Origin of the sequence: Agrobacterium tumefaciens (genome assembly GCA_025560025.1) — a bacterium.
Taxonomy (GTDB): Bacteria; Pseudomonadota; Alphaproteobacteria; order Rhizobiales; family Rhizobiaceae; genus Agrobacterium.
The window spans coordinates 461373-519043 of record CP048486.1; the positions used below are offsets into that span (position 1 = coordinate 461373).

Annotated in this window: 50 protein-coding genes (2 of these 50 cut by a window edge); 18 read left to right on the top strand and 32 right to left on the bottom strand. The window is 59.8% G+C overall.

Annotation, left to right across the window (positions count from 1 at the left end; genetic code table 11):
• A protein-coding gene (locus FY152_16010; protein UXS33675.1) for a LacI family transcriptional regulator crosses the window boundary here: on the bottom strand, positions 1-337 show its beginning. It extends 677 nt beyond the left edge of the window; 337 of the gene's 1014 nt are visible here — the first part of the coding sequence; its start codon is at positions 335-337; its stop codon lies off the left edge, out of view.
• A 266-nt stretch (positions 338-603) separates the two neighbouring features.
• Between FY152_16010 and FY152_16015 the strand changes: the two genes are divergently transcribed.
• From FY152_16015 to FY152_16040, 6 genes are all read left to right on the top strand, one after another.
• Entirely contained in the window at positions 604-1869 is a 1266-nt protein-coding gene (locus tag FY152_16015; protein ID UXS33676.1) for an ABC transporter substrate-binding protein, read from the top strand.
• A 64-nt stretch (positions 1870-1933) separates the two neighbouring features.
• Positions 1934-2908, top strand: a complete 975-nt coding sequence (locus tag FY152_16020; GenBank protein ID UXS33677.1) for a sugar ABC transporter permease — start codon at positions 1934-1936, stop codon at positions 2906-2908.
• Positions 2905-3738 carry a carbohydrate ABC transporter permease gene (locus FY152_16025; GenBank protein UXS33678.1) on the top strand — a complete coding sequence of 278 codons (834 nt, stop codon included), beginning with the start codon at positions 2905-2907 and terminating at the stop codon, positions 3736-3738. Before FY152_16020 ends, FY152_16025 begins: the two co-directional genes overlap by 4 nt.
• Positions 3739-3748: 10 nt before the next feature.
• Positions 3749-4777, top strand: a complete 1029-nt coding sequence (locus FY152_16030) for an ABC transporter ATP-binding protein (GenBank protein ID UXS33679.1) — start codon at positions 3749-3751, stop codon at positions 4775-4777.
• 57 nt (positions 4778-4834) lie between these two features.
• A complete protein-coding gene (locus tag FY152_16035) occupies positions 4835-5620 on the top strand; it encodes a trehalose utilization protein ThuA (protein ID UXS33680.1) in 786 nt (261 codons plus the stop codon).
• Between the two features lie 6 nt (positions 5621-5626).
• The gene (locus tag FY152_16040; GenBank protein ID UXS33681.1) at positions 5627-6676 is read left to right on the top strand and encodes a Gfo/Idh/MocA family oxidoreductase; all 1050 of its coding nucleotides are present in this window, start codon (positions 5627-5629) and stop codon (positions 6674-6676) included.
• A 242-nt stretch (positions 6677-6918) separates the two neighbouring features.
• Here the strand turns inward: FY152_16040 and queE are convergent, their stop codons facing one another.
• The 9 genes from queE to FY152_16085 form a co-directional block, all read right to left on the bottom strand.
• On the bottom strand, positions 6919-7674 hold the full coding sequence (gene queE, locus FY152_16045; GenBank protein UXS33682.1) for a 7-carboxy-7-deazaguanine synthase QueE: 756 nt from the start codon (positions 7672-7674) through the stop codon (positions 6919-6921).
• Positions 7671-8027 (bottom strand): 6-carboxytetrahydropterin synthase QueD, encoded by a 357-nt coding sequence (gene queD, locus FY152_16050; protein ID UXS33683.1) that lies wholly within the window; start codon positions 8025-8027, stop codon positions 7671-7673. Before queD ends, queE begins: the two co-directional genes overlap by 4 nt.
• Positions 8027-8737: a 7-cyano-7-deazaguanine synthase QueC gene (gene queC / locus FY152_16055; GenBank protein UXS33684.1), complete on the bottom strand. Its 711-nt coding sequence runs from the start codon at positions 8735-8737 to the stop codon at positions 8027-8029. The genes queD and queC overlap by 1 nt, the downstream gene beginning before the upstream one ends.
• Positions 8738-9357: 620 nt before the next feature.
• Positions 9358-10491 carry a Gfo/Idh/MocA family oxidoreductase gene (locus tag FY152_16060; protein ID UXS33685.1) on the bottom strand — a complete coding sequence of 378 codons (1134 nt, stop codon included), beginning with the start codon at positions 10489-10491 and terminating at the stop codon, positions 9358-9360.
• Between the two features lie 23 nt (positions 10492-10514).
• Complete coding sequence (locus FY152_16065; GenBank protein UXS33686.1) at positions 10515-11279, bottom strand: sugar phosphate isomerase/epimerase; 765 nt, start codon at positions 11277-11279, stop codon at positions 10515-10517.
• A gap of 59 nt (positions 11280-11338) precedes the next feature.
• On the bottom strand, positions 11339-12427 hold the full coding sequence (locus FY152_16070; protein ID UXS33687.1) for an ABC transporter ATP-binding protein: 1089 nt from the start codon (positions 12425-12427) through the stop codon (positions 11339-11341).
• 5 nt (positions 12428-12432) lie between these two features.
• Entirely contained in the window at positions 12433-13374 is a 942-nt protein-coding gene (locus tag FY152_16075; protein ID UXS33688.1) for a carbohydrate ABC transporter permease, read from the bottom strand.
• Positions 13367-14269, bottom strand: coding sequence for a sugar ABC transporter permease (locus FY152_16080; protein ID UXS33689.1), 903 nt, complete (start codon positions 14267-14269; stop codon positions 13367-13369). Before FY152_16080 ends, FY152_16075 begins: the two co-directional genes overlap by 8 nt.
• Before the next feature lie 143 nt (positions 14270-14412).
• Positions 14413-15645, bottom strand: coding sequence for a carbohydrate ABC transporter substrate-binding protein (locus FY152_16085; protein ID UXS33690.1), 1233 nt, complete (start codon positions 15643-15645; stop codon positions 14413-14415).
• 250 nt (positions 15646-15895) lie between these two features.
• On the opposite strand from FY152_16085, the gene FY152_16090 reads away from it, so the two are divergent.
• Positions 15896-16618: a CPBP family intramembrane metalloprotease gene (locus FY152_16090; protein UXS33691.1), complete on the top strand. Its 723-nt coding sequence runs from the start codon at positions 15896-15898 to the stop codon at positions 16616-16618.
• Positions 16619-16725: 107 nt separating this feature from the next.
• Here the strand turns inward: FY152_16090 and FY152_16095 are convergent, their stop codons facing one another.
• On the bottom strand, positions 16726-18156 hold the full coding sequence (locus FY152_16095; protein ID UXS33692.1) for a mannose-1-phosphate guanylyltransferase/mannose-6-phosphate isomerase: 1431 nt from the start codon (positions 18154-18156) through the stop codon (positions 16726-16728).
• A gap of 457 nt (positions 18157-18613) precedes the next feature.
• On the opposite strand from FY152_16095, the gene FY152_16100 reads away from it, so the two are divergent.
• From FY152_16100 to FY152_16130, 7 genes are all read left to right on the top strand, one after another.
• The gene (locus FY152_16100; GenBank protein UXS33693.1) at positions 18614-20902 is read left to right on the top strand and encodes an NADP-dependent malic enzyme; all 2289 of its coding nucleotides are present in this window, start codon (positions 18614-18616) and stop codon (positions 20900-20902) included.
• Between the two features lie 400 nt (positions 20903-21302).
• On the top strand, positions 21303-22139 hold the full coding sequence (locus FY152_16105) for a transporter substrate-binding domain-containing protein (protein ID UXS33694.1): 837 nt from the start codon (positions 21303-21305) through the stop codon (positions 22137-22139).
• A gap of 195 nt (positions 22140-22334) precedes the next feature.
• Positions 22335-23078: an amino acid ABC transporter permease gene (locus FY152_16110; protein UXS33695.1), complete on the top strand. Its 744-nt coding sequence runs from the start codon at positions 22335-22337 to the stop codon at positions 23076-23078.
• Positions 23075-23857: an amino acid ABC transporter permease gene (locus tag FY152_16115; GenBank protein ID UXS33696.1), complete on the top strand. Its 783-nt coding sequence runs from the start codon at positions 23075-23077 to the stop codon at positions 23855-23857. Before FY152_16110 ends, FY152_16115 begins: the two co-directional genes overlap by 4 nt.
• A 12-nt stretch (positions 23858-23869) precedes the next feature.
• The gene (locus FY152_16120; GenBank protein ID UXS33697.1) at positions 23870-24670 is read left to right on the top strand and encodes an amino acid ABC transporter ATP-binding protein; all 801 of its coding nucleotides are present in this window, start codon (positions 23870-23872) and stop codon (positions 24668-24670) included.
• Positions 24671-24674: 4 nt separating this feature from the next.
• A complete protein-coding gene (locus FY152_16125; protein ID UXS33698.1) occupies positions 24675-26021 on the top strand; it encodes an MmgE/PrpD family protein in 1347 nt (448 codons plus the stop codon).
• A gap of 18 nt (positions 26022-26039) precedes the next feature.
• Positions 26040-27359, top strand: coding sequence for an LLM class flavin-dependent oxidoreductase (locus FY152_16130; GenBank protein UXS33699.1), 1320 nt, complete (start codon positions 26040-26042; stop codon positions 27357-27359).
• A 185-nt stretch (positions 27360-27544) separates the two neighbouring features.
• On the opposite strand, the gene FY152_16135 is transcribed toward FY152_16130, so the two are convergent.
• Positions 27545-29281 carry a PAS domain S-box protein gene (locus FY152_16135; GenBank protein UXS33700.1) on the bottom strand — a complete coding sequence of 579 codons (1737 nt, stop codon included), beginning with the start codon at positions 29279-29281 and terminating at the stop codon, positions 27545-27547.
• A 328-nt stretch (positions 29282-29609) separates the two neighbouring features.
• On the opposite strand from FY152_16135, the gene FY152_16140 reads away from it, so the two are divergent.
• Positions 29610-30863 carry an FAD-binding oxidoreductase gene (locus FY152_16140; protein ID UXS33701.1) on the top strand — a complete coding sequence of 418 codons (1254 nt, stop codon included), beginning with the start codon at positions 29610-29612 and terminating at the stop codon, positions 30861-30863.
• A 59-nt stretch (positions 30864-30922) separates the two neighbouring features.
• On the opposite strand, the gene FY152_16145 is transcribed toward FY152_16140, so the two are convergent.
• Positions 30923-31456, bottom strand: a complete 534-nt coding sequence (locus FY152_16145; protein ID UXS33702.1) for a hypothetical protein — start codon at positions 31454-31456, stop codon at positions 30923-30925.
• Between the two features lie 50 nt (positions 31457-31506).
• Complete coding sequence (locus FY152_16150; protein ID UXS33703.1) at positions 31507-31731, bottom strand: aa3-type cytochrome c oxidase subunit IV; 225 nt, start codon at positions 31729-31731, stop codon at positions 31507-31509.
• A gap of 417 nt (positions 31732-32148) precedes the next feature.
• On the opposite strand from FY152_16150, the gene FY152_16155 reads away from it, so the two are divergent.
• Both FY152_16155 and FY152_16160 read left to right on the top strand, forming a co-directional pair.
• A complete protein-coding gene (locus FY152_16155; GenBank protein UXS33704.1) occupies positions 32149-32688 on the top strand; it encodes a TRAP transporter small permease subunit in 540 nt (179 codons plus the stop codon).
• Positions 32689-32720: 32 nt separating this feature from the next.
• A complete protein-coding gene (locus tag FY152_16160) occupies positions 32721-34190 on the top strand; it encodes a TRAP transporter large permease subunit (GenBank protein UXS33705.1) in 1470 nt (489 codons plus the stop codon).
• 383 nt (positions 34191-34573) lie between these two features.
• On the opposite strand, the gene FY152_16165 is transcribed toward FY152_16160, so the two are convergent.
• Complete coding sequence (locus FY152_16165) at positions 34574-35671, bottom strand: TRAP transporter substrate-binding protein (GenBank protein UXS33706.1); 1098 nt, start codon at positions 35669-35671, stop codon at positions 34574-34576.
• A 305-nt stretch (positions 35672-35976) separates the two neighbouring features.
• Between FY152_16165 and FY152_16170 the strand changes: the two genes are divergently transcribed.
• Complete coding sequence (locus FY152_16170; protein ID UXS33707.1) at positions 35977-36732, top strand: gamma-glutamyl-gamma-aminobutyrate hydrolase family protein; 756 nt, start codon at positions 35977-35979, stop codon at positions 36730-36732.
• Positions 36733-36827: 95 nt separating this feature from the next.
• On the opposite strand, the gene FY152_16175 is transcribed toward FY152_16170, so the two are convergent.
• The 17 genes from FY152_16175 to FY152_16255 all read right to left on the bottom strand — a co-directional run.
• Positions 36828-37859 (bottom strand): ABC transporter permease, encoded by a 1032-nt coding sequence (locus FY152_16175; protein ID UXS33708.1) that lies wholly within the window; start codon positions 37857-37859, stop codon positions 36828-36830.
• A 33-nt stretch (positions 37860-37892) separates the two neighbouring features.
• Positions 37893-39434, bottom strand: coding sequence for a sugar ABC transporter ATP-binding protein (locus tag FY152_16180; protein UXS33709.1), 1542 nt, complete (start codon positions 39432-39434; stop codon positions 37893-37895).
• A 236-nt stretch (positions 39435-39670) separates the two neighbouring features.
• The gene (locus FY152_16185; GenBank protein UXS33710.1) at positions 39671-40600 is read right to left on the bottom strand and encodes a sugar ABC transporter substrate-binding protein; all 930 of its coding nucleotides are present in this window, start codon (positions 40598-40600) and stop codon (positions 39671-39673) included.
• Between the two features lie 371 nt (positions 40601-40971).
• On the bottom strand, positions 40972-42414 hold the full coding sequence (locus FY152_16190; protein UXS33711.1) for an amidohydrolase: 1443 nt from the start codon (positions 42412-42414) through the stop codon (positions 40972-40974).
• Positions 42415-42542: 128 nt separating this feature from the next.
• Positions 42543-44087, bottom strand: coding sequence for an ABC transporter substrate-binding protein (locus tag FY152_16195; protein UXS33712.1), 1545 nt, complete (start codon positions 44085-44087; stop codon positions 42543-42545).
• 36 nt (positions 44088-44123) lie between these two features.
• Positions 44124-44960 carry a serine hydrolase gene (locus tag FY152_16200; GenBank protein UXS33713.1) on the bottom strand — a complete coding sequence of 279 codons (837 nt, stop codon included), beginning with the start codon at positions 44958-44960 and terminating at the stop codon, positions 44124-44126.
• Positions 44961-44973: 13 nt separating this feature from the next.
• Entirely contained in the window at positions 44974-46608 is a 1635-nt protein-coding gene (locus FY152_16205) for an ABC transporter ATP-binding protein (protein ID UXS33714.1), read from the bottom strand.
• Positions 46605-47423 carry an ABC transporter permease gene (locus tag FY152_16210; GenBank protein ID UXS33715.1) on the bottom strand — a complete coding sequence of 273 codons (819 nt, stop codon included), beginning with the start codon at positions 47421-47423 and terminating at the stop codon, positions 46605-46607. The genes FY152_16205 and FY152_16210 overlap by 4 nt, the downstream gene beginning before the upstream one ends.
• Entirely contained in the window at positions 47420-48364 is a 945-nt protein-coding gene (locus FY152_16215) for an ABC transporter permease (protein UXS33716.1), read from the bottom strand. The genes FY152_16210 and FY152_16215 overlap by 4 nt, the downstream gene beginning before the upstream one ends.
• Positions 48365-48544: 180 nt before the next feature.
• Positions 48545-49450, bottom strand: coding sequence for a LysR family transcriptional regulator (locus FY152_16220; GenBank protein ID UXS35084.1), 906 nt, complete (start codon positions 49448-49450; stop codon positions 48545-48547).
• Between the two features lie 116 nt (positions 49451-49566).
• Positions 49567-50511, bottom strand: a complete 945-nt coding sequence (locus FY152_16225; protein UXS33717.1) for a beta-aspartyl-peptidase — start codon at positions 50509-50511, stop codon at positions 49567-49569.
• 44 nt (positions 50512-50555) lie between these two features.
• Positions 50556-52094: a hydantoinase/oxoprolinase family protein gene (locus FY152_16230; protein UXS33718.1), complete on the bottom strand. Its 1539-nt coding sequence runs from the start codon at positions 52092-52094 to the stop codon at positions 50556-50558.
• A complete protein-coding gene (locus tag FY152_16235) occupies positions 52091-53167 on the bottom strand; it encodes a DUF917 domain-containing protein (GenBank protein UXS33719.1) in 1077 nt (358 codons plus the stop codon). The genes FY152_16230 and FY152_16235 overlap by 4 nt, the downstream gene beginning before the upstream one ends.
• A 117-nt stretch (positions 53168-53284) precedes the next feature.
• On the bottom strand, positions 53285-54880 hold the full coding sequence (locus tag FY152_16240; GenBank protein UXS33720.1) for an ABC transporter substrate-binding protein: 1596 nt from the start codon (positions 54878-54880) through the stop codon (positions 53285-53287).
• Positions 54881-54923: 43 nt separating this feature from the next.
• A complete protein-coding gene (locus FY152_16245; GenBank protein UXS33721.1) occupies positions 54924-56057 on the bottom strand; it encodes a DUF917 domain-containing protein in 1134 nt (377 codons plus the stop codon).
• A complete protein-coding gene (locus tag FY152_16250) occupies positions 56050-57606 on the bottom strand; it encodes a hydantoinase/oxoprolinase family protein (GenBank protein UXS33722.1) in 1557 nt (518 codons plus the stop codon). Before FY152_16250 ends, FY152_16245 begins: the two co-directional genes overlap by 8 nt.
• A gap of 17 nt (positions 57607-57623) precedes the next feature.
• On the bottom strand, positions 57624-57671 hold the 3' end of the coding sequence (locus FY152_16255) for an ABC transporter ATP-binding protein (GenBank protein ID UXS33723.1). Its footprint extends 1599 nt past the window's final position; 48 of the gene's 1647 nt are visible here — the last part of the coding sequence; its start codon lies beyond the right edge, outside the window — the gene reads right to left on this strand; it ends in the stop codon at positions 57624-57626.

Here is a 57671-nt window from a genome sequence, read left to right on the forward strand (position 1 = left end):
CAAGCCGGCTGAAAATCGCCAGCTCCTCGTCAATATTATTATCGACGGTCACGCTGACGAGAATGTCGGTCTCTTCCCCTTCCAGCCGGGTCGCCATGCCGCCCATGAATTCCGAGAAGAAATGCCCGCCACCCGAACGGCCCATGACGACGCCTATGGCGCCGGCCCTGCCGGTCGCCAGCCGTACCGCATTGGCATTCGGCCGGTAGCCATATTTCAGCGCAGCCTCCATCACCCGCTGCCGCGTCTCCTCGCGCACCTCGGGATAGCCGCCAAGCGCGCGGCTGACGGTGGTGGGTGACAGCCCGACCTTTTCTGCGAATTCCTTGAGCTTCATGTTTTTTGCCAATTTGCCACTGCATGCGTTGCCGCCGCGGATTTTTCAAGCCGACAAAATTGAAAACGATTTCAATTTTTCTCCACAGAAAGCCTACATCCCATTATTCTGAAAGGCAAACCTCGAAAAATTGCGTGTCAAAATACCCGAATTCCCCACCATTAGAAAGAGTATTGACAGAGCGTCTGGCTTTTGCGAGCCTCGCATCAGTCAAAAGCGCTTTCAATTTTGAGGACGATCGGAAGCGTCAACGGAGGAGTTTGACTATGAATATTTCCATGAAAACTTTGTTCCTGTGCGGAAGCGTGCTTTCCGCGGCGGTTTCCGCGCAAGCCGCCGAGCTTTCCATTGCCGCCAATTCCACCGGCAAGAACGTCGCGTTCTTCCGCGAAAGGATCGCCGCTTTCGAGAAAGAGACCGGCCACAAGGTCAATCTCGTCACCATGCCGTCGTCATCCAGCGAACAGTTCAGCCAGTACCGGCTGTGGCTTGCCGCCGGCAACAAGGATGTCGACGTTTACCAGACGGACGTGATCTGGGCGCCGCAGCTGGCCGAGCAATTCGTGGATCTGACCGAGGCGACGAAGGACGTCATCGGCGATCATTTCCCCTCCATCGTCGCGTCGCAGACGGTTGACGGCAAGCTCGTCGCCATGCCGATGTTCACCGACGCGCCGGCGCTTTTCTATCGCAAGGACCTGCTCGATAAATACGGCAAGCAGCCGCCGAAGACTTGGAAGGAACTGAGCGAGACCGCCAAGGAAATTCAGGACAAGGAACGCGAAGGCGGCCAGAAGGACCTCTGGGGCTTCGTTTTCCAGGGCAGCGCCTATGAGGGCCTGACCTGCAACGCGCTGGAATGGATCGCTTCCGCCGGCGGCGGCCATATCGTCGAGACCAATGGCGATATCTCGATCAACAACGAGAAAGCCGCAGCCGCGATTGAAGCGGCCAAGGGCTGGGTCGGCACCATCGCACCGCAGGGTGTGCTGGCCTATAAGGAAGAGGAAGCGCGCGGCGTCTGGCAGACCGGCAATTCCGTCTTCATGCGCAACTGGCCCTATGCCTATGCGCTTGGAAATGGCGCTGACAGCGCCATCAAGGGCAAGTTTGGCGTTACGCCGCTTCCGGCCGGCGCTGAAGGCGAGGCCCCGGCCTCGACACTTGGCGGCTGGAACCTCGCCGTTTCGAAATATTCGGACGACAAGGAAGCCGCCATCCAGCTCGTGAAATTCCTCGCGTCGAAAGACACTCAGAAAATGCGTGCGATCCAGCTCTCCAACATGCCGACGATCGCATCCCTTTACGATGACAAGGATGTTGCTGACGCGCAGCCCTTCATGCCGACATGGAAGCCGATCTTCCAGACTGCCGTTCCGCGTCCGTCCGCCTCCGCAAAGGTGAAATATAATGAGGTTTCAGCCAAGTTCTGGGGTGCCGTGCACAACACGCTCTCCGGCAACGGTACGGCGGCTGAAAATCTCGAACTTCTCGAGGTTGAACTGACCGATCTCAAAGGCAACGGCTGGTAATCCGGCCCGCGCGGGCGGCGGTCTTGACTGATCGTTTCCCGCGCTCCAACCGCGAGATATCCTCATGAACGACATCGCCCTTCAAAGACCGGTCGTAACATCCCGCGCCGGCTCCGATCTGCAGTCGGAACGTCTGAAATCCGCCTGGCTGTTCCTTGCCCCCACATTTCTGGTGCTGGCGCTGGTGGCCGGCTGGCCGCTGGTGCGCACCGTCTGGTTCAGCCTCACCGACGCCTCGCTCACCAATCTCGAGGGGGCGCAATTTGTCGGCCTCAAGAACTACCTCACCTGGATCACGCTCAGCAGCGGCCGCACCATCTATCGCGGCCTGCTTGCCGATCCCGCCTGGTGGGGCGCGGTTCTCAACACGCTCAAATTCACCATCGTCTCCGTCAGCCTCGAAACGGTGCTTGGCCTCATCGTCGCGCTGGTGCTGAATGCCGAGTTCAAGGGGCGCGGCCTCGTCCGCGCCGCCATTCTCGTGCCCTGGGCCATTCCTACCATCGTCTCGGCACAGATGTGGGCGTGGATGCTGAACGACCAGTTCGGCATATTGAACGACCTGTTCCTGAATCTGGGACTGATCTCCAGCAAGATCGCCTGGACCGCCAATCCCGAAACCGCGATGGTCGCCGTCTTGATCGTCGACATCTGGAAGACCACGCCCTTCATGGCGCTGCTCATCCTCGCCGGCCTGCAGATGGTGCCGAAGGACATGTATGAGGCGGCAAAGGTGGATGGCATCCACCCCGTCAAGGTGTTCTTCCGCGTCACCCTGCCGATGATCCGCCCGGCCCTGATGGTCGCCGTCATCTTCCGCATGCTGGATGCGCTGCGCGTCTTTGACCTCATCTACATCCTGACGCCGAACAACGCCCAGACCCGCACCATGTCCGTGCTTGCACGCGAGAACCTGTTTGATTTCGACAAGTTCTCCTACGGCGCGGCGGCCTCGACCATGCTGTTCCTCATCATCGCCTCGATCACGGTCATCTATATGTGGCTCGGGCGCGTCAACACCGATGGAGCCGCGCAATGACCCTTACCGATATCGTCAAAACCACGGCCTTTTACGCGCTGGTCGCCGTCATCATCGTCATTTCGGTCTTTCCGTTCTATTACGCGATCCTGACCAGCCTGAAATCGGGAACGGCGCTGTTCCAGATCAACTACTGGCCGCGCGAATTCTCGCTTGCCAATTATAACTTCGTCATTGGCAATGGCAGCTTCCTGCGCAATCTCGGCAACTCGCTGATGGTCGCTTCGTCGGTCGTCGTCTTGTCGCTGTTCCTGGCGGTCACGGCTTCCTATGCACTGGCCCGCGTCCGCTTCCGGGGTCGCGCGCTGCTGCTCCTTACCATCCTGTCGGTCTCGATGTTCCCGCAAATCGCGGTTCTCGCCGGCCTGTTCGAACTGATCCGCTGGGCGGGCATCTTCAACACACCGCTCGCGCTGATCTTTTCCTACATGATCTTCACCCTGCCCTTCACGGTCTGGGTGCTGACAACCTTCATGCGCGACCTGCCGATCGAGATCGAGGAAGCGGCGATCGTCGATGGCGCAACGCCCTGGGTCATCATCACCCAGGTGTTCATGCCGCTGATGTGGCCGGCGCTTGTCACGACAGGGCTTCTCGCCTTCATCGCGGCATGGAACGAGTTCCTCTTCGCGCTCACCTTCACCTCATCAAACGAGCAGCGCACGGTGCCGGTCGCCATCGCACTCCTGTCGGGCGGCTCGCAGTTCGAAATCCCGTGGGGAACGATCATGGCCGCGTCGGTCATCGTCACCGCTCCGCTCGTCGTCCTCGTTCTGATCTTCCAGCGACGCATCATCTCCGGCCTCACCGCCGGCGGCGTCAAAGGCTAGGAGAAAATTCATGACCACCATTCAACTGCGCGATCTTCGCAAATCCTTCGGCGCCTTCGAAGTCATCAAGGGCATCGACATGGACATCCGCTCCGGCGAATTCATGGTTTTCGTCGGCCCCTCAGGCTGCGGCAAGTCCACGCTGCTGCGCCTCATCTGCGGGCTGGAGGAAATTTCCAGTGGCACGCTCTCTTTCGACAGCGAGACGGTGAACCGCCTGCCGCCCGCCAAGCGTGGCGTCGCCATGGTGTTCCAGTCCTATGCACTTTATCCGCATATGACCGTGTTCGATAACATGGCCTTCGGCATGAAACTGTCGGGCGCGGACAAGGAACAGCGCCGGAACCGCGTCGAAGCGGCGGCCGATATGCTGCAGCTTACGCCCTATCTGGAACGCCTGCCCAAGCAGCTTTCCGGCGGCCAGCGCCAGCGCGTCGCCATCGGCCGCGCCATCGTGCGCGATCCCAAGGTCTTCCTGTTCGACGAGCCGCTCTCCAACCTCGACGCGGCGCTGCGTGTCGCCACGCGTCTCGAAATCGCCAAGCTGCACCGCTCGATGCATGACACGACGATGATCTACGTCACCCATGACCAGGTGGAGGCCATGACGCTGGCCGACCGTATCTGCGTGCTGCGCGATGGCCGCGTTGAGCAGATCGGCACGCCGCTGGAGCTTTACGAAAGCCCGGTGAATACCTTTGTCGCCGGCTTCATCGGCTCGCCGAGGATGAATTTCCTCGCCGGCAAATATGCCGAGGCAGAAGGCGCCAAGACCATCGGCGTCCGCCCCGAACACATTACAATCGCGACCGACGGCAGCGGCTGGAGCGGCGAGATCGTCCATTCGGAAATGCTGGGATCGGACAGCTACGTCTATGTCGAGATCGGTGCCGGTGAACCCGTCGTCGTTCGCGAAGAGGGCGTCACGGGCCGCAAGGCCGGCGAACGCATCGCCATCGCGCCGGATGCAGCACAGATCCACCGCTTCGACGCCGAGGGTCGGGCGCTTGCGCGCAATCCCGCCCGGGGCGCTGCCTGAAGATTTAACTTTCGCCGGGATCACCCAAGGTACCGGCTTTTACCGAGGAGCATGAAAATGACCATCAACACCGTTGTATGGGGCGAAAATATCCACGAACACATCAATGAGACGGTGCGTTCGATCTATCCAAACGGCATGCACAACACCATTGCCGATGCGCTGAACCAGAATCCCGAGATCAATGCCACCACGGCCACGCTGCAGGAGCCGGAACACGGCCTGTCGCAGGAGCGCCTCGACAAGACCGATGTGCTGGTCTGGTGGGGCCACAAGGACCATGGCGCGGTTCAGGACGAGATCGTCGAGCGCGTTGCAAAACGCGTCTGGGAAGGCATGGGCCTCATCGTCCTGCATTCCGGCCATTTCTCCAAGCCGTTCAAACGCCTGATGGGCACGCCCTGCGCGCTGAAATGGCGCGAGGCGGGTGAACGCGAGCGTCTGTGGACCATCAATCCGCGCCACCCCATTGCCGCCGGCCTGCCGGAGCATTTCGAGCTGGAAAACGAGGAAATGTATGGCGAGCAGTTCTCCGTGCCGGAGCCTCTGGAAACCGTGTTCATCTCCTGGTTTCAGGGCGGCGAGGTCTTCCGTTCCGGTCTCACCTGGCGTCGTGGTGCGGGCAATATCTTCTATTTCCGCCCCGGCCACGAGACCTATCCGACCTATCACGACGCCAATGTGCAGAAGGTCATCAGCAACTCGGTGAAATGGGCCTATAATCCCGTTGGCGCACTGAAGAGCATTCACGACGCCCCCAATGTTCCCGTCGACAAGGCGCTGGAGCCGATCGAGGAACGCGGCCCCAAGCTGCACAAGGCAGGCGAAGCAGGTTACAGGTAAATAGCCATGAGACTTCTCATTCTCGGAACCGGCGGCATGGCCAACAACCATGCCACCTATTTCTCGCAAATCCCCGGCGTCGAACTGGTCGCGGCGGTGGATGTGGACGATGTGGTGGTGCGGGGCTTTGCGCTCCGCCACAACATTCCGCTCTCCTTCACCTCGCTGGATGACGCCATTGCCTGGGGTGAATTCGACGCGGCGGCCAATGTCACGCCGGATGCGATCCACCATCCGACCAGCCTGAAGCTGCTGGCGGCCGGCAAGCATGTTTTCTGCGAAAAGCCACTGGCGGAAAACTACGCAAAGGCCGCCGAAATGGCCGATGCCGCCGAAAAGGCCGGCCTCGTCGCCATGGTCAACCTCACCTATCGCAATGTCGCACCCTTGCAGGCGGCGCGTGAAATGGTGCTGGCAGGCGAGATCGGCAAGGTGCGGCATCTCGAAGCCTCCTATCTCCAGAGCTGGCTCGTTTCCAAGGCCTGGGGCGACTGGATGACGGAGAGCAAGTGGCTGTGGCGGCTCTCCACCAAGCATGGCTCCAACGGTGTGCTGGGCGATGTCGGCATCCACATTCTCGATTTCGCCTCCTATGGCGCGGGCAGCGATGTGGAACGCATCTTCACGAGGCTGAAGACCTTCGACAAATATGAAGGCAATAAAATTGGCGTCTACGACCTCGACGCCAATGACAGCTTCACCATGACCGCCGAACTGGAAAACGGCGCCATGGGCGTCATCCATGCCAGCCGCTGGGCGACGGGGCACCTCAACGAACTTCGTCTGCGCATCCATGGCGACAAAGGCGCGCTGGAAGTCATCCACACGCCCGACTATTCCAGCCTGCGTGCCTGCATCGGCGAGGATGTGGAAAAGGCGATCTGGAAGACGATCGATGTCGGCCCCGTGGCAACGAATTACGAAAAATTCGCCAAGGCCGTCATGGAAGGCGGCCCTGCCGATCCGGATTTCCGTCATGCGGCCAATCTGCAGAAAGTGCTCGATCTATCGATCATCGCGGATCGGGAGAGGCGCGAACTGGCCGTTTCGGCTTGATGTGAAAGAACAATATGCGGCACGACGTTGCCGCGTATTTCTTCTCCCCGCCGGGGAGAAGGTGGCCCGAAGGGTCGGATGAGGGGGCAAGCTCTCCGAATATCGCTGACGTTGCCCCCTCATCCCGCTGCCGCGACCTTCTCCCCGGCGGGGAGAAGAAGCAAGTGGCACCCGCTCGCTCAATCCGCTATGCGCTTTCTCAAAGACGCGGACTACGGCGTGGAATTTCACTCCCGCACAATCTACACGCCGCGCTTATTCCCCCACAACAGCACATGCAGCTGCGGCAGCACCCGGGCGGAAAACCAGCGATCTTCGCTGACCTTGTCCACCAGCCACAACATCCGGTCCATCACCCCATCGATATCCACACGCGCATCGTCATCATCCGGCGGCGGCGGGGTATGGTTGCCGGGCTGGAGATAGACAGGCAGATGCGGAAAACGCGCAGATGCTGCCTTGGCATAGGCGTAATCCGCATCGTCGAACACCACGATCTTCAGCGCCACCTGCGGTCCGTCACCGGCGGTGGCAAGACAGTCCTCGAAAGCCCGCCAGTCCGTTTCCATGCCGCTTGACGGCGGCTTGGGGCTCAGAACCAGATGGTCAAGATCGGCAAACCAGTCTTTCGCGATGCTGCCCTGCGTTTCCAGTGCGAAACGATACCCCTCGCCCTGCCCCTTCGCGATCAAGGCCCCGAGCGGCTGGATGGCCGGGTTGCCGCCTGAGAGCGAGACCGTCAACGGCACGCCGCCGGAAAGCCGCCGCACCTCCTGCCAGATCGCCTCGACCTGCATCGGCTTCCATGTATCGCGGTACTCGCTGTCAACGGCATGCAGCGTATCGCACCAGGAGCAGCGGTAATCGCAGCCGCCAGTGCGCACGAAAACGGTCGGCAGACCGATCAGCACGCCTTCGCCCTGAATGGTCGGCCCGAAGATTTCGCTGATGCGGATCGTGGTTTCCTTGGCTGCAATCTTGTGTGCAGCCGCCGTCATGGCCGGTATTCCGCCCAGGTCTTGGCGGTTTCGCTGACCCGCACGGCGCTGGTTTCCGGCAGGCGATCCTTGCACCAGTCGTAGAAATGCTTCGCCAGACATTCCGCCGTCACCCGGTCATGGCCGAGAACGTCGTTCAGATGGCGATGATCGAATTGATCGTCGATATAGCGCTTCAGCGGCGCAAGCTCGTGATAGTCGCGCACGAAACCGTGCTCGTTCAGCGCTTCGCCCGCAAGCTCGATCTCGACGATGTAATTATGCCCGTGCAGGCGATTGCACTGATGATCCGACGGCAGGCTTTTCAGCTGGTGCGAGGCGGAGAAGTGAAATTCCTTGGTGATGCGGAACATCAGCGCACCTCCTGCGCCGCATAGGCATGGGTGGCCGCCACCCAGAAATCCGGGTCTTCATAGTCGGTCGGGTCGGTGACACCGGCCAGATGAAAGGCCTCGCGCCGTTCGACGCATGTGCCGCAGCGGCCGCAATGGGTAAGGCCGCCCTTGTAACAGGACCATGTTTCGCCGAAGGGCGTGCCATATTTCACGCCATCGGTCACGATCGCCGCCTTGGAAACGGTGACATAGGGCGCGAAGAGCTTGACGTCGGCATAACCTTCCAGCGCATGCGCCTGCATGGCATTGAAGCTGTCGATGAAGCCCGGCCGGCAGTCGGGGTAGATGAAGTGATCGCCGCCATGCACGGCAATCGCAACCGCATCCGCCTGCTGCGCGGCAGCCAGCCCGAAAGCGATGGTGAGCATAATGGCGTTGCGGTTCGGCACCACGGTGGAGCGCATGGTCTCTTCCGCATAATGCCCGTCCGGCACCGCAATGTCGTCCGTCAGCGCCGAGCCGGTGAGATGCGCACCGATGGTGCGGATATCGATGACGTGATGCGGCACGCCGAGCCGTTTTGCGCAATCGGCCGCGAAATCCAGCTCCTTCTTGTGGCGCTGGCCATAGTCGAAGGAGACGAGAGCGAGAAGTTCGTGTTCCGCCGCGATTTTATGCGCAAGCGAAACGGAGTCCAATCCGCCGGAGCAGATGACGATGGTTTTCATAATTTGGGATCCCTTGTTTTGACCGGGTGGGCTGCGACCGGATTACGGCGCGGCTTTAAACCAAACCGGACGACTTGTGAAGGGCTTTGCCGAATTCGCAGCAAACCCGCACAATCACAAAATCACCTCGCCATAGCAACAAGACGAAACAATCGGGACATATGGGGGAAACCGGCGCGATCTAGAACGGACTGAAATTTGCTGTTCTTGAAGGGTCTTGCCGATGACGGCGGCTGATACAATTCTATTTTCGCTGAACAACCTCAGCTCTCTCGGCACCGGCATCCTGATGGCGATGGCGGGTATGCTTTATATCACGCTCACCATTCGCGGGCTGATCGCCGCTCTCCGCCATGGATAGAGCACTCGAGCCGAAACGTCACCGGTTCAGGCGCAATCTCACAACCGGCCTCTTCGTCGCCTCTGCAGCGCTCGTCACCGCCACCGGCATAGCGTCGTTCGTGTTCCTGATCTGGATGGTCAGGACCGTTGCGCGCTGGCTGGGCCTTTTTATCGGCCTGTGAAGTCGAATGAACACGCGACGCTCGCCACTAAATGGCAGAGCGGAAAAGGCCCGGCGAACTGGCAGTGCGCCGGGCCTTTTTTCATTGGCTGTGCGCTCAGCGCAGCAGCGCCTGCGCCTCCTCGATCCCGAGTGCAGCCGGCTGGGTGCAGGTCGTCGTCATTTCGATGAAACGGCCTTCCTCCCCGGATTTGAGGATCGACGTCATCACATCGATGCCGTGCAGGGAGCGATCCAGCGAGCAACGGGCATCGCGGCCTTCCAGAATAGCGATTGCCATATCCACAAGGCCCGCCGTGCGATAGTTGGCGCGCGGGCCGTTCGGGCTTTCCTGATTGGCAATGCCGAAGGGATGCGCCCAGTCTTCCAGCGGCTGGATATCCTTATCCCGGCCGCTTGCCTCCACCACACCGCCGAAGAAGTTCGGGTCAGGCACGTAGATCGAGCCTTCCGTGCCATAGAGCTCCATATTGGCGTGGCGATGCGACCAGACATCCCAGCTTGCCGAAAGCGTGATCGTCGCGCCGTTCACGAATTCCAGCAGGGCATGGATATTGGTCGGTGTTTCGACGGGAATAATTTCGCCGTTCAGCGGCTGGCTGGTCACCGTACGGGTCGGATTGGCCATGCTGGTCAACGCACCGACGCGCTTCACCGGACCGATGAGGTTGATGAGATTGGCGATGTAATAGGGACCGAGATCGAGGATCGGCCCGCCGCCCTTCAGGAAGAAGAAGCCGGGATTGGGGTGCCACATTTCCATGCCGGGGCTCATCACATGGCAGGTGCCTGACGTGATGCGCCCGACCTTGCCCGCGTCGATATATTGCCGGGCAAGCTGATGCGCGCCGCCAAGGAAGGTATCCGGCGCGCAGCCGACGGAGAGGTTCTTCTCCCGGGCGATGCGCCGCAGCTCCTCGCCTTCCTCGAGCGAAAGCACCAGCGGCTTTTCCGAATAGACGTGCTTGCCCGCCTCAAGGGCGGCTTTCGACACCGGAAAATGCGCGGCGGGAATGGTGAGGTTCACCACCACATCGATATCCTTGTTGGCGAGCAGTTCCTCAATGGACTGCGCGACAACACCGAATTCTTCCGCCCTCAGCTCCGCCGCATTGCGGTTGAGGTCGGCGCAGGCAAGCACCTTGATGCCCTTGAAGAGCGGTGCCAGCGAGAAATAAGCAGACGAGATATTGCCGCATCCGATGATGCCGACGCCAAGATCCCTGGCCATGATGCAAACTCCGAAATTGAAACTTAGTAGGTTTTGAAAGATGCGATCGAGCGGGTGATCAGCCGGTCGATATCCTTCGGATTGTCGTGCTCGACCACGAAATGTTTTGTGGCGGATTTCGCTTTCAGCGCCGCGACGAGGCCCTTCCAGTCCACTGTACCGTGGCCGACATCGGCCCAGCCGTCCTCATCCGCATTCTCGCCTGCTGGTGCGATGTCCTTCACGTGTACCGCAGTAATGCGTTTGCCATAGCTTTCGATCCATGCGAGCGGATCGGCATTTCCTCTGATAATCCAGGCGATATCCGCCTCCCATTTCAAATCCGGACCACCGGCAAAAATCTGCTCCTGCGGTGTGGAGCCATCGCCAAGCGTCTTGAATTCGAAATCGTGGTTATGCCAGCCGAAGGTCAGTCCTGCATCCACGAAGGGCTTTCCGGCTTCCTGCAGGCGCTTGCCGAAAGCGAACCAGCCTGCGGCATCTGTCGGGCGTTGGTCAGGCATCAGATAAGGGCAATAGATCGCCTCAACACCCAGAACTTTCGCGATGTTCAGCGCCTTTTTCGGATCGCCTTCCAGAAGGTCGAGGCCGAAATGGCCGGTCGGCATGGCAAGGCCATTGGCGTCGAGTTCGGCGCGCAGGCCTTTCAAACCGGCATCATCCAGCGAAGCGTACATCGCGCCATAACCTTCGACATGTTTATAACCCGCCGCCGAAAGCTTCTTCAGAATATCGGAAAAAGGCTGGAAATTACGGGCGCTGTAAAGCTGGAAACCGAGTTCTGTCATTGTCTCCTCCATAGAGATCTGGGTCTTGGGATTGTGTGTGGGGGTAAATCGAAGCTGTTCTAGAGCCGGTCCTCGCTTTGCGCGTCGAACAGTGAGGCCATCGTCATGTCGAGGCCGAGGCGCACCTTGGTGCCGGGTGAAAACCGCCTGTGGCCGCCGACGCGCACGGACATGGTATGCCCGGCATGTTTCAGCCAGATCAGATTGTCGGCGCCCATCGGCTCCTCGATATCGACAATCGCCTCATGCACTTCGCCGCCGACGATATCGGCATCGACGCGCACATGTTCGGGGCGAACGCCCAGAACCACGGCACGGCCGGCGGCGAGCGGCGTTTCCGACTGGTAGCCATCCAGCGCGAAAGTCACGCCATTGGTGGTGAAAACCACCTTTCCGTCCTTCTCGATCAGCTCACCACGCAGGAAATTCATCGACGGCGAGCCGATGAAACCGGCGACGAAGAGGTTTCGCGGCTTGTTGTAGATGGTGACGGGATCGGCCAGCTGCTGGATGACGCCGCTTTTCATGATGGCGATACGGTCCGCCAGCGTCAGCGCCTCGATCTGATCATGCGTCACATAGATCATGGTATTCTTCAGCGACTGGTGCAGCCGCTTGATCTCGACGCGCAGTTCCGAGCGCAGCTTGGCGTCGAGGTTGGAGAGCGGCTCGTCGAACAGGAAAACATCTACATCCCGCACGAGCGCCCGGCCGATGGCCACACGCTGGCGCTGGCCGCCGGAAAGCTCGGCGGGCTTGCGCTTCAGCAGCGGCTCGATCTGCAATATGCCGGCTGCCCTTTTCACACGCCGGACGATTTCCTCTTTCGGTACCTTGGCGACCTGGAGGCCGAAGGACAGGTTCTTCTCCACCGTCATCTGCGGATAAAGCGCATAGGACTGGAACACCATGCCGATGCCGCGATCCTTCGGCTCTTCCCAGGTGACGTTGCGGTCCTTGATGAAGATTTGCCCGTCGGTCGGCTCCAGAAGGCCGGCGATGCAATTGAGCAGGGTCGACTTGCCGCAGCCGGAAGAGCCGAGCAGCACGAGGAATTCGCCGTCGTAAATATCGAGATTGAGGTCTTTCAGCACGGTAACGGCACCGAAGGACAGGGATAGATCGCGGATGGAAACGCTTTTGTTCATATAGCTCAACCTTTTACTGCGCCTGCGGCAATGCCACGGACGAAAAGCCTGCCGGAGACGAAATAAACGATCAGCGGCACGGCACCCGTCAGAAGGGTTGCGGCCATGTTGACGTTGTATTCCTTCACGCCCTGCACGGAGTTGACGATATTATTGAGCTGCACCGTCATCGGGTAATATTCCGGCCGCGTGAACACCACGCCGAACAGGAAGTCGTTCCAGATGCCGGTCACCTGCAGGATCATCGCGACAACGAAGATCGGCAGCGACATGGGCAGCATGATGCGGAAATAGATCTGCCAGAAATTGGCGCCATCGATGCGCGCCGCCTTGAACAATTCTTCCGGCAGAGAGGCGAAGTAGTTACGGAACAGCAGCGTCAGGATCGGCATGCCGAAGATAGTGTGCACGATAACGAGGCCGGTCAGCGTGCCATAGACACCCATTTCGCGCAGCACGATGACGATCGGATAGATCATCACCTGATAGGGTATGAAAGCGCCGATGATGAGGATCGAGAAGAACAGCTCCGACCCCTTGAACTTCCAGTTGGCCATGGCGTAGCCGCTGACGGAAGCGACGACGATCGAAATGACGACGGAAGGAACGAGAATGCGCACGGAGTTCCAGAAGCCGCGCGAAAGTCCGTCGCAGTTCAGGCCCGTGCAGGCATTGGCCCAGGCCTTCACCCAGGGCTCGAAGGTGATTTCCACCGGCGGCGCGAAGATATTGCCAAGCCGGATTTCCGGCATGCCTTTCAGCGAGGTGACGACCATCACGTAAAGCGGCAGCAGATAATAGGCGGCAGCCACGAACAGCGTGCCGTAAAGAATGATGTTGCGGCGGGAAAAGGTCTTCCTCGGCTTCCTGCCGCGCGGGCCGGAAAGGTCTTTGGCAACCGCATCGGTGGCGGCCACGACCGTGTTTAGTGTGCTGATATTAGCCACGCTTCTTGCCTCCGAATTCGAGGTAGGCCCATGGAATGATGATGATCGCGACCGTCAGGAGCATCATTGTCGAGGCGGCGAAGCCCTGCCCCAGATTCTGCGCCTGGAACATGTAGTCATAGACATATTTCGCCGGCACTTCGGACGCGATGCCCGGCCCGCCGCTCGTCTGCGCCACCACCAGATCGTAGACCTTGACGATGCCGCTGGCGATGATGACGAGGGTGGTGATGAAGACAGGCCGCATCATGGGAATGATGATGAGGATATAGGTCTTCCACATGGGAATGCCGTCAACACGCGTCGCCTTCCAGATGTCCTCGTCTATGCCGCGCAGACCCGCCAGCATCAGGCACATGACGAGCCCCGTGCCCTGCCAGAGCGCCGCAATCAGGATGCCGTAGATGACGATCTGCGAATTATAAAGCGGATCGAAGGTGAAGCTTTCCCAGCCCATCGAACGCACCACCGACTGGATGCCGAATTCCGGGTTCAGCAGCCATTGCCAGACAAGGCCGGTAACGATGAAGGACAGTGCGAAGGGATAAAGAAAAATGGTGCGGAAGGTGTTTTCGAACCGGATTTTCTGGTCCATCAGCGCCGCCAGCACGAAGCCGATGACGAGGCTGAAGATGAGCGACAAAACACCGTAGATCGCCAGATTCTGGATGGAGACGATCCAGCGCGGCGCGGCCCACAGACGTTCATATTGGTCAAAACCGATGAAGCTTGCCCGCGGCAGAAGTTTTGAATTGGTGAAGGAATAAACCACCGTCCAGATCGTCCCACCGAGGAAGATCACCATAGCGGTCAAGATCATGGGAATGGAGGCAATCTTGGAATTGAGATTGCGAAAAAGCTGATTTGGACGCCTGGAGCGCGTTTGACCTGCCATGTCACCTCCTCCTGTAACGTTACAGTAAACGGTCAGGCAAAAGCCTTACCGCATGAACCCTCTGCCCGCACTGGTGATTATCGCACGGACCGGACGTTGGAGCGGGGAGCGGCGAACCGCTCCCCGACCCGGAGAGATCACAATCAGTCAGCGGAACCGATGAGGTCCGCAAAGCGCTTCTGGCCGTCTGCCGCCGACATCGAGCCGGCGAAGAATTCGGCCATCAGGTCCTCCTTCTGTTTCTGCGTATCGGCAGAAATCAGCTGGTCGGTACTGGTGAGCGCATTGCCCTTCGCCAGAATTGCCAGGCCCTTCTTCATGCAGTCATTGGCGGCGTTGAGATCGACGTCGCCACGGATCGGCAGCGAGCCTTTCTTCAGGTTGAAGGCGACCTGTGTTTTCGGATCGACGATGGTTTCAGCCAGCACGTCCTGCGCCTTGGTTTTCGCCTCGTCCTTCAGGACCGGGAAATAAAAGGCATCGCCGCCGGTGGTGATATAGTCATTGAGGCCGAGACCCGGCAGGCAGGAATAATCCGTACCGGCCTTCTGGTTTGCAAGCTGGAACTCACCCTGCGCCCAGTCACCCATGATCTGGCCGCCGGCCTTGCCGGTTATGACCAGGTTGGTCGCCTGGTTCCAGTCCTGCACATTGGTGCCCTTGGCCATGTCACGGGCCTCGACGGCCGCCGCGAAAATCTTCGCCATCTCAGGCCCGGCTGCCGCTTCGGCATCCTTGTCGCCATAGACTTTCTGGTAGAGATCCTTGCCGCCAATCGAAAGCGTCAGCGTGTCAAACAGGCCGTTGGCCTGCCATGCCTGCCCGCCAAGGGCGAGCGGCTGGATGCCGGCCTTTTTCAGCGCCGGTGCGGCTGCAACGAATTCCGTCCAGTTCTTCGGAACCTCGACACCCGCCTTCTTGAAGGCTTCGTTGGAAAGCCACAACCATTGCCAGGAATGAATGTTGACCGGCGCGCAATAGATCTTGCCGTCGATAGTGCAGCTATCGAGCAGGCTTGCCGGCTTGATGACCTCTTTCCACTTGCCCTTTTCGGCAACGTCGGAAAGGTCGCGCATCAGGCCGGCCTGCACCAGCTCTTCCGCCTGCCGGCCGTGGTTGAATTGGGTGGCGCCCATCGGGTCACCGCCGGTGATGCGGCTGATCATGATCGGACGGGCCGTGCCGCCCGAACCGGCAATGGCGCCATCAACCCATTTATTGCCGGTGGCGTCGAAAGCCTTGGCAAGCTCGGCAACAGCGGCGGCTTCGCCACCCGATGTCCACCAATGGGTCACCTCAAGATCGGTGGCCCCGGCCATGCCCGCCGGAATCATGACACTGGCCAAAAAGGCCGCAGAAATAACACGCATTCGCATGAGTCTCCTCCCTCACTGAAACGTTGCAGTTGGAACGTATGCGAAGATTTTTGATTAGGCAACCGCCTAAGATACGAATCTCGCCAGCGCTCCCAAGGGTATTTCAAACGGCCGCAATCCATACTGAACAGCCGGCCAGGAGACGTGGTGAGATGGCGTAACCCACAGGTAATGCAGGCCTTTTACAACGCTTCAGAACCCGGCTCCGCTCTCGGCGCAAACCCCACGGGATAGACAGGTGAAGGCGACAATGAAAGCTTGGCACATTCTTTTGATCATCGGATTGGCGGGTGTCGCATCGCTCCTGCTGGTACCGGTTGAGCAACTTGCACCGGGACAGCAGCTATCTTTTCAAATACGCCTGCTGATGCTCATCCAGCCCGCGATGCTGACCGTTGCAGCGGTGGCGATTGGTCAAGCCCTGGCCGGCAAGGCAGGGCTCGGCGCACCACTGATCCATGCCCTTGTCGAAGGAAGCAGCATGCGCGCCGTGCTGCAAAGACAGGCGATGCCCGCGCTTCTGGCGGGCCTCGCCATCGGTTTGCTGATGATTACCTATTCGGCAGCGGTCCTTCCCGCGGTTACGGATGCATCGACCCGGACAATGATGGCCGCCTTTCCCGTTCCACTGACGACACGGATTCTCTACGGTGGAATCACGGAAGAGATTTTGACCCGATGGGGCCTGATGTCGTTTTTCGCATGGGTGCTCTGGCGCGTCACGGGAAGGGGCCGGGCAGGTCCGGCCCTGATGTGGACCGCTATCCTTCTGGCGGCAGCCCTTTTCGCCGCCGGCCACCTGCCACTCTTGTTTGCCGTAGCTACCGATCCGCAGCGATCACTGATCGCCGCGATTCTGCTCGCAAATTTTATCCCCGGCCTGTTGTTCGGTTGGCTTTTCTGGCGGCGGGGGCTTGAGGCGGCCATGCTTTCCCATGCCTTCGCCCATGGCGTGAACGCGCTGGCCTCCTGAGCCGCCGCGATCCCATCAGTCGCGGTCAGAAATCTTTCGGCACCAGATTGCGACACGGGCGAAGGCCCGTCTCGCCCCATGATGCCGCCTGCCCCCGCGCCACAATCCTACTGTCGCTTGTAATCATCCTCGATACGGATGACGTCGTCCTCGCCAATATAGGCTCCGGTCTGGATTTCGACCAGTTCGAGCGGGATCTGCCCTTCATTGGCAAGCCGGTGCGGCTGGCCGATCGGAATATAGACGGATTGGTTTTCCGTCAGCAGCCGGGTCTCCTCGCCAATCGTCACCGTCGCCGTTCCCTTCACGATGATCCAGTGCTCGGAACGATGATAGTGTTTCTGGAAAGAGATGCGGTGGCCGGGATCGACCGTGATATGGCCGACACGATAACGCTCATCGACATACATATGCTCGATATAACCCCACGGACGATAAACACGCTTGTGGCTTTGCGTTCTCGGCGCATGTTCGCCGTCCTTCAGCGTCTCCACCAGCCCCTTCACATCCTGTACCCGGTTTTTCGGCACGACCAGAACCGCGTCCTTGGTGGCCACTACCACCAGGTCCTTGGCGCCCACCACCGTCGTCAGCAATTGCGTGGAATGGATGAGGCAGCCTTCGGAATCGATGAAAACGCCATCGCCTTCCAGCGCATTGTCGTTACCGCGCTTGTCGGCGATCTCCCAGATCGCGTCCCAGCTGCCAATATCCGACCAGCGAAAATGGCCATGCACCACGGCCATGCGCTTGGTCTTCTCGATCACGGCATAGTCGATGGAGTTCTTCGGGGAAGCCTCGAAACTTGCCTGATGCAGACGCACGAAACCGAGGTCGCTTTCATATTGTTCAACCGCCTGCGTCACCGCCGCAAGAATCTCCGGTGCGAAGGCCTTCAACTCGGCGATCATCACATCGGAGCGGAACAGGAAGTTGCCGGAGTTCCAGAGATAGCCCTTTTCCAGATAGGAAATCGCAGTCTTCACGTCAGGCTTTTCCACGAAGGCCTCGACGGTGCTCAAATCTTCTTCGCCATCGATCGCCTCACCCGGCTTGATATAGCCATAAGAGGTACGCGGTTCCGTCGGCACCAGGCCGAAAACGACGATATTGCCCTGATCGGCAGCCTTGGCGCCAAGCTTCACGGCGTCGGAAAATTTATCGGCATCCAGCACCACATGGTCAGCGGCAAGCGCCAGCACCAGACATCCGGGCTCGCGGCGCTCAGCCAGCACGGCGGCGGCGGCCATGGCGGCGGCGCTGTCGCGGCGGGCGGGCTCCAGCACCACCGTTGCCGGCAGATCAATCTCTTCCGCCTGGCGGCGGGCGAAGAAGCGGAAATCCTCGTTGGTGATCACCAGCGGCTCGGAATAAAGCGTCTTGTCACCCACCCGAGTCAATGTCTGCTGATAGGTCGAAAGATTGCCGACCAGCGGCTGGAACTGCTTGGGTAACTGATCACGCGATACCGGCCAAAGCCGAGATCCCGCCCCGCCAGCAAGAAGAACCGGTGTGATCTTTCGAGAATGTGCGCTCACAACAAAACCTTTCCAAATCTAAAAAATTCCCGGCGCGCCGGACAATATACATATTTGCCAATGCTGCCATCATCGGTTCACGGGCGGATAAGCGCAAGCTCATAAGTTCGCCTTGTGAAAGCTTGGTGAACAAGCGGAAGGACATGTTGATTGTTGGCGGCCCCATTTCGCTAACGCGGCGTGGTACGCGAGGTTCCACGGAACCCGGCACGAAAAAAACCTTCGGAAATCGCAGGAATCTGCCCATCTCGAAAACCACACGGATGGCCGAGCCATGGCGCATCAGGTGTGCGGCACCCGCCAACTAAACAAATTAATCGATTGAATCGGCCGCAAATTTCATCACGCTTAAATTTGCTGCACTGAACAACATTCAAGGCTTGGCAGGGGCGCGAAAAATACAATAACAACGGCGGATATTTTTACATTGTTATCGACACGAAAGCGCGCTCAGCCCATGTCCGACACGACGAAACCCGCCAGCACCAGAACATCGGTTACGGATCAGGAAGCCCTGGATTTCCACGCGGAAGGCCGGCCGGGGAAACTGGAAATCACCCCGACCAAGCCGATGGCGACGCAGCGGGACCTGTCGCTTGCCTATTCGCCAGGCGTGGCCGTGCCGGTGAAAGCCATCGCCGAAAATCCGGCAACCGCTTACGATTATACAACGCGCGGCAACATGGTTGCGGTCATCTCCAACGGCACAGCCATCCTCGGTCTCGGCAATCTCGGCGCGCTTGCTTCAAAGCCGGTCATGGAAGGCAAATCTGTTCTCTTCAAGCGTTTCGCCGATGTCGATTCCATCGATCTCGAGGTCGATACCGAAGACGCCGATGAGTTCATCAATTGCGTGCGTTACCTTGGCCCCTCCTTCGGTGGCATCAATCTGGAAGACATCAAGGCGCCGGAATGTTTCATCATCGAAAGCCGCCTGCGCGAGCTGATGGACATTCCCGTTTTCCATGACGACCAGCACGGCACCGCCATCATCGCCGCCGCCGGCCTCATCAACGCCATCGAACTGACGGGCCGCGACTTCAAGACGACCAAGCTGGTCTGCAACGGCGCGGGTGCGGCGGCAATCGCCTGCATGGACCTCATCAAGGCCATGGGGTTCAACCCTGAAAACATCACGCTCTGCGATACCAAGGGCGTGATCTATCAGGGCCGTACCGAAGGCATGAACCAGTGGAAATCCGCGCACGCGGTGAAAACCAGCAACCGCACGCTGGCGGAAGCCATGAAGGGCGCGGATGTCGTATTCGGCCTCTCCCAGAAGGGAGCTTTCAGCGAAGAGATGATCCGTTCCATGGCGCCGAAGCCGATCATCTTCGCCATGGCCAATCCGGACCCGGAAATCACCCCCGAGGAAGTGTCGCGCATCCGTGACGACGCCATCATGGCAACCGGACGTTCGGACTACCCGAACCAGGTCAACAATGTCCTCGGCTTCCCCTATATCTTCCGCGGCGCGCTCGATGTCCGCGCCAGCCAGATCAACGACGCGATGAAGATCGCGGCGGCACAGGCGCTCGCCGATCTTGCCCGCGAGGATGTGCCTGACGATGTGGCCGCCGCCTATCAGGGCAACCGCCCGCGTTTCGGATCGCAATATATCATTCCCGTTCCCTTCGATCCGCGCCTGATCTCAGCGATTCCGGTGGCCGTGGCGAAAGCCGCCATCGAAACCGGCGTCGCCCGCCGTGAACTGCCCGATCTCGACGCTTACGCCCGCGAGCTCTCCGCCCGCCGCGACCCGATGGCTTCGACCACGCAGCGCCTTTACGAACGGGTACGCCGCTCGCCGAAGCGGGTCGTTTTTGCGGAAGCCGAAGAAGAACAGGTCATGCGTGCGGCGATTTCCTTCACCGCACAGGGCCTCGGTACCGCCATCCTGCTCGGCCGTGACGATATCATCAAGGCTAATGCGGAACGCGCCGGCATCGATCTCGACCGCGCCAACATCGAGATCACCAACGCCCGCCTTTCCAGCCGCGTCGATGCCTATGTCGATTATCTCTATGCGCGTCTGCAGCGCGGCGGTTTCCTGCTGCGCGACGTACAGCGTCTGGTCCACAATGACCGCAACCATTTCGCCGCCTGCATGGTGGCGATGGGCGATGCGGACGCCGTGGTCACCGGCGTTACCCGCAATTATTCGACGGCGCTGGAGGATATCCGCCGCTGCATCAACACCAAACCCGGCCATCGCGTCATCGGCGTATCGCTTGTTGTCTCGCGCAACCGCACCGTCTTCGTGGCCGATACCGCCGTGCATGACATGCCGAACGCGGAAGATCTTGCCGATATCGCCGAAGAGGCAGCCGGCCTCGCCCGCCGTTTCGGTTACGAACCGCGCGTTGCCATGCTCGCCTATTCCACCTTCGGCCAGCCGACCGGCGAACGCTCCGACAAGGTGCGCGAGGCGGTGAAAATCCTCGACCGGCGCAACGTCAATTTCGAGGTCGACGGCGAAATGTCGGCCGATGTGGCACTGAACCATCACCGCATGCAGAGCCAGTATCCCTTCGCCCGGCTTTCAGGCCCGGCCAATGTGCTGGTCATGCCCGCCATTCATTCCGCCTCCATCTCCACCAAGATGCTGCAGGAACTGGGCGGCGCAACCGTCATCGGCCCGCTTCTCGTCGGCCTCGATAAATCGGTGCAGATCACCTCGATGGGTGCGAAGGACAGCGATATCGTCAACATGGCGGCAATAGCGGCCTATAACGCCGGACGATAAGCACAGGGCGTGCGGCCGGCTTCTTCTCCCCGCCGGGGAGAAGATGGCCCGAAGGGTCAGATGAGGGGGCAAGCTCTCCGCATATCTCTACCCTCACCCCCTCATCCCGCTGCCGCGACCTTCTCCCCGACGGGGAGAAGAGACAAGCCGGATGTGCTCGCTCCACATGTGGCCATCCGGCCCTCAGCGACATCCGGACTACTCTCCCGCCCCTGACAGGCAGGCACGTAGCGACGGAGAAAAGAACAGGATTCTACGATTCCAAATTATTAGGATAATTTTTCTTTCTGAAAGATTTATTGGAACCGGATTTTATTCATACTATTTTTCACGCAATGCCAATTCTCGCTCTTGGCGGGTGCCTCATGTAGTTTCCACCTACAATCAAAAGGAAATACCCATGGCCCTCTCTTTCTCCAGATTTGCCGCAAAACTCATTGCCGGAACCGTTGTCATCGCTTCGATGGCCACCGCCGCTCACGCGGATGCAACGCTCGACCGGATCAAGGGTCGCGGTAAGCTCACCGTCGGCGTCATCCTGTCCGGCGCGCCTTTCGGCTTCATCGATCCGAAGACGCAGGAGCAGAAGGGTCTCAACATCGACGTCGCCAAGGCGTTGGCCGCCGGCCTCGGTGTCGAGCTGGTCACCGAAACCGTGACCCCGCCCAACCGCGTGCAGTTCCTGCAGCAGGGCAAGGTCGATATTCTGATCGCCAACATGCAGTATACGGAAGAGCGTGCCAAAACGCTCGATTACGTTCCGACCCCCTATGACCGCCAGGGTGGCGCCGCCATCGGCCGCAAGGACAGTGGCATCAAGGACTGGCCGGACCTGAAGGGCAAGATCGCCTGCGTTTCGCAAGGCTCGAACTACACCCAGCCGCTGATCGAACAATATGGCGCGCAGGTTAAGGCACTGCCGAGCCAGCCGGAATCGCTGCTGGCACTCAAGGGCGGCAATTGCGACGTCTCCGTTCACGTCAACGGCACGCTGAGCCTGATGCTTCAGGACCGCGCCGATGAGTGGAAGGATTACGGCATCCTCATCCCCACCGACCTGATCCCGTCTGATTCCGTGATCTGGCTGCGCAAGGGCGAAAGCGACACGCAGGCCGCTCTCGACAAGATCGTCAAGGAACTGCACGCCTCCGGCAAGATGCTCGAATTCGCCAAGGCCAACCGTCTGCCGAGCATCGGCTATATGGAAGAGCAGCAGAAGAAGCTTTCGGCGCAATAAGACAGGCGCAGGGTCGCTCCGTTCCTTGCCTGTCCTCACCGCAGGGGGAGGATGATGCCGAACAGGCGGAGTGATTTCCTATGACCATCAGGAACGGCCGGTTTCGCCCGCCGTTCTTTTCTGCTTTAAAGCAAGACAGGTCATTCTGGCGCCGCCTGCAGGGCGGCGCACCCGCGACAACAGCATGGATTTCCGATGCAGGATGGATTTACAGCGCGCTTCATAGAACTGGCCGCGCATCTTGGCCTCAACTATGACTTTCTGAACAGCGGTTACGAGGTTCAGATCTGGCTCGACGGCATGAAGATGACGTTGATCCTCGTCGCCGTCACTTTGCCGCTAAGCCTCATCTTCGGCTTCATTTTCGCGGCCATGCTGACATCGGGCAAGGTCTGGCTCGCCGGCCCCGTGCGCGCCTATGTGGAACTGACGCGCAACACGCCGACGCTGGTGCAGCTGATGTGCGGTTTCCTCGTGCTCAACATGCTGATTTCCAATGCGCTGGGCGGCGCGCAGAACAACCCGCTGACGCCCTTCTTCTGGGTCGTCGCCATCACCGGCCTGCATATCGCCGCCTTCCATGCGGAGGCCTTGCGCGGCGGTATCGAGGCGGTGCCGGCCACCACCATCGAGGCGGCGCGCGCGATCGGTTTCAGCTCCTTCGAGATTTTACGTTATGTGGAATTTCCGCTGGCCATCCGCACGGCGCTGCCCTCCATCATCAACAACCTCGTCAATCTGGTGAAGCTCACCACGGTTGGTTCGGCAATTGCGGTGGGTGAAATCACCTATGCCTCGATCCTGATCTGGACGCAGCGCGACAATGTGGTCGAGCTGATGATCGTCATCCTGATCTTCTTCAGCGTCATCAATTTTATCGTCGCAAGGGCCGGTCTCTGGCTTGAACGGCGTCTTGCGGTTCCGGGGTTCGGTCAATGAGTGCGGTGGTTTCTCCAACACAGGCGGTAAAGAAGCCGCCCTTCGGCACCATTCTGCTGCTCGGCGTGCTGATATCAGTCATTTCGTGGCTGATCCTCGATCCTTCGCTCGGTCAGGTGCTTCTGCAATGGCTACCCTATCTTGCCAAAGGTTTTGCCATGAATGTGCTGATCAGCATCCTTGCGATCGCCATCGGCACCTTCATCGGCGTCCTCCTCGGCATCATGGAGCTTGCGCCCTACCGCCTCGTGCGGGCGCCGGCGCTCACCTATGTGCAGGTCTTCCGTAACGCCCCGCATCTGGTGCTGATCTTCGCCGCGACCTACATCTTCCCCTTCGAGATCGTCGCCTTCGGCAACTACATTCCCTTCCCGGACTGGATCAAGGCCGTCGTCGGTCTCGCCATTCCGGCCAGCGCCCATATCGCCGAAATCACCCGCGGCGCCATCCAGTCGATTCCGACGGCGCAATGGGAAGCGGCGCAGGGGCTGGGTTTTTCGCGCAACCAGACACTGCGCTGGATCATCCTGCCGCAATGCGTGAAGCGCTCGCTGCCGCCATGGATGAACCTCTATGCGTCGATCACCATGGGCACGGCGCTTGCCTCGCTGGTCGGTGTGCATGAGCTTCTGCACGCCGCGACGGACGCGAGCACCGCCGTGCAGCGCAACGATTTCACCGTCGTGGTCTATCTCACCGTTCTGATGGCGTTCTTCCTGTTCTGCTATCCCGTCTCCCGTTTCACGCAGCGCCTCGAGCGGCGCTTCGCTTCCCGCTGATTGGAACAAGCCATGTCCGCACCCGCACCACAAACCGCCGCAAAAGCCCTGGTCGAACTGGAAGGCATACACCTGTCCTTCGGTGACAATCAGGTCCTGAAGGGCATCGACCTCACGGTGAACAAGGGCGACGCCGTCTCCATCATCGGCCCTTCCGGCTCCGGCAAATCCACCATCCTGCGCTGCATCAACGGCCTTCTCATTCCGCAATCGGGCAAGATCACCGTTGGCGGCACGCGAGTAGACCAGCTGAAAACCGAGGCGGAGCGCATTGCGCTGCGCAAGCGCATCGGCATCGTGTTCCAGCAGTTCAACCTCTTCCCGCATTTGACGGTGATGGAAAACATCACCATCGCGCCGATCAAGATTCTCGGCACGCCGAAGGCGGAGGCCGAACGCCATGCCCGCGAATTGCTGGAGAAAGTGCGTCTTTCCCAGAAGGTCGATGCCTATCCCGGCCAGCTTTCCGGCGGCCAGCAGCAGCGCGTGGCGATTGCCCGCGCTCTCGCCATGCGGCCGGAACTGGTTTTGTTCGATGAGGTCACCTCCGCACTCGACCCCGAAACCGTGGGCGAAGTGCTCGCCGTCATCCGCGATCTCGTCAATGACGGGATGACCAGCATTCTCGTCACGCATGAAATGCGTTTTGCCGAAGAAATCAGCGACAATATCGTCTTCACCGAAAACGGCCTGATCGTCGATCAGGGCACGCCGGAGCACATCTTCTACAAGTCGACCAATCCGCGCATCAACGCCTTCGTCAAGGGTCTCGGTGGGCAGGTGGCACGGGTGAATGACGGCGAAGGGATCTGATGCCATGACCGCCGACGAAAAGCTCACCCTTCATCTTGCCGAAGCGATTGCCGCCTCCGATCCCCTGCGTGACGAGGAGGCGGTGGCCATCGCCCGCACGGCGCTGATCGATTTTTTCGCCTGTGTGCTGGGCGGCGCTGCCGACAGAAGCACGAAAATCCTGATCGACAGCTTTACACCCGGCACGTCAGGCACGGCGGGCATTATCGGCCACGATCTGCGCACGGATGCCTTCACCGCCGCCCTCATCAACGGTCACGCCGGGCATGTGCTTGATTATGACGATGTTCACGGCAGCGTACGCGGCCACCCGACTGTCGCCATCATTCCCGCTTTGCTGGCTATCGCGGTCGAAGAGAGCTCCACGGCGGACGCCTTCATCGCCGCCTATATCGTCGGGCTGGAAACCATGGCGCGTCTCGGCCTCTCGCTCGGCACCAAACATTACGAAAACGGCTTCCACGCCACCGCCACTCTCGGCCCCATCGGTGCCGCGGCGGCGATTGCCCATCTCCTGAAATTCGATCCGCAGACAACGGCCGTTGCGCTCGGCCTCGCTGCCACGCAATCGGCCGGGCTTCGCCTGCAATTCGGTTATGACGCCAAGCCGCTGCATGCGGGGCTTGCCACGCGTGCCGGCCTTACCGCCGCGCGGCTGGCGCGATCGGGCTTTCAGGGCGCGCCGGATTTTCTGGAAAACCCCATCGGTTTTTATTCCGCCTACGCCTTCGGCGCCGAGCAACCGAAACGTGTTCTCTCCGGCTGGGGCGCACCCTGGCAGATCGTCTCGCCCGGCCTCACCCTCAAGGCCTTTCCCTGCTGCACCGCCAGCCATCCCGTTGCCGTCGGCGCGCTGGCGCTGCGCAACAGCAATGATCTGACGCCGGACGAGATCGAAACGGTCACCATCACCTTCCCGCCCGGCGGCGACGCCGCGCTCGTCGGCCCCGCGACGCCCACGACGGGCATCGACGCCCGCTTCAGCGCCGAATATGTCTTCGCCGCAGCGCTGACGGATGGAGCGCTTGGTATCGGCCATTTCGACGAACGCCCGACGCGCGCTGACCTGCTTGCCCTTTCCGCCAGAGTCTCACGCCGGCATGACGAAACCGCCCGCCGCCTCTCGCCCGATCCGACCACCCGGTTCGTGGTCATCGACGTGACGAAGAAGGACGGCACGATGCTGTCGCGCCGTGTCGAGGGGCTTCCTGGCATCGATGACCCGACCGAAAAATTTGCCGACGCGACCGGCGGCAATGAGAAATTCTCCGGTATTCCGGCACTGGTGCGGTCCATGAAGACCGCAGCCGACCTCAGGAAGCTCGAAACGCTTCTGGTATCGCAAATATAACTCGACCGACATGAAGGCATGATCCCCATGACCACCACGACACGCAAAAGACAGATGCATCTCGGCCTTTTCCTGCAGGGCGCCGGGCACCACGTTTCCGGCTGGCGTCACCCCGATGCCGAAGCCGGCAGCGAGAATTTCGATCTGCTCACCCGTGTTACGAAAATGGCCGAAGCGGCGAAGTTCGACATGGTATTCCTCGCCGACGGCCTGACCAGCGGCGTCGACGCCCACCCCTCGATGATAGCCCGTTTCGAGCCGCTGACCCTGCTGGCAGCCCTTGCCATGGTCACCGATAAGATCGGGCTGGCCGCCACCGCCTCCACAACCTATGGCGAGCCCTACCACACCGCCCGCGCCTTCGCTTCCATCGATCATCTGAGCCACGGCCGCGCGGCGTGGAACATCGTCACCACCTCCTATGCCCGCACGGCGGCGAATTTTTCCAAGGACCATCCCGAGCATGACGAACGTTATGCGGTGGCGGAAGAATATGTGAATGTCGTTCGCGGCCTGTGGGACAGCTGGGATGACGACGCCTTCGTCAAGGACAAGCAGGCGGGCCGTTATGTCGATCCGGAAAAGGTCCATATCCTCAACCACGAGGGCAAATATTTCACGGTCAAGGGACCGCTCAATATTCCGCGCTCGCCGCAGGGCCATCCGGTTCTCATCCAGGCCGGCTCTTCCGGGCCGGGGCAGGATCTCGCCGCCCGCACCGCCGACATCGTCTTCACCGCCCAGCAGGCGATTTCCGAAGCGCAGGCCTTCTATACCAGTCTCAAGGCGCGCGTGGAGAAATTCGGCCGCGATCCGGCCAGCGTCGCCGTGATGCCCGGCTTCATGCCGATCATCGGCAGGAGCTTTGAAGAGGCTGGCGAAAAGCTGAAGGAACTGAACCGCTGGACCGATATCAAGAGCGCAATGCCGCTGCTTGAAGAACGCATCGGCCACAGCCTTGCCGATTACGATCTTGACGGCCCGCTGCCGGACCTGCCGATTTCCGACCAGTTGCGCAGCCGCGCTGAACTTCTGACCGAACTTGCACGCCGCGAAAAGCTGACGATCCGGGAGCTGGCACTGCGCGTTGCGGCAGGCCGCGGCCACCATATCGTCATGGGCACGGCCAAAGACGTGGCCGACCGCATGCAACAATGGTTCGAAAACGGCGCGGCCGACGGCTTCAACGTCATGCCGCCCTTCTTCCCCGGCGGGCTGGAGGAATTCAATCGCGAGGTCGTTCCGCTGCTGCAGGAACGCGGCCTGTTCCGCAGGGACTACGAAGGCTCGACACTGCGCGACCATCTCGGTATCGAACGGCCGCCATTGCGCGGATGACGGAATGCGGATGCCTGATCAAAAGGGGCATCCGCATCAGAAGTTCATTCAACGCGCCAATGCGCTTGCTGCAATGACTGGACTTTAAGCAGACATCCGGCGTCATCCCCGGATCGAGGCCGAAGAATGATGGGGGAGAGGTTTGACTACCTCTCCCGCTATCCGAGGGGACGTAAGCCCGCCCTTTACGCAGCCGCTCGCCTCGCCGGCTGATCGCGCCGGCTGGCATTCGAAAAATCCGACGGCATGGACGATCCGTCTTCACGCTGAACCGTGCGGCGGTTCAGTTTGAACAGGCTGACGAGTTGTGCGAGCACATCGGCGCCCTGCGCCAGCGTGGTGCTTATCACGGTGGTACGGGCACTCATGGAAGCGTTCTCCTGCGTCATCTGGTCAAGCCGGTTAACCGCCCGATTGATTTCGCCTATGCCGATTGCCTGCTCATCGGCTGCCTTCGCGATCATATCGACATTGCCGTCGATGTGCCTTACCAGCGCGTCGATCTGCTTCAGCGCCTCGCCGGTCTCACCCACCAGCCTTACACCTTCAAGAACCTCGGTGCCGGAATTGTTGATAAGCGCCTTGATTTCCTTCGCAGCGTTGGCGGAGCGTTGCGCAAGTTCGCGCACTTCCTGCGCCACGACGGCAAAGCCCTTGCCGGCTTCACCCGCACGCGCGGCTTCCACGCCGGCATTCAACGCCAGAAGGTTGGTCTGGAAGGCAATCTCGTCGATAACACCGATGATCTGGCTGATTTCGCGCGATGCCGTCTCGATACGCTGCATGGCATTGACGGTCCGCTCAACCACTTCGGTCGATGCCGCCGTCGATGTCCTTGCGCTCTGAACGAGCTTGCGCGTCTCCCTGGTATTTTCGGTCGATGAGCGAACGGTGGCTGTAATCTGTTCAAGCGCCGCCGAGGTTTCTTCCAGCGCCACCGCCTGCTCGCGCGAGCGTTCGGCGAGATTGACGGAGGCTTCACTGACTTCCTGGCTGCTCTTGGTCAGGTCATCCGTCTGACCAAGAACATTCTCCAGCGTCTTCTGGAATTCCGCGATGGACTTATTGAAGTCGCGACGCAGCCTTTCGAATTCGCCCACGAATGGTTTGTCCAGCGTGACACGGATATTGCATTGTGAAAGCCGCTCGAGGGCAGCACCAAGCTCTTCAACCGCATGCATGCGGTCGGTCACGTCGAAAGCGAATTTCACGACCTTGAAGACACGGCCCCGGTCATCGAGGATCGGATTGTAGGACGCCTGAATGAAAACGCGTTTGCCATCCTTGCCAAGCCGCATAAACTGTCCGGATGAAAAGCTGCCCGTGCGAAGCTCATCCCAGAAGCTGCGATAGTCCTGAGACTGTGCATAGGCCGGCTCGCAGAACATCGAATGATGTTTACCGATAATTTCTTCCGCCGTGTAACCCAGCGCGCCAAGGAAATTTTCATTGGCACCAAGGATTTTTCCGTCGGGCGTAAATTCAATCATGGCCTGCGCCCGGGAAAGCGCCGCCAGCTTGCCGTCATCCTCGGCGCTCTTGCGCTTGATTACAGTAATGTCGGTCGCGATCTTGACGACCTTGTAAGGTTTGCCGAAACGAAAAACCGGATTGTAGGAGGCCTCGATCCAGATTTCGTCGCCGTTTTTCGCCCGCCGCCGGTACTGGCCCTGATCATATTCACCGCGCGAAAGCTTCGCCCAGAAAACCTTGTATTCCGGGGAGGCCGCATCGTCGGGAGACAGGAACATGCTGTGGGAACGCCCGACGATTTCAGATTGCTGATAGCCGATCGCATTGCAGAAATTATCGTTCGCCTTCAAAATCTTGCCGGTAAGATCAAATTCGATGATGGCTTGGGAGCGGCTCAAGGCGTCAAGCACCGCAGATGCATCCAGACCAAATTTGGAAAAGTGAGACATGCCTTTAAACCCCCAGCGATGACCAATATACGGACCTCCTTCACCTCTCGAACAGAAAAGACAAAAAGGGTCGGTCCGCCTGCGGGTGAAACTAGCCGGACACCGTTAAATAGCCATTAATGATGACCCATAACTACTTGCATGGCGACAGGATTGGCAGGCAAAAATACTTGAAGGCTGCGCCATTTTTCACCGCATTATCTCGAGATGGGAACCGCTTATTTGCCACACTGCTGATATTTCTGCGGCCGCGGCGCAATGCGGCCTTTCATCGGAACGGCATTCATTGTTATGGCGGGCCTGAAAGATTTGTGTTGCAGGAGCGCCGATGACCAAAACCCTGAAATGCGACGTGCTGGTAATCGGCAGCGGCATTATCGGTTCCATGGCGGCGCTTTACCTGCAAAATGCCGGGCGCGATGTCGTTCTTCTGGAGCGCGGCGAAGTTGCCCGCGGTGCGAGCGCTGGCAACGCCGGCATCCTGGCCTTTCCCGAAATCATTCCCATTCCCGCTCCCGGCATCATGAAAAAGGCGCCGCGCTGGCTTTTCGACCCGCTCGGCCCACTCAGCGTGCCGCCCGCTTATGCAGCAAAGATTGCGCCCTGGCTGTGGCGTTTCTGGCGCGCCAGCGCCGAGCGCAACTTCCGCCACGGGCTGAAGGCGCTTGGTGACATCAACCGGCTGGCGGCGACGGAAATGGCCCATGTCACCGCCATGCCCGAGCTCTCGTCCTTCGTCTCAAAAACCGGCGCGCTCGATCTTTACGACAGCGAAACAAGCTTTAATGCCGCCCGCAAGGAGTGGAGTGAAAAGGAGCAAGCCGGATTCTCCTTTCAGCGTGTCGGCCGTGACGAGATCGAGGCGCTGCAACCGGGTCTTGCACCGCAGTTCCGTCACGCCATGTTTTCGCCGGACGGCCTGCAGGTCTCCGATCCCTACGCTTTCACCCGTGCCATTTTTGACCTGGTGATTGCCCGGGGGGCGAGCCTGCGCAAGGGCGAAGCCGAACGCATCGACGCCGTCGGCGAAAGCACGATCGTAACGCTGGAAAACGGTGACAAGATCGATGCCGACAGGGTGGTGATCGCCTGCGGTGCATGGTCGAAGAAACTGGCCGCGGCGCTTGGCAATATTGTACCCCTGGAAACGGAGCGCGGCTATAACACCACCCTGCCCGCTGGCGCCTTCAACGTTACACGGCAACTTTACTTCAACGACCACGGTTTCACCGTAACCCCGCTATCCTCCGGCATCCGCATCGGCGGCTCTGTCGAACTTGGCGGTCTGGAATTGAAGCCCAATTTCAAACGATCCGACGCCATGCTGAAAAAGGCGGGACGTTTTCTGCCGGGCCTCAAGGTGGAAGGCGGCCGGCAATGGATGGGGTTCCGCCCGTCAATGCCGGACTGTCTTCCCGTCATAGGTACGGCGCGCGCCACGCCCTCCGTCATCTATGCTTTCGGTCACGGCCATCTGGGACTGACACAATCTGCAGCCACCGCCCGCCTCGTGACACAGCTCGCAACCGGGGAGGATACATCGATCTCGGTCGATCCGTTCCGGCCGGGGCGTTTTTCCTGAATATGCGGCAGGCCGGTTGATGCCGGCCATCGTGTTTCCGGTTCGAAAGGACGTTTGGCTTATTTCACCGGCTGCATGGAATCTTCCGGAAATTCCACGTCGGCAAAGGCCGGATAGACCTTTCGCAGGGTCGCCACCTGTTGCTGGTCACTGACACGCAGCAAGTACCAGTCCGTACCATCGATCAGCGCCAGCGTGTGGGATTTCGCCTCGATTGTCTGGCCCCCGGTTTCCATCACCGTTTTTGTCGGAACAAGTGCATAGGGCGTTCCATCAGGCGTTTGCCCGACACGGATCGCCCGCGTATCCATGGTGAACTCGGTTATCTTGACCGCCGCCAGCGCCATCTGCATCTGCGCCGTCAGGGCGCTGCGCAATTGCTCCACGGTAATACCCGCGTCGCTTGCAATGAACTCGAAGATTTTCGGCGGTACCGTCCTGGAGACGGTCTCGAAATCCTGCTGGTTCAGCGCCGCGCTGAACCGCTCGATCTGCGTCTTGAGCTTGTCCTGCTCGGACGGCAATAAATCACGAGACCAGGCGGGATGTGAAATCACCGCCAGCAGGAACAGACAGGATAACAGGCGGTTCATGGCTTTACCTTTTGGCATTGGCCGGCATCGCCCCGTTCCCGCAGGATCGCTCAGCGCAGCAGAAAAAATCCTGCAACCGAAAGGGCGAGGAAGACAATCAGGCCACCAAGGAAACCTGCAGAGGTGAAGAAACCGGCGACCATGGCCAGCATCAGTACACATACCAGCATGGTACCGTATTTCGTCATGGCCAGAAAAGCGTTGTAGGTCTTTTCGTGCTCGGCGTAATTCATCTCGGCGCCAACTTCGACCGGACCCGTATGGTGTTCGCTCATTCCGCTTCCCCTTTTGCTCCATCCGTCACTGCCGCTGCGCAGAACAATTTGCTCCGCGGACGATCATGGGCTTGTGCCGGATTCTCCAGAGCCAGAGGTAACATGAAGTCGCCGAAAAGTGCAATGCATTCGGAATGAAACAGCATCTGCGCGATGTTAGGACAAAGGCGCGCCGGGCAAAGCGTGCGGCTGGGCAACATTCTTTCGCAAACGGTTGAAAAGGGCGGTCGTCCGGCCTGTTTGAGAGTGGTTTCGGTTGCTTTTCGAACAGCCTGCCCATACACGGGATTCTGTGGGGAGGAACGCCGGGACCTGAATCAGCGGATACGCGTGGAGGCGCGACCGCCGCAATGCACGCCCGGCTTTGCTCTCCGCCATAAACCCGAAAAGGGCCCAATAAGGGAAGAGGGGAAAGTCATGAAATCGCTTTTGAAAATAAGTGCGCTCATAGACCTTGCGAGCGAAACTTTGGGCAAGGTCGCCGGTTATCTGGTGCTTATCTGCTGCCTCGTCAGTGCCGGCAATGCCATGGTTCGTTATGCTTTCAACTACAGCTCAAACGGCTGGCTGGAAATCCAGTGGTACATGTTCGCCTTTATCGTTCTGATCGGTGCGTCCTACACACTGCGCATGAACGAACATGTGCGGGTGGACATTATCTATGGCGCGATTTCCTCGCGCAGCCGCATCTGGGTTGACCTTATCGGAATAACGCTCTTCCTGCTGCCCGGCTGCTTTTATCTGGCCTGGCTTTCCTGGCCGATGTTCACGCTTTCCTGGTATCAGAATGAAATGTCCTCCAATGCCGGCGGTCTCATTCGCTGGCCGGTGAAACTCATCATCTTTGCCGGTTTCGCCCTTCTGGTTCTTCAGGGATTTTCTGAATTCATCAAGCGCATAGGCGCCCTCAACGGGCTTTATGCGCTGGATACGAAGTACGAAAAACCCCTGCAATGATCGCGCCGATCTGAACCTTCAGGATATTTCCCATGTTTGAATATGGTATTCTTCCGCCACTGATGTTCCTCGGCATGATCATCTTCATGCTTTACGGATTTCCGGTTGCTTTCTCGCTTGCCACCGTCGGTCTGGTTTTCGGCGTCATCGGCATCTTCACCGAGCATTTTTCGCCGGCCTTTCTTCAGGCCTTGCCGCTGCGCATCTTCGGCATCGTCTCCAACGACCTTCTGCTCGCCATTCCCTTCTTCACCTTCATGGGCGCGATCCTGGAGCGATGCGGGCTTGCGGAAGATCTGCTTGAAGGAACCGGAAAGCTATTTGGCGCCATTCCGGGTGGTCTTGCCTATGCCGTCATCATCGTCGGCGCGATCCTCGGCGCAATCACCGGCACGGTTGCGGCCTCCGTCATCACCATGGGCGTCATCTCGCTGCCGATCATGCTGAAATACGGTTATAATCCGCGGCTTGCCACCGGTGTCATCGCGGCATCGGGAACGATCACGCAGGTCATTCCGCCGTCCCTCGTCCTGATCGTTCTTGCCGACCAGCTCGGCAAATCCGTGGGCGACATGTATCTCGGCGCAATCGGCCCCTCGATCCTGCAGGTCGCCATCTTCATGCTCTTCATCCTGCTGATGTCGATCGTGCGGCCGAAGGATTTGCCGGCCCTGCCGCCGGAAGCACGGGGAGAACTCAACCGCGCGCTGGTGTTCCGCGTGCTGGCGGGCATGATCCCTTCCATCGTTCTGATCTTCCTCGTGCTCGGCACCATATTCCTCGGCCTCGCCACCCCGACAGAAGCCGGCGCGCTCGGCGTCGTCGGCGCCATAGCGCTTGCCGCCGCGCACCGACGCCTTACGTGGGATCTCGTCAAGCAGGGCATGCATTCCACCATGCACATCACCTCCATGGTGGTGTTCATTCTGGTTGGCGCCACCTGCTTTTCCCTAGTCTTTCAGGGCATGGACGGTTCGCTGTGGATCGAACACATGTTGTCGGGCATTCCGGGTGGCCCCATCGGCTTCCTGATCTTCGTCAACATCTTCATCTTCTTCCTCGCCTTCTTCCTCGATTTCTTCGAAATCGCCTTTATCGTCATTCCGATGCTGGCACCGATCGCCCAGTCGCTCGGTATCGACCTGATCTGGTTTGGCGTGCTGATCTGCATCAACATGCAGACGAGCTTCATGCACCCGCCCTTCGGTTTCGCACTGTTTTACCTGCGCTCCATCGCGCCGCGCACGGTCAAGACATCGGATATCTACATGGGCGCCATTCCATGGCTCGGCATGCAGCTCATCCTCGTCGCCATCGTGATCTTCTGGCCGGAATCCGTCACCTACTGGCTGGATAAGGCACCCGAAGTCGATCTGAACTCCATCAAGATCGAGGTGCCGGCCTTCGGTAATCAGGGTGGCAACACCATGCCCAATTTCGGCCAGCCGGGTGGATTGCCGGGCATGCCGAATCTTGGCGAGCCCCCGAAGATCGGCCCCTGATCGGCGTCTTGTAAGGACTGGGCGAAACGCTTATGATTGCGGAGTGGAAGACAGGGTTGCACCCCTGCCTTCCGTTTATTCTCTTTAGAAATGGAACCGGACAGTCACTGACCAGCCTGTCCGGTTTTTCCTAATGACGAATGCAATGCTCAGCGTTTTCCACATCGCATCACCTCCACAGTTGAGAGCAAGGCCTTTGCCGAGGTCGGCGTGGCCAATCCTCGCCGACACTCCGGCTGGTCGCGGAGCCTGCTGCTTTTGCGCCCAACGATCAGATCGTAAATCACCCTTTCTTGTCGGGCGCGTGAAGGCTTGAACGCACAACAAAAACCCCGGAGACCGAAATCCCCGGGGTCTTTGCTCGGTCCGCCGTCACCGAATAATCAGAGCTTGCCGTTGCGCTGCTGGATCATCATGAAAGTATCGAAAGTATATTCCGCCAGCTGCATCCAGAGATACCCCTCGCGCTTGAAGGCAACCTGATCCTCGTAGATCTTTTTGAAGTCCGGGTTGGTGGCCGAGATATTGGCATAAACTTCCAGCGCCGCCTTATAGCAGGCTTCGAGGATTTCCTGGCTGAACGGCCGCAATACGGCGCCCTCCGAAACTAGCTGCTTGATGGCAATCGGGTTCTTGGCGTCATATTTCGCCATCATGCTGGTATTGGCGAAAGCGCATGCATCCTGCAATGCCGTCTGATAGTTCTTCGGCAGGCTGTTCCACTTGTCCAGATTGACGAAGGAATGGATGACGGGGCCACCCTCCCAGAAGGCGGGATAGTAATAATACTTCGCCACCTTCTGGAAACCGAGCTTGTGATCGTCATAGGGGCCGACCCATTCGGCGGCATCGATGGTGCCTTTTTCCAGCGCAGGATAGATGTCACCGCCAGCGATCTGCTGCGGCACGACGCCGAGCTTTTCCACCACCTTGCCGGCCAGACCGGCAATGCGCATCTTCACACCCTTGAAATCGTCGACCGTGTTGATTTCCTTACGGAACCAGCCACCCATCTGCGCGCCGGTATTACCCGAGATCATGCCGTAAAGATTGTGCTTGGCATAGAACTCGTTGAGCAGCTTGTTGCCATTGCCCTCATAGAACCAGGAATTGGTCAGGCGGGCATTAAGGCCGAAGGGTATCGCCGTGCCGATGGCGAAGGTCGGATCCTTGCCGACATAATAATAGGAGCAGGTGTGGCACATTTCCACCGTGCCCGATGATACGGCGTCGGCCGCCTGCAGGCCGGGCACGATTTCGCCGGCAGCAAAGGGCTGAATGGTGAAATTGCCATCGGTAGCGGCCGCAACGTGCTTGGCGATATCTTCGGCGCCGCCATAGATCGTGTCCAGCGATTTCGGAAACGACGACGTCAGGCGCCAGTTGATCTTGGTATTCTGCTGTGCAATGGCGGGCGCGGCCAAGGCTGCCGTAGCAGCTCCCGCCAGCGCACCTTTTTTCATAAAGGAACGGCGATCCATCTATATCCTCCCAGATATGAACGCTGCCCGCAGCTTTGAATTCCCCTCTTTGCTGTTCAGGCATCGCAGCAAAGTAAGCACGGTTACCGCCCGGCTGACAAGCACCCGCCCCAAGAATTAATCGCGCGGAAACCGGCCTTTTGAGGAATTTTCCGGCGGTCTCCTCCGTATTTTATTTGCAACTGAAATATCACAATGCAGCCTTATACTTTAGGCGCATATATTGCCGACAGAACGCAAAAGGCGTGCTTGACTTGCCCCGCCGGCAGTCGCACAAATTTTTGGAGATTCGCCCCGGAGCCACCATGCCAAAACCGATTATCGCCGTTCCCGCCGACATCCGGCATTTCACCGGAGCCGACTGGCACGCCGCGCAGAACCAGTATCTTTCCGCCGCGCTGAAGGTGGCGGACGTCATGTCCTTCATCGTTCCGGCCTTTGAGGAAGGCAATGAGGTGGACGCCATTCTTGACCGGGTCGACGGCCTGCTCGTTTCCGGCTCGGCCACCAATGTACACCCTTCCCTCTACGGAAAAGAGGCACGGGAAAGCGACGGCCCCTTCGATCTGGCCCGTGACGCCACCAGCCTGCCGCTGATCCGCCGCGCGCTGGAACGCGGCATTCCGATGCTTGCCATCTGTCGCGGCATCCAGGAACTGAACGTGGCGCTGGGTGGCACGCTTGCTTCCGAAATTCAGGAACAGCCCGGCATATGGGACCACCGCAAGCCCGAACATGACGACCGCGACGTGGCCTTCGCCATCCGCCAGCCGGTGCATGTGCGCGAAGGCTCCTGCATTGCACAGCATCTCGGCATGTCAGGCGAAATCCAGATCAATTCGCTGCACCGGCAGGCGATTGCTGAAACAGCCCCGCGCCTGCAGGTGGAGGCGACGGCGGCGGACGGCACCATCGAGGCCGTCTCCGTCATTGACGCCAAGGGTTTCGCCGTCGGCGTGCAATGGCATCCGGAATATTGGGCCGAGACGGACGCGCCGTCTCGCGCTTTGTTCGAGGCTTTCGGCAAGGCCGTTCACGAGTATCGAAACAGCAAGGTCTGAAACCACAACCCTCCAGCGCAAGTCGGAACTCTATCGCCAGGGCATAAAAAAGGGGCAAGCCTGAAAGCTTGCCCCAAGTCCGGGAGGAGGAGTGTTTAACGCTTTGCGCGTTTCTTCTGGCGGTAAACGTCGGCGACAACAGCAGCCACGATGATGAGGCCTTTGACGATCTCCTGGTAATAGGCGTCAACCCTGAGGAATGTGAAACCGGACGTCATGACGCCGAGGATGATGGTGCCTATCACCGTTCCCGTGATGCGGCCGGCACCGCCAGCCAGCGAGGTGCCGCCGATAACGGCTGCGGCGATGGCGTCGAGTTCATACATCACGCCCATGCCGGCCTGCGCCGTCTGCGCGCGGGCAGCGGTGACGACACCGGCAAGACCCGCCAGCATGCCGGCAATGGCATAGACCTTGATAAGATGCGCCTCGATATTGATACCGGAAACACGCGCCGCCTGCTGGTTGGCGCCGATGGCATAGGTGAACTTGCCGTAACGCGTATAGCGCAACGCCACATGGAAGATGACGGCGACGACGAGGAACACCACGACCGGCCAGATGCCCGTGCCGATGAAGTTGAAACCATCGGTGAGCCCCGAAATCGGCTGACCCTTCGTGTACCATTTGGAAAGGCCGCGCGCCGTCACCATCATGCCGAGCGTTGCGATGAAGGGCGGAATTTTGGTGCGGGCGATAAGCTGCCCGTTGATGAAGCCGGCCAAAGCCCCGGCCAATATGCCAACGGCCAGCGGTATGAAGAACGGCAGATCGGTAAGGCCCGGATAGAGGGCGCGCGGCCATGTCGAGGATTGCGCCACACTTGCGGACAACATCGCCGTCAGGCCGACCACAGAACCGGAAGACAGATCGATGCCGCCGGTGATGATGACCTGCGTGACGCCAACGGCGATGATGCCGATCACCGACACCTGCAGGATCATGATCGTGAGGCGCTGCTGGTTCATCAGAAAGCTCTGGCCGATGAAAATCCAGCCGAGCAGCTCATAAACCAGCGCGATGCCGATCAGGATGAAAAATATATTGGCTTCCGGCGGAATGCGCCTGTGCGGCTTGCGTCCGGATTTTGCATCCAACTCTGCGTTGGCGGCGGCGTTCGTATTCATTACGTGTTCCTCCTCGAGAAATCCCGGCGCGCCTCACCGCGATGCGAGATCCATCACTTTCACCTGTGTGGCTTCACTTCTATCAAGGAAGCCCGTCACCCGACCTTCATGCATGACCATGATGCGGTCACTCATTCCCAGAACCTCCGGCATTTCGGAGGAAATCATGATGACAGCGACGCCCTGACGCGCCATCTCGCCAACCAGCTTGTGAATTTCGGCCTTCGCTCCGACATCGATGCCGCGCGTCGGTTCATCCAGAATGAGAATGCGCGGTTTTGTCAGCATCCAGCGGCCGATCAGCACCTTCTGCTGGTTACCGCCCGACAGATTCTCAATACGCTCGTATAGATGAGGCGTCTTGACCCTCAGCTTGCGGCACATTTCCTCGCAGGCATCCGAAAGCGCGTTTTCCTGCACGAAGCCATTGGCGACATATTTGTCCTGCAGGACCGCGATCTGCATGTTCTCCAGAATATTGAGGATCAGCAGACATCCGGTATCCTTGCGGTCCTCCGTCAAAAACGCCATGCGATGACGGATGGCCTCTGTCGGGCTGGCGATGGAAACCGCCTTGCCGTCGATTGCAACCGTGCCCGAGGATGCGGGCGTTACGCCGAACACCGTTTCGGCGACATTGGAGCGGCCCGAGCCGACGAGGCCCGCCACGCCGAGAATTTCGCCGGCGCGCACCTCGAAGGAAACGTCACGGAACACGCCGTCAAGCGTCAGATTGTTGACCGACAACACCACGTCGCCAATCGGAACCTCTTCCTTCGGAAACATCTGCGTGATTTCGCGGCCCACCATCATGCGGATGATGTCGTCACGCGTCACATCCGTAGACGCATGTGTTCCGATATATTTGCCGTCGCGGAAGACGGAAAACTCGTCGGCGATCTCGAACAGCTCGTTCATCTTGTGGGTGATGTAGACGATGCCGATACCGCGTTCCCTGAGATCCCGGATGATGCGGAAAAGATGCTCGACCTCACGCTCCGTCAGCGCCGATGTCGGCTCGTCCATGATCAGAACATCGGAATCGTAAGACACCGCCTTGGCGATCTCAACCATCTGACGGCTCGCCACCGAAAGCTCGCCAACGCGCGTTTCCGGGTCGAGATCGATGCCGAGCCTTTCCAGCAGCGCCTGGGTACGGCGATACATTTCACCGTGATCGATGAAGCCGAGCCGGTTTTTCGGCTCGCGGCGTATCCAGATGTTTTCCGCTACCGTCATATAGGCCATCAGGTTGAGTTCCTGATGGATCATCGCAATACCGTTCTCGAGCGCGTCGAGCGGCGAATCAAGGCGTATCGTAGCACCTTTCAGGCGAATTTCGCCGACATCCGGCTGATAGATACCGGCAAGGATCTTCATCAGCGTCGATTTGCCGGCGCCGTTCTCGCCCATCAGCGCATGCACGGTGCCGCGCTTGAGATGGAACGAAACATCATCCAGCGCGACGACGCCGGGAAATTCCTTGCGTATGCCATCTGCCGCGAGAAGAAATTCTGCATTCGGCACGGCGCCGCTGGCGCGCACGGCGGCCATTGTCGATGGACTGACGACCATCTCACCCTCCACAATAGACAAAAATAACCGGAAAAATGGCTCTGCCCAACGGCGTCCGTCTTCCGGGGAGGCTTACAGCGCCGCATCGCTCACGACACAAAGGCGCTGTAACACTTTGAATTCACTGAAATTCTATAGCTTTTCCGTTCCGGAGCCTGGCGCTCCGGCAGCCGTCCATATCCGGCATTTGCTTCCGAGACTGATTTAAACGGTTGCAAATGCCGGAATGGGTTTCGTCAGTTCTTGGCCACGTAGTCCTTGACGTTTTCCGGTGTGACGAGCTGGAAGGGAATGTAAACCTTCTTCTCCACCTTGTCGCCCTTGACGAGCTTCAGCGCAGCGTCGAGAGCGCCCTTGCCCTGGCCTGCGGCATCCTGGAACACCGTCACGTCGAGATCGCCCGCCTGCATGGCGGCAAGCGCATCCTGAGTGGCATCGACACCGGCAACGACATATTCCTTCATGTCCTTGCCTGCGGCCTTCAGGGCCTGGATGGCGCCGATCGCCATTTCATCGTTGTTGGCGATGACCGCGTTGAACTCGATACCGCTGGACAGCCAGTTGGTGACGAGGTCAGCACCCTGCGTGCGCTGCCAGTTTGCCGTCTGTTCTTCAACCACGGAAATGCCCTTGCATTCATCGGTCTTCAGAACATCGTGAACGGCCTGCGTGCGCATGCGCGCGCCCTGATTGGACAATTCGCCCATCATGACCACGGCCTTGCCCTTGCCACCGAGAAGGCGGCAAACTTCCTTGGTTTCCAGCGTGCCGGCAACGGTTTCTTCCGATGCCACGAAAGCCTGGCCATCCGGCAGGCTGTCCACGTTCACCGGCTGACGGTTAACGTAAACCAGCGGGATTTTCGCGTCGGCGGCAAGCTTCGACATGGCTGCCGTCGCATCCGTGTCAACCGGGTTGACGATGATCGCATCCACCTTGGAGGCGATGAAGTTCTGGATCTGGCTCTGCTGCTTGGCAACGTCGTTCTGCGCATCCTCGACCTGCAGGGTGACGCCTTTCTGTTCCTTGGCATAATCCTGCATGCCGTTGCGCAGCACGGTCAGGAAGTTGTCGTCGAACAGGGCCATCGAAACACCGACGGTTTCTGCATGTGCCGCCGTGCCCAGAAGCACAGACATGGCTGCACCAATAATAAGCTTCTTCATTGTTTTCTCCTCCACAGTGTCCGGCGCCACCTCTCCCAGCCGGAAGCGGACCCGAAAGCCCGCCGCTACCTCCACATTCAGAAAACGGAATAATGAAACCGATTTTCTGCTGTTCGATATATTTATTCCATTTTTGGTTCGAACGTCAATGTTTTCTTCGCAGCCAGGCGACGAAGCGGCACACAAGGCGGTGATGATGGGAGATTAAGGGAAACGGAGCTTCCTCCCCGCCCTTGCAGCGAGGAGACATAAGCCTTTGAAATCATGGATCCCCGGGGCAAGCCCGAGGATGACGCCAAGTTTGATGGCAGGTCGAATTCAATCGCAAGCCCGCACATCATCCATTGGGGTGGATGCTGGAACAGTACGTTCTATCTATGCGAACTGGGCATGACATCTGCAGGAATCGGGCAGACGTAATCGCTGCCTTCGGTCTTTTCCCGCCATTCCTTTTTTGCACTGGCGAGCAGTTCCGGCGAGGTCATCAGCGCAAGCCCGGTCGATGCAAGCGTCTTGGCGGCATGCGCCATAGCCTTATGGGCGGCGGGACTTTTGCCCTGCGCTACCACCTGCCAGGTATGCGGATTGGTCCCGATCGCCCAGGCCGGCGTCCAGCACTGCGCCGTCGGCGTAATCCAGCTGACGTCGCCGACATCGGTGGAACCCGCCCGGAAATGCGACTGGCCCTCGAAATCACGCAGGCCGAGATGCAGGGGCGTCGAACCATCGATCTTCCGGTTGGAAAAAACATCACCCTTTATCTGGTAGAGCCGGATGCTGCTTTTGATCGCCTCTTCGGTGAAAGTGTCCTGAATGCGTTTGGCGAATTCGATATCGGCCTCATCGAAGGCGATGGGGCCAAGCGTCACCATGTTTTCATGCATCGCCGTTTCCAGCGTGATGTTGGGCAGTAGATTGGTGGAGGCGGTATCGAAGACGATCTCCACTTCGGTTTCGGTCATCATGGCAGCACCACGCGCGACCTTGTCCACCCGCGCCGCGAGATCGAGCGCCTGGCGCATTTCCGGGGCGCGGATCAGGTAAAGCACTTCTGCCTTGGCCTGCACGACATTCGCAGCTTTGCCGCCGGTATCGGTAATCGCATAATGCACCCGGCAATCCTGCGGCATGTGTTCGCGCAGAAAATTGACGCCGACATTCATCAGTTCCACGGCGTCCAGCGCCGAACGGCCGAGATGGGCAGCGTTGGAGGCGTGGGAAGCCACGCCTTTGAAACGGTAGAAATATTCCAGAACAGCGAGATTGTTGGTGGAACGCACGCCGTTGAAGGGTGCTGGATGCCAGGTCAGCGCCGCATCGACATCATCAAACAGGCCGGCGCGCACCATGAAGGTCTTGCCGGAACCGCCCTCTTCACCCGGGCAACCGTAATAACGCACGGTGCCGGGCAGATTATTGGCTTTCAGATGCCGGGCGAGCGCGATGGCCCCCATCAGCGAGCCGACGCCGAGCAGGTTATGGCCGCAGCCATGGCCGGTGGCGCCCGCCTCGCGCGGCTGAACCTGCGCCACATCGGCCACCTGGCTCATGCCGGCCAGCGCGTCGAATTCACCAAGGAAAGCGATGACCGGCTTGCCGTTACCGAATTCGCCGATGAAGGCCGTCTCCATGCCTGCTACGCCACGTCGGACCGCAAAGCCGTTCTCTTCAAGCGCCTTTGCCAGAACGTCAGCGGATTGCCGTTCTTCGAATTTAAGCTCGGCAAAATCCCAGATGCTGTCGCTCAAGGTGGTGAAGTCGGGCCTCATGGCCTCGACTTCGGCGGCAATCGACATCACGGCGTCACGGTTCATGGTTCGTCCTCGCATTCTCGCCCTTTTCGGGCGCACGCAAGCGCTTCGGCGGAGGGGACCACCAAATCCTTACGCTTTATGATGAAAAGACCCGCGCCGGGCTTTGCTACCGGCGCGGGCATACTGGATCAGTTGTCGACCGAGACTTCCCAGAGGCGAGCGTTCGACTGCCAGACCGGCTGGCCCTTGAGCTTTTTCGTCGCGCCCCAGACATCGACCATGTCGTAAAGGAAGATGCCCGGCATTTCCTTCAGCATCAGTTCGTGGAACTCGTCGAAAATCTTCTGGCGTTTCGTCTGGTCGGCCTCGACATATGCCGCCTTCATCAGCTCGATTGCTTTCGGATCGTCCCACATCAGCGAGGCGTTCTTGTCCTTGTTGCCGACATAGAAGGCATACATCAGTGCCGGGTCGAGACGCGGGGCGACCGACTGCGAGATCACCTGATAATTGCCGGAACGGCGACGATCGACCTGCGTGGCATAGTCCAGCACCTCGATCTGCACGTTCAGACCCGCCTGCTGCATCATCGCCTGCGCCATGACGGCGGCCGGGAAGCTCGGCACATTGCCACGCTTGTTGGCGATGATGGAGATCGGCTCGCCCTTGTAACCGGCGGCCTCCAGCTCCTTCTTGGCCGCCTCGACATCATAGGCCGGACGCTTCTTCTGGGTCTCATCAAAATAGACCGAGTCCTGCGATACCATCGAGCCGTTGGCTTCACCCGTGCCGTTGGATGCGGCGGCGACCAGTTCATCGAGATCGAGCGCCATCGCCATGGCCCGACGCACGCCGGGATTGCTCAGAACCTTGTCGCGGGTCTGGATGTAGAACAGGTTCTTGCCGTTGTTGCGGGCGACGATGAGCTGCATCTTCTCATTGGTATTGAACTCCGGAATGAGATCGGGAGAAATCTCGGCCGTATCGAGCACGCCGGATTCAAGACCTGCCTTCACCGTCGAAGCATCGGGAATGACCATGAATTTGATGCCATCGGCCAGCGGCCGCTTGGAGCCGACCATGCCGTCAGGCTTGCCATCATTTGCCGGCGAAACATAATCGGCAAATTTGGCGAGACGGATATATTCGCCCTTCTTCCATTCATCCCACTGGAACGGTCCGGTGCCGATCGGCTTGACGAAGCTGCCATCGGCAGCAACCGATTCCGGCGAGATCATGCCGGTATAACCGCATTCCGGCCGCGACATGAGGCCGAGAAAAACGGCTGACGGCTTTTCAAGGGTAATCTCAACCGTAGATGCATCGCTGGCCTTGACGCCGGTGACGTGTGCTGCCCCGCCCTCGGCGAAATCGTTGAGGCACGCCCATTTCGTTTCCGGCTTCAGATAACGTGTCCAGTTCCAGGCAACATCCTCTGCGGTGAGCGGCTTGCCATTGTGGAATTTCACGGCCTTGCGCAGCTTGAACGTATAGGTCAGGCCGTCGGCCGAAACGTCGACGCTTTCGGCCAGAAGCGGCTTCACCTCTCCGGCATTGTTATAACCGACAAGGCCTTCCACGATGTGCAGGATAACCCCGTCCGTATTGCCGTCGCGGTTCACGCCGGGATTGCTACTGCGCAGATCCGAACTCTGCGCGATGGTGATGTCGCGGGCCGCCGCGATATTGGCCGTTACCAGCAGGGCAACGCCTGCGAGAAGAAGTTTTTTCACTGTTCTACCCTCTTTGTTGTCGTTGATATTGATTGATTAAAAACCGTCCCAGCAGGCCTGTGCCAGCCGGCCGATCGTTTCGAGCGCGATGGTGTATCCCGGCGTACCATCAGGCATGGTTTGCGGCACCTCGTCGGTATAGGTGGTGATGATGAAGGACGGTGCGCCGTTTCTGTAGACGATGCCGGCATCCATGCGCCCGCGCTTGCCGCGACCGCTCTTGCTGGCCACCACGGCCTCGAAAGGCAGGCGGGAGCGGATTCCATACCGCAAAATCTGGTTCTTCAGCGTCTGCATGGCCCACTCGCACAATTGCGGGCTGCAACCGAGCTTTGCCTGCGCCTCGGGCGACGATTGGGCATCCAGAATTGTCTGCAGCAGCAGTACCTGATCCGCCGCGGAGGTGGTGGTGACGGTTTTCAACGGATGGTCGGCCGCCAGCGCCAGCGGCGGGATGAGGAAACGGTGATGGGTATTGGCCATGCCGAGCGATTTGCAATAGCCGTCCACCTCTTCCAGCGTCAGCCGTTCCAACACCATCTTGGTGCAGACATTGTCGCTCAGCACCATCATGCCGGCAACGGCATCGCGTAGTGAGATGACGATGCCCGGCGTCATATAGCGGAACATGCCGCTCGCGACCTCTTCCGCCAGCCGTTTTTCATAGGTGACGGGCTGGTCGAGATCGATCCGCCCTTCGCTGGCGGCCTTAAGCACGGCCATCATGATCGACGTCTTGCGGGTGCTGCCCGATGGCGTCTCCTCGTTTTCTCCCCGGCCGATCTCTTCACCGGTCAGGAGATTGCGCACCATGAAGCGCGTCACGAAAGGCTGTGCATCGCAAATCGCATTTAATTGGGCAGCCACAGTCATTGTCATCTTCCTGTTAAACTTCATCTTCCAGACGCCATTTCAGTGTCACGCCGCCCTTTTCATTCTGGTCGAGGGCGGGAATGGCCGAGAGCAGCCGGCGCGTATAGGCCTCTCTCGGGCTGTCGAAAATCGTGTCGCGATCACCCTCTTCGATGATGCGGCCGTCCTGCATGACGACGACACGGTCGGCCACCTGCTCCACCACACCGAGATCGTGGCTGATGAACAGGCAGGAAAAACCGTAACGTTTCTGCAGATCGGAAAAGAGATCGAGCACCTGCGCCCGCACCGTCACGTCGAGTGCCGAGACCGGTTCGTCGGCGATCAGGAACCGAGGGCGGCGGGCAATGGCGCGGGCAATCGCCACGCGCTGGCGCTGGCCACCGGAAAGCTCATGCGGATAGCGGGCGGCAAAATCGGCACCGAGCCCCACTTCCTCGAGCGTTTCCAGCGCTCGCTTACGCTTGGCGGCCTGGTCGAGGTCAGGCACGAGGCGCAGCGCCTCCTCCACCAGCGCCTGGATGGTCATGCGCGGATCGAGCGAGGAATAGGGATCCTGGAACACCATCTGGCAATTCAGGCGATAATCCTTCCAGTCCTCGTTGCGCTCGCGGCCCTGAAAGCGGATATGCCCTTCGCTTTCCTGCACAAGCCCGGCAATGGTGCGGCCAAGCGTCGTCTTGCCGGAACCGGAACCGCCGACGAGTGCCACGACCTCGCCCTCATGAATATCGATGCTGACGCCATGTAGCGCCCGCTTCGGTTTGGCCTTCTTCAGCAGGGATTTGCGGCCGGCATAATCGACAACGATATCGCGGGCCGAAACCATCGGCGCCTTAGATGTATCGATGCTGCGCGGCTCGCCGCGAAACGGAAGGGAGGAAAGCAGCTTCTTGGTATAGGGGTGCTGCGGCGCGTCCAGCAGGTCCTCGGTGCGGCCCTGTTCGACGATCGTGCCTTTTTCCATCACCACAATGCGGCTGGTATAACGCGCCACCATCGGCAAATCGTGACTGATGAGGAGAACAGCGGTGCCTTCCGCCCGCGTCAGCTCCACCATCAGTTCCATGACATCGCGCTGGATGACCGCGTCAAGCGCCGTCGTCGGCTCATCGGCGATCAGCAAAGCGGGTTTCAGCAGCATGACCGACGCCAGCATGATGCGTTGGCGCATGCCGCCGGAAAACTCGTGCGGATAGGCCGTCAGCGCACCTTCGGGATCGCGGATGCCCACCCGCCGCAGCATGTCCAAAATTTTCTCGCGGCGCTCTTCGGGCGACAATTTCGTGTGAAGGATCAGCCCCTCTTCCAGTTGCCTGCCAATCGTCATCGATGGGTTCAGGGAGGTCATCGGCTCCTGAAACACCACGCCAATCTCCGCGCCGCGCAGACGCCGAAGCTCCTTCATCGGCAGGGACATGACATCCTGCCCCTTGTAGATGATCGACCCGCCGGTGACGGCGATGGCCGGTGGCAGAAGCGAGATGAGCGCGCGGGTGGCGAGCGTCTTTCCCGAGCCACTTTCGCCGACGATGCCGAAGATTTCGCCCGCGGCAATATCGAAGGAGACATCCTTGACCACCCGATGGCCGGTTCTGGCGACTTCGAGCGAAAGGCCGCGAACGGTGAGAAGTGTATTAACAGTCATTTGAGACCTCTCATGCGCGGGTCAAGCCTGTCGCGAAGGGCATCGCCCAGAAGATTGATGCCGAGCAACGTCAGTGCGATGCAGAGACCGGGGAAAAGCCCGAGCCAAACGGCCTGCTGGATGAAGGGACGGCCGGCGGCCAGCATGTTGCCCCAGGTGGGCGCCGGCGGCGGCACGCCGAGGCCGAGAAAGGAGAGCGCGCTTTCCGACAGGATGGCCCAGCCGAACATGGAGGTGGCAAGAACCGTGATCGGCGCAATGCAATTGGGCAGGATGTGGCGGAACATGGTGTAGATCTCACCATTGCCCATCACCAGCGACGCCTCGATGAATTCCCGCTCACGCAGGGAAAGCACCGCGCCACGCACCACACGCGCCATGGATGGCGTATAGGCGATGCCGAGCGCGAAGATGATGCCATACTGGTTCGCGCCGAAAACCGCGAGCAGGCCGAGCGCCAGCAGAATGCCCGGAAAGGCCAAGAGCGCATTGTTGATGGCCATGATGACGCCATCCACCCAGCCCCGCGCATAACCGCTGACAAGACCGATCAACGTGCCGAAGATCGTCGCGAAGCTGACCGTCAGGAAGCCGATCCAGACGCTGGCCCGTGCGCCAACCATCAGGCGGCTCAAAACATCGCGCCCGAATTCGTCGGTGCCGAGAAGATGGCTGGCGCTTGGACCGGCCAGACGCGAGGCAAAACCGAGCTTCATCGGGTCATAGGGGGTCCAGAACAGACCGGTTGCGGCGGTGATGAGCAGGAGGGCGATGAGAAAGCCGCCGATAAGCCCGTTAAGTGTGAACTTTTTCATTCGGCAACCACACGCGGATCGAAGAGAGGATAAAGAAGGTCGACGAACAGGTTGACCAGCACATAGGACAGCGAGACGAACAGCAGGCAGCCCTGTATGACCGGATAGTCGCGGGCAAAAATACTGTCGACCATCAGCCGTCCGAGGCCGGGAATGGTGAACACCGTCTCGATGACGGCGATGCCGCCGAGGAGATTACCAAGGATGAGGCCGATCATCGTCCAGGTCGGGCCGAATGCATTCTTGAAGGCATGCCGCCAGAGGACAGCACTTTCCGAGAGGCCCTTGGCACGAGCGTGTGTGATATAATCCAGCCGCAGCACTTCCAGCGTCGAGGCACGCGCCATGCGGATCAGAACGCCCATCTCGTGGATCACCAGCGTCATGACGGGCAGGACGAGATAAAGCATGCCGCCAACAAGATTATCGCTGATCGACACATACCCCAGCACCGGTAGCCAGCCGAGCTTGAGGCCGAAAAACAGGAGAAGCAGCAGACCCAGCCAGAACGTCGGAATGGACAAAAGCAGGGTTGCCGTTCCCACCAGCGCAAGATCGGTCAGGCTGTTCTGTTTCCAGGCGGCGATCACACCGGCCGGAACCGCAATCAGGCTGGCGAGCAGCACGGCGACCACAACGATCTCGGCGCTGACGAGAAAGCGCGAGACCACCAGCGGCAGCACCGCTTCGTCATTGACGATGGAGCGGCCGAAATCGCCCTGCACAACATTGCCGGCCCAGATGAGGAACTGTTGCGGCATGGACTTGTCGAGGCCGAGTTCGGTCCTCATCGCCTCGATCTGTTCCGGTTGCGCCATGTCGCCCAGCATCAGGGCAGCCGGATCACCCGGAATGAAGCGGATGAGCGCAAAGACCGTGATCGACACGAATGCGATCGTCGGCAGCGCCATCAAAAGACGGCTCAGTATGAATCTTATCATTGGTTCCCCACGATTGATGGCCGGGAATGACATCCCGCCTCTATCGGTTTCGTTGCTGGTGACTATGACGGATTGATAAATAAGGCGCAATATTATGCATAAACGTCATATATCTATGCAGAATCATGGCGCGTTTCATCCTGACACGGACAATGAGGATTTCCGCGAAAAATCCTGTTTTCAGTCGGTTTTCTGCGAAAGCTGGATTTGCTGTTTCAAGGCGTCGCTGAGTGCCTGCGCGGCGATGGACAGCGGCGCGCCGGAGGCGCGGGCAAGACCGAATTCCTGCGTTGACTGCGGGATGAAAGGCCGGGCGACGACGGGAAGGTGCCGGTAAAGATTCGCATAAAAACTGCTGATGATCGTGACCCCCAGCCCATGTGCAACATAGGCGCAGGCGGAACTGTTGGTGTGGGTCTCGATCTTCACCATCGGCTTGACGCCGGCCTTCTTGAAAACTTGATCGAGCGCCATGCGGTTCGGCCGCTGCCGGCCGATCAGGATGAGCGGAACATTGCGCAGGTCCTTGACAGTAATTTCATCAAGCTCGGCCAAGGGATGATCCTCCCGCACCACACAGACGCTCTTGCCGGTAGCAACGCGTTCGACATCGATGCCCGGCCCGATCTCGCCTTCCATCCGCAGGAAACCGAGATCGATCACCCGCTCGCCGACGAGCTTGTTGATGGCGATCGTCGTTTCGAAAAAAGTCTCGATGCGAACACCCGGGAAATCCCTGACATAGTCGATCAGCATGGCGGGCGCGAAATTTTCCCACATGCTGCTCGGCAGGCCGATGCGGACAATTTCCGGACCGGCCGCGCCATTGCGCAAATCCTCGGCGTGGCCGGACATGCGATCGACCGCAAGCAGCACGTTTTCCGCATCCCGGGCAAGTAGCACCGCCTCCGGTGTCGGGATCAGTCGCCCCTTGTCGCGGGCAAACAGTGTCAGCGACAGGTCGGCCTCTAGCTGAGCCAGAAGCCGGCTGATACCGGACTGGCTGAGCCCCATGGCCTTGGCCGTGGCGATGGTCGAGCCGGTGGAAAGAAGCGTGCGCAGGACTTCGAGCTGCTTGATGTTCATGAGGCCAGAACCATGGGTGAAGAGACGAGCCGGTTTCGGTTCAGACGTTTTGCCGCCGATGAGCCTTGATGTCACCGGTTTTTTTAATGCCGCCACTTAGCCGGCACGGTCGCCGGTTACAATTCCACCTCATAGACCGTGTCATGGGTGGCCACACGCGCCTCTCCCGAGGGCGTCACCCAGCCGCGAAACATGCCGGATGTATTATAGGGCGCGGATATGCCGCCTTCAGCATCGATTGCGACGAGGCCCGCGCCGATATCGTAAAGCGCCAGATCCTTGTGGACCAGATCGCCGGCGGCGGTCTCCAGATTCTGCCCGAGATAGGCGACGCGGGACGCGATCTCATGGCCAACGACATAACGGATGAAAAACTCGCCCTTGCCGGTTCCGGAAACGGCGCAGGCCCCATCCCGCGCATAGGTGCCGGCCCCGATCACCGGGCTGTCGCCCACCCGGCCATCCGGCTTGTTGGTATAGCCGCCGGTCGAAGTGGCCGCCGCGAGATGCCCCGAAGCGTCAAGCGCCACAGCACCGACGGTTCCGTGCTTTTCGTTTTCCGTCGCTTCCGTACCGGCGGAGGCATGGCGCTTCATCGCCGCCAGAGCCTCAAGGCGCTTTTGGGTGGTGAAATAGGATTGAGGCTCGGTGGCGAGCCCCTTTTCCTTTGCGAAACGGTCGGCCGCCTCCCCCGTCAGATAGACGGCACGCTCATCCGCCATCAGCGCACGGGCTGCCTTTACCGGGTTGCGGATGGCGCGGGAGGCGCTGATCGCACCTGCCGCCAGCGTTTCACCATCCATGATCGAGGCATCGAGTTCATGAATGCCGTTTTCGTTGAGCGCCGCCCCGTGGCCAGCATTGAAATGCGGGCTATCCTCCATGACGACGACCGCCGCCTCAACCGCTTCAAGCGCCGTTCCGCCAGCCTTCAGCACGCCATAACCGGCACGCAGGGCCGCCGCCAGATCGTTGCGCGCAGCAGCCCACTCCCCGGCCGTCATGCTGTTTTCCGGCATCACGCCGCAACCACCGTGAATGGCCAGTGCGATCTTCGTCATGTGCTCACTCCCTCGTCACCCCACTCCCGCAGGGCCTCTTACCATCAATGAAAGGCGATATCGCCGATGACCCTTACACGCACTCTGCGAGCGCCGCCCGGCAGATAGGCGATCGGGATATCCTCGACCTCAAGCGTCTTGAGGCTCGCCCGCTCCGCGCCAGACGCGACCGCAGCGTTCTGCGCCTCGGTCTCGGCTTTCGCAAGGGCTTCGTCCCGGCTCAGGCCGGAAAACACCTGATCGACCTCGCCGGAAACCTGCGCCATCGCCGCCCCCAGTGCATTGGCAACGCCGGCATTTTCGACGCGCAGCACTTCCGATGCACCCGGAACCGTCTCGGGAATCAGGAATGCCCCGCCGCCGACAGCAACCAGCGGCACGTCTTCGGCAGACGTCTTCATCTGGTCGAAACTATCGGCCACCATGTCGCGGATGCGTTGAAGCGAGGCCTGCACGAAGGCCGGATCGAGGTCTTTCACACGGTCGCGGTCACCCATCTCGATCAGGCCGGCGGCAACGGCGATATCCGATGTCGTCAGCGTCTTACCGCCGAAAACGCGGGCTTCCGTCAGAATGCGATAACCGACAGAGCGCGGACCGATCTTGCCCGTCTCAGGGTCGACGATGGTGCCACCGCCGAGCGCAATCGGCAGAAGATCGGGCATACGGAAGAGCGTGCGCACCCCGCCAATATGAACGATATTGTTCGCCTCGCGCGGAAAACCGCCGACAAGGCAGCCGATATCGGAGGTGGTGCCGCCGACATCCACCACCATGGCATCGGAAAGCCCGGTGAGGAAGGCCGCACCACGCATCGAGTTCGTCGGGCCTGAAGCAAAGCTGTGCACGGGGTTGGCGGCGGCGACATCCGCGAGCGCCACGGTGCCGTCATTCTGGGTCAGATAGAACGGCGCTTTTACGCCCGCTTCGCGCAGTGCATCCGAAAATGCCTGAACAGTGGTCTTGCCCAGTGTTTGCAGCGCTGCGTTCAGAAGGGCGACGTTCTCGCGCTCAAGCAGCCCAATGCGGCCGAGCGTATGGGAAAGCGTGATGCGTGCATCGGGGATCACCGAACGGACAATCTCCGCCGCCCGCACCTCACACTCCGTCGTCAACGGCGAGAAAGTTGCCGAAATGGCGATGGAGGTGATGCCAGCATCGCGAATTTTCATCGCCGCTTCGCGGACTTCATCGGGAACCATGGGCACCAGCGGGCTGCCGTCATATTCATGGCCGCCATGGACCATGAAGATCAGTGGATCCACGGCATCGCGCAGATCTTTCGGCCAGTCGCACATGGGCGGCAGCGAAGAACCGGTCGGCAATGCGATGCGGATCGCCGCAACCCGTTCCAGCCGGGCGCGCTCCACCACCGCATTGGTAAAGTGCGTGGTGCCGATCATCACCGCATCAATCGGCCGGTCCGCCGCGCCGACGTGGCCCGCCACATGGGCAAGCGCCGCCTTTACGCCGGAGAGGACATCCTGCGTGGTCGGAACCTTGATGGAAGCGACAATGGTGTCTCCATCGATCAGAACGGCATCCGTATTGGTGCCGCCAACGTCAATACCGATGCGTTTCATGGGAATACCGATCTGAAATCAATGTCATAACCGAAGGCGCGCGGGCCGACGGCGGCGATGCCGGCAGGTGTCGTCAAAAGCTCCGGCGCCGGCAGGGCGACAACCGTGACGCGCTGGCCGTAACGCACCGATTCCGTACCGATGGCGCCGCCGGAAACAGTATCGAGAAGGCAGAGCAGGTCCGGCGTCATGGCAACCGGCTGGCCATCGCGGAAGGCGACCGCCCACTCGTTCTGGAAGGCCAGTTCCATACGCGAACCGCGGTCGGCATCGATACCTTCAATGGTCGTGCTGCCGCGCAGAAAACCGCCGGTGGTCTCACGCGCCACATCCACCACCTTGCCCCGAAACAGCTGCTTGCCGCCCTCATGGTCGAGAACCGCCTGAACCGGATCGTCATGGCGCGCACGTGCTGCCATCACCGCGCGCCCGAGTTCGGTCGCCTTGGTGACGGTGTAATGAATGCCCCATTCCTTGACTTCCTTGCCTGTGCGGGGCGCCTTGCAGGTGGCGGCGGTGGAGCCGACTTCGGTGCAGACCTTGCGCGAGATGCGCTCCATCCATTTCCACGAAGCCGCCCGCGTCACGATCACCTCATTGTCGCGCACATCCACCAGCGACAGCGGAAACATCGGCAGGTTGCCGATGGCGAAGGATGTCATCTGCGCTTCGGGATAGGCGCGTCCCATGGCGTCGGCATTAACGACCGGCCGGTCGAGCACGGCGGCGGCGAGGAAGGAAGAAAGAGCATTCGAGCCGCCGATTTCCACGCTCATGATCGCCCGAAACGGCTTGCCAAGATAATCCTCCATCACCTCGACGGCGCGGGCGAGATGCACGGGATCCCCCAACCGCTCCTGACCGACAAGCGGCGCACCCATCTTGGAGACGACGGCAACCATGTCGTCATCGGCAAGCGCCATGGGGTCCATGACCTTCACCCGCCTGCCCTCGGCATAAAGACGGCGCAGGTTGAGCGTCGATATATAGGGATTGCCGCCGCCGCCGGTTCCCAGAATCCAGGCGCCGGTGGCCAGAGGTTCGATATCGTCTTCGGAAAATTCCTGGATCATGCGTCATCCTCGGGCATGCCGTAGCCTTTCCGGCCGCAGGCGATGCTCCTTCCCTTTGAAGTTCCAAGTCTGGCCAACCCCGCCTTTGTGGCGGGGCCGGTTTTCATCAGGCGGCGATCACTCCGCCTTGCAGTCCCAATGGAAATTGGAGAAGTTCAGGTCCCAGCTCTGCATGGGAATGAACTCGTAACCCTGAAGGCACTTGTTCGCCGCGTAACGGCGGTTCGGCGCAACGGCCCAGACGTCAGGCTGAAGATCGGCGATCTTCGTCTGCAGCTCCTTGTAGGTGGCGTTCTGCTCGTTCACATCCGTGGTGGCGCGGACCTTGTCGATCAGCCCGTCGATTTCCGCATTCTGCAACCATTCCATCGACATCCAGGTGCCGGATGCCTTGGAGTGATACTGATTGTAGAACATCGAATCCGGCGACGGATAGGTCGGCGAGATGTTCACCTGCGTCGATGCCGGCGTGGTTTCCGGCTTGGAGGACAGCTCGACGATACGGTTCCACGGCTCCGGCTTGATATCGAGCGTGATGCCGATCTGTTCGAGGCTGGATTGCAGAAGCAGCGCCACTTCGGCCTCGAAGGCCAGCGACGCGACATAGCTGTTGACCAGCGTGATCTTCTGGCCGGCATATTTCGACTTCGCCAGTTCTTCCTTGGCTTTTTCCAGATCGTAGACGCCCGGCTGGATATCGCCGTTATGCGCATCCTTGAATGCGTCGGAAAGTGGTCCGCGCATGTCGAAGCCCGGATAGATCACTTCCTGGATCGTCTTGTAATCCGTCGCATAGGCGATGGCGCGGCGCACATGAACGTCGTCGGTCGGATAGACCTTGGTATTGAGCTTGATGACGAAACCACCGGCGGTGCGGGTCTGGATCAGCTTGTAACCCTTCATCCGGCCGATGGATTCATAGGTGTCGTTGCCAAGCCCGTGCGAGGAAAGGCCGAGTTCGCCCTTTTCCGCAAGCGCCTTGACGGTCGCGTCGTCGCTGGTCTGCACGAAGCGCACTTCATCGATCGGCTTGCCCTTGGTCCAGCCGAGGAAATAATCGGCATTGCGGGCAATGACCATATCGGCGGAACGATTGTAGCTGACGAGCTTGTAGGGGCCGGAACCGGCAGAATGTTCGCCGACATAGGCCTCGCCCCATTTGTCCTCGGGCTTGGCATTGGCTTCGATCAGCGTCTTGTTCATCGCCATCATCAGCGGCGTTGCCGCCATGAAGGGCGAGAACTGGCGCTCGATCTTCATGACCAGCGTGGCATCGTCAGGCGCGGTAACGTTTTCGGGCTTCAGCACGCCGACGATGAGGTTCGAAGGACCCTTGTTGATGCCGAGCAGGCGCTGGATTGACCAGGCAAGATCGGCAGCCTTCACCGCCGTGCCATCCTGAAACTTAGCATCGTTGCGCAGGTGGAAGGTGTAGGTCAGGCCGTCTTCCGAAATCTCCCAGGATTTCGCCAGATGCGGCACGATTTCGCCCTTGGCGTTCACCGTGGTCAGACCGTCATACATGTTCACGATGGCCATATAGCCGGTGTAATCAGTCACCTTTGCCGGGTCGAGCGAGCTGAATATCTGCATGGTGTTGACCGCGACCGATACCTTGTCTTCCGCAAGGGCTGCGGAAGAAACAAACGGCAGCACGAGCGCCGTGCCGAGCGCCAGCGCGGCGAGACGGGAAGAAAGTACAGGCATTTTCATTATCGTTCTCCTCTTTATTGCGGGTCATTGGCCCCGCTTATGGTTAGGCAGCCTTGCTGACCGGAACGGGCAGCGGTGAGAAAGGAATGTCCGGGTAACCGAATGCCGCCGGCCCGACGACCTCAAGCGCGCGGGCGCTGCGCAGCAGGTCGTGGCAGGGGATGGCGATGACGGCCACACGCTGGCCGTAGCGCAGCACTTCGGTGGTGATCGGATAACCCGTATCGACATCGAGCAGGACGATCAGGTCGGGCACCGTCACTTCCACCTTGCCGTCACGGGAAAACAGCAGGAATTCGTTCTGGATGGCGACGCCCGCCGTCTGGCCGGCGCAATCGTCGAAGCCGGAGAGCGTGAGATCGCCAACCGCGAAACCGCCGCGCAGATGGCGCTTCAGGTCTGTGATCTTGCCGTTGAATATGCGCCGACCGCCTTCCAGTGCGCAGACTGCGGCAATCGGGTCTTCCTGCTGCTTGCGGGCGCGGATCACTGCCTCACCGATGGCAATCGCCTTGGTATAGGTTTTCGGAATGCCATACTGGTGCACGTAATGCGCCTGCATCGGCGCGGTCGCCAGCATCGCGCCGCCGCCCTGCGAAACGACGCAGGCACGCGCCATGCGCTCGTGCCAGACTTCGGAAACGGCATGGCTGAAGATGACGGCATTGCCGTGCAGATCGCACATCACCGACGGTGTGGAACTATGACCATAAATGGAGAAGGTGGTCATCTGCATTTCCGGGAAAGCCCGGCCCATGCCGTCGCAATCGAGGATCGGCAGGCCGCCCAACGCCGCCGTCACCAGCGGGTTCATGGAATTGGAACCGCCTATTTCCTCGCAGACGATGGCGTCGACAGGCGTGCGGATCAGCTCTTCCATCGCCCTGAGGCAACGCAGGCCTTCGCGCCCTTCGCGAATGCGCTCGACACCGACGACAGGTGCGCCGATGCCGCCAATGGACATGCAGAGCGCCTCCGGCTCGATGGCATCGGTTGCGAGGATTTTCATCTCGTAACCGGCCTTCATGGCTTCCAGCGCCAGAAGCTTGCCGAGATAGGGATTGCCGCCGCCGCCCGTGCCGAGAATGCCGGCGCCGATTTCCAGCGCGTCGAGATCTTCACGGGTCAGCGTCCGCAATGCCGCTTCGTCATATTTCAGCTTGCGTGTCTCAGCCATGATTGGCTCCCATTTCTCCAACAACTTTCACATGAATGCGGGTGGCATTGCCGGGCAGATAGGCAAGCGGCATGTCCTCGCGCTCGATGACTTCCAGCGTCGCGGCAATCGCACCGGCGGCAATCGCCTTTTCGCGCGCCTCCGCTTCTGCCTCGGCCAGCGCGCTCTCGCGCGTGCGTCCGTCCACCAGGGAAAAGACCCGGTCGGTCTCGCCGCTGATCTGCGCAATCGCCGCGCCGACGGCATTGGCCACCGCGAAATTCTCAGGCCGGATGACTTCGAGGTCACCGATACGATCCGGCATCAGAATGGAACCGCCGCCAACGGCAATCACCGGCACCGGCGACGACGAGATGCGGCTGCGCTCCACGCAGGCCTCAAGCATGTCATTGATCTTGTCGACCGCCGCATCCACGAGCTTTTTGTCGAGGCTGGAAACCAGCGCCTTCTCGCCCACATCGGCCTTGCCGGAGGCAACCGCGATATCGGTCGCCGTCAGGGTCGAGCCACCGAAGCAGAGCGCCTCGCGGCGAACGCGGTAACCGACGGATTTCGGCCCGACGGTCAGGCCATGGTCGCCATTGACCACCAGCGAACCGCCGCCGAGACCGATGGAGAAGACGTCCGGCATGCGGAAATTGGTGCGCACGCCGCCAATATCCACCGTGGTAGAGGCCTGACGCGGGAAACCATGCGAGAGCGAGCCGACATCGGAGGTGGTGCCGCCGACATCCACCACCACGGCATCCTTGAGGCCGGTGAGGAAGGCCGCACCGCGCATGGAATTCGTCGGGCCGGACGCGAAGGTGAGCACGGGGAAACCGCGCACCACATCCGCCGCCATCAGCGTGCCGTCGTTCTGGGTGATATAAAACGGGCAGGTGATGCCCGCCGCCTTCAGCGCTTCGCCGAAAGCCGCAACGGTGCGGTCGGCCAGCGATAGCAGGCTGGCATTCATGATTGCAGCACTTTCACGCGCAAGCAGACCGTGACGGCCAATATCCTTGGACATGACCACCGGCAGGCCCGGGCAGCGCTCCTGCAGGATCTCCTTCGCCTGCAACTCCATCGCTTCGTTGATGCCGCTGAAAACGCAGGTGACGGCAGCGGCCTTCAGGCCCTTGGCGCGGATATCAGCGGCGATACGGACGATCTCGTCCTCATCGAGCGGCGAAATTTCGCGGCCGTCGAATTCGTAACCGCCGCGCACCTGATAACCGTGGTTGCCGACGATTTCCCGGAGATCATCCGGCCAGTCGACCATGGGCGGCAGGCCGGCGCCGGAAGGTAGGCCGAGACGGATGGCGGCCACCTCATCCATATGCCGGCGCTCGATCACCGCATTGGTGAAATGCGTGGTGCCGATCATCACGGCGCCAATGCGCGCCCTGTCAATGCCCGATGCCTCGATGACCTTTTCAAGGGCTTCGATGACACCGGATGTCACATCCTCTGTGGTGGAGGCCTTCACCCCCGCCAGAACGGTTTTATCCTGCAACACAACGGCATCGGTATTCGTGCCGCCGACGTCAATTCCAACGCGATACACGTCAGGCTCCTCTTTCATCAATCGGTCGTTTTTACGAGGAAGCGCATCCGCTCTTCCTCGGTCAC

Excerpts from the sequence above, each read along its gene's own strand:
- queC (UXS33684.1), bottom strand. The coding sequence starts at position 8,737 with ATGAAAACCATCGTCATCTGCTCCGGCGGATTGGACTCCGTTTCGCTT.
- FY152_16140 (UXS33701.1), top strand. The coding sequence starts at position 29,610 with ATGACCAAAACCCTGAAATGCGACGTGCTGGTAATCGGCAGCGGCATT.
- FY152_16090 (UXS33691.1), top strand. The coding sequence starts at position 15,896 with ATGAAAGCTTGGCACATTCTTTTGATCATCGGATTGGCGGGTGTCGCA.
- FY152_16155 (UXS33704.1), top strand. The coding sequence starts at position 32,149 with ATGAAATCGCTTTTGAAAATAAGTGCGCTCATAGACCTTGCGAGCGAA.
- FY152_16220 (UXS35084.1), bottom strand. The coding sequence starts at position 49,450 with ATGAACATCAAGCAGCTCGAAGTCCTGCGCACGCTTCTTTCCACCGGC.
- FY152_16190 (UXS33711.1), bottom strand. The coding sequence starts at position 42,414 with ATGAACCGTGACGCCGTGATGTCGATTGCCGCCGAAGTCGAGGCCATG.
- FY152_16150 (UXS33703.1), bottom strand. The coding sequence starts at position 31,731 with ATGAGCGAACACCATACGGGTCCGGTCGAAGTTGGCGCCGAGATGAAT.
- FY152_16110 (UXS33695.1), top strand. The coding sequence starts at position 22,335 with ATGCAGGATGGATTTACAGCGCGCTTCATAGAACTGGCCGCGCATCTT.
- FY152_16070 (UXS33687.1), bottom strand. The coding sequence starts at position 12,427 with ATGAACAAAAGCGTTTCCATCCGCGATCTATCCCTGTCCTTCGGTGCC.
- FY152_16080 (UXS33689.1), bottom strand. The coding sequence starts at position 14,269 with ATGGCAGGTCAAACGCGCTCCAGGCGTCCAAATCAGCTTTTTCGCAAT.
- FY152_16040 (UXS33681.1), top strand. The coding sequence starts at position 5,627 with ATGAGACTTCTCATTCTCGGAACCGGCGGCATGGCCAACAACCATGCC.
- FY152_16015 (UXS33676.1), top strand. The coding sequence starts at position 604 with ATGAATATTTCCATGAAAACTTTGTTCCTGTGCGGAAGCGTGCTTTCC.
- FY152_16115 (UXS33696.1), top strand. The coding sequence starts at position 23,075 with ATGAGTGCGGTGGTTTCTCCAACACAGGCGGTAAAGAAGCCGCCCTTC.
- FY152_16130 (UXS33699.1), top strand. The coding sequence starts at position 26,040 with ATGATCCCCATGACCACCACGACACGCAAAAGACAGATGCATCTCGGC.
- FY152_16060 (UXS33685.1), bottom strand. The coding sequence starts at position 10,491 with ATGGCCAGGGATCTTGGCGTCGGCATCATCGGATGCGGCAATATCTCG.
- FY152_16085 (UXS33690.1), bottom strand. The coding sequence starts at position 15,645 with ATGCGAATGCGTGTTATTTCTGCGGCCTTTTTGGCCAGTGTCATGATT.
- FY152_16230 (UXS33718.1), bottom strand. The coding sequence starts at position 52,094 with ATGAAACGCATCGGTATTGACGTTGGCGGCACCAATACGGATGCCGTT.
- FY152_16210 (UXS33715.1), bottom strand. The coding sequence starts at position 47,423 with ATGAAAAAGTTCACACTTAACGGGCTTATCGGCGGCTTTCTCATCGCC.
- FY152_16135 (UXS33700.1), bottom strand. The coding sequence starts at position 29,281 with ATGTCTCACTTTTCCAAATTTGGTCTGGATGCATCTGCGGTGCTTGAC.
- FY152_16180 (UXS33709.1), bottom strand. The coding sequence starts at position 39,434 with ATGGTCGTCAGTCCATCGACAATGGCCGCCGTGCGCGCCAGCGGCGCC.
- FY152_16065 (UXS33686.1), bottom strand. The coding sequence starts at position 11,279 with ATGACAGAACTCGGTTTCCAGCTTTACAGCGCCCGTAATTTCCAGCCT.
- FY152_16185 (UXS33710.1), bottom strand. The coding sequence starts at position 40,600 with ATGAAGAAGCTTATTATTGGTGCAGCCATGTCTGTGCTTCTGGGCACG.
- FY152_16125 (UXS33698.1), top strand. The coding sequence starts at position 24,675 with ATGACCGCCGACGAAAAGCTCACCCTTCATCTTGCCGAAGCGATTGCC.
- FY152_16105 (UXS33694.1), top strand. The coding sequence starts at position 21,303 with ATGGCCCTCTCTTTCTCCAGATTTGCCGCAAAACTCATTGCCGGAACC.
- FY152_16030 (UXS33679.1), top strand. The coding sequence starts at position 3,749 with ATGACCACCATTCAACTGCGCGATCTTCGCAAATCCTTCGGCGCCTTC.
- FY152_16215 (UXS33716.1), bottom strand. The coding sequence starts at position 48,364 with ATGATAAGATTCATACTGAGCCGTCTTTTGATGGCGCTGCCGACGATC.
- queD (UXS33683.1), bottom strand. The coding sequence starts at position 8,027 with ATGTTCCGCATCACCAAGGAATTTCACTTCTCCGCCTCGCACCAGCTG.
- FY152_16170 (UXS33707.1), top strand. The coding sequence starts at position 35,977 with ATGCCAAAACCGATTATCGCCGTTCCCGCCGACATCCGGCATTTCACC.
- FY152_16175 (UXS33708.1), bottom strand. The coding sequence starts at position 37,859 with ATGAATACGAACGCCGCCGCCAACGCAGAGTTGGATGCAAAATCCGGA.
- FY152_16120 (UXS33697.1), top strand. The coding sequence starts at position 23,870 with ATGTCCGCACCCGCACCACAAACCGCCGCAAAAGCCCTGGTCGAACTG.
- FY152_16160 (UXS33705.1), top strand. The coding sequence starts at position 32,721 with ATGTTTGAATATGGTATTCTTCCGCCACTGATGTTCCTCGGCATGATC.
- FY152_16145 (UXS33702.1), bottom strand. The coding sequence starts at position 31,456 with ATGAACCGCCTGTTATCCTGTCTGTTCCTGCTGGCGGTGATTTCACAT.
- FY152_16235 (UXS33719.1), bottom strand. The coding sequence starts at position 53,167 with ATGATCCAGGAATTTTCCGAAGACGATATCGAACCTCTGGCCACCGGC.
- FY152_16240 (UXS33720.1), bottom strand. The coding sequence starts at position 54,880 with ATGAAAATGCCTGTACTTTCTTCCCGTCTCGCCGCGCTGGCGCTCGGC.
- FY152_16165 (UXS33706.1), bottom strand. The coding sequence starts at position 35,671 with ATGGATCGCCGTTCCTTTATGAAAAAAGGTGCGCTGGCGGGAGCTGCT.
- FY152_16245 (UXS33721.1), bottom strand. The coding sequence starts at position 56,057 with ATGGCTGAGACACGCAAGCTGAAATATGACGAAGCGGCATTGCGGACG.
- queE (UXS33682.1), bottom strand. The coding sequence starts at position 7,674 with ATGACGGCGGCTGCACACAAGATTGCAGCCAAGGAAACCACGATCCGC.
- FY152_16205 (UXS33714.1), bottom strand. The coding sequence starts at position 46,608 with ATGACTGTTAATACACTTCTCACCGTTCGCGGCCTTTCGCTCGAAGTC.
- FY152_16035 (UXS33680.1), top strand. The coding sequence starts at position 4,835 with ATGACCATCAACACCGTTGTATGGGGCGAAAATATCCACGAACACATC.
- FY152_16225 (UXS33717.1), bottom strand. The coding sequence starts at position 50,511 with ATGACGAAGATCGCACTGGCCATTCACGGTGGTTGCGGCGTGATGCCG.
- FY152_16020 (UXS33677.1), top strand. The coding sequence starts at position 1,934 with ATGAACGACATCGCCCTTCAAAGACCGGTCGTAACATCCCGCGCCGGC.
- FY152_16200 (UXS33713.1), bottom strand. The coding sequence starts at position 44,960 with ATGACTGTGGCTGCCCAATTAAATGCGATTTGCGATGCACAGCCTTTC.
- FY152_16100 (UXS33693.1), top strand. The coding sequence starts at position 18,614 with ATGTCCGACACGACGAAACCCGCCAGCACCAGAACATCGGTTACGGAT.
- FY152_16025 (UXS33678.1), top strand. The coding sequence starts at position 2,905 with ATGACCCTTACCGATATCGTCAAAACCACGGCCTTTTACGCGCTGGTC.